General features: G+C 74.2%; 46 protein-coding genes (1 of these 46 cut by a window edge). 10 read left to right on the top strand and 36 right to left on the bottom strand.

What is annotated here, in order from left to right; translation table 11 throughout:
- From EYB28_RS05550 to EYB28_RS05450, 21 genes are all read right to left on the bottom strand, one after another.
- On the bottom strand, positions 1-194 hold the 5' end (the start) of the coding sequence (locus tag EYB28_RS05550; RefSeq protein WP_166845539.1) for an RDD family protein. Its footprint begins 1,369 nt before the window's first position; 194 of the gene's 1,563 nt are visible here — the first part of the coding sequence; its start codon is at positions 192-194; its stop codon lies beyond the left edge, outside the window.
- Positions 191-2,725 carry a transglutaminaseTgpA domain-containing protein gene (locus tag EYB28_RS05545; RefSeq protein ID WP_166845537.1) on the bottom strand — a complete coding sequence of 845 codons (2,535 nt, stop codon included), beginning with the start codon at positions 2,723-2,725 and terminating at the stop codon, positions 191-193. Before EYB28_RS05545 ends, EYB28_RS05550 begins: the two co-directional genes overlap by 4 nt.
- On the bottom strand, positions 2,718-4,076 hold the full coding sequence (locus tag EYB28_RS05540) for a DUF58 domain-containing protein (protein ID WP_240930404.1): 1,359 nt from the start codon (positions 4,074-4,076) through the stop codon (positions 2,718-2,720). Before EYB28_RS05540 ends, EYB28_RS05545 begins: the two co-directional genes overlap by 8 nt.
- An 11-nt stretch (positions 4,077-4,087) precedes the next feature.
- Positions 4,088-5,062 carry a MoxR family ATPase gene (locus tag EYB28_RS05535; protein ID WP_166845535.1) on the bottom strand — a complete coding sequence of 325 codons (975 nt, stop codon included), beginning with the start codon at positions 5,060-5,062 and terminating at the stop codon, positions 4,088-4,090.
- Between the two features lie 55 nt (positions 5,063-5,117).
- On the bottom strand, positions 5,118-11,123 hold the full coding sequence (locus tag EYB28_RS05530) for an Ig-like domain-containing protein (RefSeq protein ID WP_240930403.1): 6,006 nt from the start codon (positions 11,121-11,123) through the stop codon (positions 5,118-5,120).
- Positions 11,124-11,325: 202 nt separating this feature from the next.
- Complete coding sequence (locus tag EYB28_RS05525; RefSeq protein ID WP_240930686.1) at positions 11,326-12,327, bottom strand: polyprenyl synthetase family protein; 1,002 nt, start codon at positions 12,325-12,327, stop codon at positions 11,326-11,328.
- A gap of 149 nt (positions 12,328-12,476) precedes the next feature.
- Positions 12,477-14,246 (bottom strand): NADH-quinone oxidoreductase subunit NuoN, encoded by a 1,770-nt coding sequence (gene nuoN / locus EYB28_RS05520; RefSeq protein WP_166845529.1) that lies wholly within the window; start codon positions 14,244-14,246, stop codon positions 12,477-12,479.
- On the bottom strand, positions 14,243-15,886 hold the full coding sequence (locus EYB28_RS05515) for an NADH-quinone oxidoreductase subunit M (protein WP_166851774.1): 1,644 nt from the start codon (positions 15,884-15,886) through the stop codon (positions 14,243-14,245). Before EYB28_RS05515 ends, nuoN begins: the two co-directional genes overlap by 4 nt.
- 25 nt (positions 15,887-15,911) lie before the next feature.
- Positions 15,912-17,828 (bottom strand): NADH-quinone oxidoreductase subunit L, encoded by a 1,917-nt coding sequence (nuoL, locus tag EYB28_RS05510; RefSeq protein WP_166851771.1) that lies wholly within the window; start codon positions 17,826-17,828, stop codon positions 15,912-15,914.
- 24 nt (positions 17,829-17,852) lie between these two features.
- Positions 17,853-18,152: an NADH-quinone oxidoreductase subunit NuoK gene (nuoK, locus tag EYB28_RS05505; protein WP_166845527.1), complete on the bottom strand. Its 300-nt coding sequence runs from the start codon at positions 18,150-18,152 to the stop codon at positions 17,853-17,855.
- Positions 18,152-19,036, bottom strand: coding sequence for an NADH-quinone oxidoreductase subunit J (locus EYB28_RS05500; protein ID WP_166845525.1), 885 nt, complete (start codon positions 19,034-19,036; stop codon positions 18,152-18,154). Before EYB28_RS05500 ends, nuoK begins: the two co-directional genes overlap by 1 nt.
- Positions 19,033-19,803 (bottom strand): NADH-quinone oxidoreductase subunit NuoI, encoded by a 771-nt coding sequence (gene nuoI, locus EYB28_RS05495; RefSeq protein ID WP_166845523.1) that lies wholly within the window; start codon positions 19,801-19,803, stop codon positions 19,033-19,035. Before nuoI ends, EYB28_RS05500 begins: the two co-directional genes overlap by 4 nt.
- Positions 19,800-21,149 (bottom strand): NADH-quinone oxidoreductase subunit NuoH, encoded by a 1,350-nt coding sequence (nuoH, locus tag EYB28_RS05490; protein ID WP_166845521.1) that lies wholly within the window; start codon positions 21,147-21,149, stop codon positions 19,800-19,802. The genes nuoI and nuoH overlap by 4 nt, the downstream gene beginning before the upstream one ends.
- On the bottom strand, positions 21,146-23,809 hold the full coding sequence (locus EYB28_RS05485; protein ID WP_166845519.1) for an NADH-quinone oxidoreductase subunit G: 2,664 nt from the start codon (positions 23,807-23,809) through the stop codon (positions 21,146-21,148). The genes nuoH and EYB28_RS05485 overlap by 4 nt, the downstream gene beginning before the upstream one ends.
- Positions 23,809-25,158: an NADH-quinone oxidoreductase subunit NuoF gene (gene nuoF, locus EYB28_RS05480; RefSeq protein WP_166845517.1), complete on the bottom strand. Its 1,350-nt coding sequence runs from the start codon at positions 25,156-25,158 to the stop codon at positions 23,809-23,811. The genes EYB28_RS05485 and nuoF overlap by 1 nt, the downstream gene beginning before the upstream one ends.
- The gene (gene nuoE, locus EYB28_RS05475) at positions 25,151-26,149 is read right to left on the bottom strand and encodes an NADH-quinone oxidoreductase subunit NuoE (RefSeq protein WP_166845515.1); all 999 of its coding nucleotides are present in this window, start codon (positions 26,147-26,149) and stop codon (positions 25,151-25,153) included. The genes nuoF and nuoE overlap by 8 nt, the downstream gene beginning before the upstream one ends.
- Entirely contained in the window at positions 26,146-27,489 is a 1,344-nt protein-coding gene (locus EYB28_RS05470) for an NADH-quinone oxidoreductase subunit D (RefSeq protein WP_166845513.1), read from the bottom strand. Before EYB28_RS05470 ends, nuoE begins: the two co-directional genes overlap by 4 nt.
- Positions 27,486-28,232: an NADH-quinone oxidoreductase subunit C gene (locus EYB28_RS05465; RefSeq protein WP_166845511.1), complete on the bottom strand. Its 747-nt coding sequence runs from the start codon at positions 28,230-28,232 to the stop codon at positions 27,486-27,488. The genes EYB28_RS05470 and EYB28_RS05465 overlap by 4 nt, the downstream gene beginning before the upstream one ends.
- Positions 28,229-28,780, bottom strand: a complete 552-nt coding sequence (locus tag EYB28_RS05460) for an NADH-quinone oxidoreductase subunit B family protein (RefSeq protein WP_166845509.1) — start codon at positions 28,778-28,780, stop codon at positions 28,229-28,231. The genes EYB28_RS05465 and EYB28_RS05460 overlap by 4 nt, the downstream gene beginning before the upstream one ends.
- 99 nt (positions 28,781-28,879) lie before the next feature.
- Complete coding sequence (locus tag EYB28_RS05455; RefSeq protein WP_166845507.1) at positions 28,880-29,242, bottom strand: NADH-quinone oxidoreductase subunit A; 363 nt, start codon at positions 29,240-29,242, stop codon at positions 28,880-28,882.
- Positions 29,243-29,297: 55 nt separating this feature from the next.
- A complete protein-coding gene (locus tag EYB28_RS05450; protein ID WP_166851768.1) occupies positions 29,298-30,623 on the bottom strand; it encodes a geranylgeranyl reductase family protein in 1,326 nt (441 codons plus the stop codon).
- A gap of 320 nt (positions 30,624-30,943) precedes the next feature.
- Here EYB28_RS05450 and EYB28_RS05445 point away from each other — a divergent pair, with 320 nt between their 5' ends.
- Positions 30,944-31,156 (top strand): hypothetical protein, encoded by a 213-nt coding sequence (locus EYB28_RS05445; protein ID WP_166845506.1) that lies wholly within the window; start codon positions 30,944-30,946, stop codon positions 31,154-31,156.
- Between the two features lie 62 nt (positions 31,157-31,218).
- Here EYB28_RS05445 and EYB28_RS05440 read toward each other — a convergent pair whose 3' ends face one another.
- On the bottom strand, positions 31,219-31,914 hold the full coding sequence (locus EYB28_RS05440; protein WP_166845504.1) for a demethylmenaquinone methyltransferase: 696 nt from the start codon (positions 31,912-31,914) through the stop codon (positions 31,219-31,221).
- Between the two features lie 239 nt (positions 31,915-32,153).
- Between EYB28_RS05440 and EYB28_RS05435 the strand changes: the two genes are divergently transcribed.
- The 3 genes from EYB28_RS05435 (at position 32,154) to EYB28_RS05425 (ending at position 36,695) form a co-directional block, all read left to right on the top strand.
- Complete coding sequence (locus tag EYB28_RS05435) at positions 32,154-33,527, top strand: 8-oxoguanine deaminase (RefSeq protein ID WP_166845502.1); 1,374 nt, start codon at positions 32,154-32,156, stop codon at positions 33,525-33,527.
- Positions 33,528-33,760: 233 nt separating this feature from the next.
- Positions 33,761-35,218, top strand: a complete 1,458-nt coding sequence (locus EYB28_RS05430) for a nucleobase:cation symporter-2 family protein (RefSeq protein ID WP_166845501.1) — start codon at positions 33,761-33,763, stop codon at positions 35,216-35,218.
- A 76-nt stretch (positions 35,219-35,294) separates the two neighbouring features.
- Complete coding sequence (locus EYB28_RS05425; RefSeq protein ID WP_166845499.1) at positions 35,295-36,695, top strand: isochorismate synthase MenF; 1,401 nt, start codon at positions 35,295-35,297, stop codon at positions 36,693-36,695.
- A 74-nt stretch (positions 36,696-36,769) separates the two neighbouring features.
- Here the strand turns inward: EYB28_RS05425 and EYB28_RS05420 are convergent, their stop codons facing one another.
- Positions 36,770-38,281 (bottom strand): DUF6114 domain-containing protein, encoded by a 1,512-nt coding sequence (locus tag EYB28_RS05420; RefSeq protein ID WP_166845497.1) that lies wholly within the window; start codon positions 38,279-38,281, stop codon positions 36,770-36,772.
- Between the two features lie 28 nt (positions 38,282-38,309).
- Positions 38,310-38,900: a DUF6230 family protein gene (locus EYB28_RS05415; RefSeq protein WP_166845495.1), complete on the bottom strand. Its 591-nt coding sequence runs from the start codon at positions 38,898-38,900 to the stop codon at positions 38,310-38,312.
- 150 nt (positions 38,901-39,050) lie between these two features.
- On the opposite strand from EYB28_RS05415, the gene EYB28_RS05410 reads away from it, so the two are divergent.
- Complete coding sequence (locus EYB28_RS05410; RefSeq protein ID WP_166845493.1) at positions 39,051-39,653, top strand: TetR/AcrR family transcriptional regulator; 603 nt, start codon at positions 39,051-39,053, stop codon at positions 39,651-39,653.
- Positions 39,654-39,872: 219 nt separating this feature from the next.
- On the opposite strand, the gene EYB28_RS05405 is transcribed toward EYB28_RS05410, so the two are convergent.
- The 3 genes from EYB28_RS05405 to EYB28_RS05395 form a co-directional block, all read right to left on the bottom strand.
- Complete coding sequence (locus tag EYB28_RS05405) at positions 39,873-41,687, bottom strand: S1C family serine protease (protein WP_166845491.1); 1,815 nt, start codon at positions 41,685-41,687, stop codon at positions 39,873-39,875.
- A 129-nt stretch (positions 41,688-41,816) separates the two neighbouring features.
- Positions 41,817-43,661, bottom strand: coding sequence for a 2-succinyl-5-enolpyruvyl-6-hydroxy-3-cyclohexene-1-carboxylic-acid synthase (gene menD, locus EYB28_RS05400; RefSeq protein WP_166845489.1), 1,845 nt, complete (start codon positions 43,659-43,661; stop codon positions 41,817-41,819).
- Positions 43,658-44,653 carry an o-succinylbenzoate synthase gene (locus EYB28_RS05395; RefSeq protein WP_166845487.1) on the bottom strand — a complete coding sequence of 332 codons (996 nt, stop codon included), beginning with the start codon at positions 44,651-44,653 and terminating at the stop codon, positions 43,658-43,660. Before EYB28_RS05395 ends, menD begins: the two co-directional genes overlap by 4 nt.
- 127 nt (positions 44,654-44,780) lie before the next feature.
- Between EYB28_RS05395 and EYB28_RS05390 the strand changes: the two genes are divergently transcribed.
- Entirely contained in the window at positions 44,781-45,758 is a 978-nt protein-coding gene (locus EYB28_RS05390; RefSeq protein ID WP_166845485.1) for a 1,4-dihydroxy-2-naphthoyl-CoA synthase, read from the top strand.
- A 148-nt stretch (positions 45,759-45,906) separates the two neighbouring features.
- Here the strand turns inward: EYB28_RS05390 and EYB28_RS05385 are convergent, their stop codons facing one another.
- Both EYB28_RS05385 and EYB28_RS05380 read right to left on the bottom strand, forming a co-directional pair.
- Entirely contained in the window at positions 45,907-46,965 is a 1,059-nt protein-coding gene (locus tag EYB28_RS05385) for a DUF3048 domain-containing protein (protein ID WP_166845483.1), read from the bottom strand.
- 99 nt (positions 46,966-47,064) lie between these two features.
- The gene (locus EYB28_RS05380) at positions 47,065-48,210 is read right to left on the bottom strand and encodes a DUF3048 domain-containing protein (RefSeq protein WP_166845481.1); all 1,146 of its coding nucleotides are present in this window, start codon (positions 48,208-48,210) and stop codon (positions 47,065-47,067) included.
- Positions 48,211-48,286: 76 nt separating this feature from the next.
- On the opposite strand from EYB28_RS05380, the gene EYB28_RS05375 reads away from it, so the two are divergent.
- Both EYB28_RS05375 and EYB28_RS05370 read left to right on the top strand, forming a co-directional pair.
- The gene (locus EYB28_RS05375; RefSeq protein WP_240930402.1) at positions 48,287-49,495 is read left to right on the top strand and encodes an AMP-binding protein; all 1,209 of its coding nucleotides are present in this window, start codon (positions 48,287-48,289) and stop codon (positions 49,493-49,495) included.
- Between the two features lie 26 nt (positions 49,496-49,521).
- Entirely contained in the window at positions 49,522-50,391 is an 870-nt protein-coding gene (locus tag EYB28_RS05370; protein WP_166845477.1) for a 1,4-dihydroxy-2-naphthoate polyprenyltransferase, read from the top strand.
- 76 nt (positions 50,392-50,467) lie between these two features.
- Here EYB28_RS05370 and EYB28_RS05365 read toward each other — a convergent pair whose 3' ends face one another.
- On the bottom strand, positions 50,468-50,764 hold the full coding sequence (locus EYB28_RS05365) for a DUF4229 domain-containing protein (RefSeq protein WP_166845475.1): 297 nt from the start codon (positions 50,762-50,764) through the stop codon (positions 50,468-50,470).
- A 221-nt stretch (positions 50,765-50,985) separates the two neighbouring features.
- Here EYB28_RS05365 and EYB28_RS05360 point away from each other — a divergent pair, with 221 nt between their 5' ends.
- On the top strand, positions 50,986-51,318 hold the full coding sequence (locus EYB28_RS05360) for a PLD nuclease N-terminal domain-containing protein (RefSeq protein ID WP_166845473.1): 333 nt from the start codon (positions 50,986-50,988) through the stop codon (positions 51,316-51,318).
- Between the two features lie 81 nt (positions 51,319-51,399).
- On the opposite strand, the gene ccsB is transcribed toward EYB28_RS05360, so the two are convergent.
- The 6 genes from ccsB to EYB28_RS05330 all read right to left on the bottom strand — a co-directional run bounded on the left by ccsB (position 51,400) and on the right by EYB28_RS05330 (position 56,866).
- Positions 51,400-52,383, bottom strand: coding sequence for a c-type cytochrome biogenesis protein CcsB (gene ccsB, locus EYB28_RS05355; protein ID WP_166845472.1), 984 nt, complete (start codon positions 52,381-52,383; stop codon positions 51,400-51,402).
- 2 nt (positions 52,384-52,385) lie between these two features.
- On the bottom strand, positions 52,386-54,188 hold the full coding sequence (locus EYB28_RS05350) for a cytochrome c biogenesis protein ResB (protein WP_166845470.1): 1,803 nt from the start codon (positions 54,186-54,188) through the stop codon (positions 52,386-52,388).
- Complete coding sequence (locus tag EYB28_RS05345; protein WP_166845468.1) at positions 54,188-54,955, bottom strand: cytochrome c biogenesis CcdA family protein; 768 nt, start codon at positions 54,953-54,955, stop codon at positions 54,188-54,190. Before EYB28_RS05345 ends, EYB28_RS05350 begins: the two co-directional genes overlap by 1 nt.
- Positions 54,955-55,608 (bottom strand): TlpA disulfide reductase family protein, encoded by a 654-nt coding sequence (locus EYB28_RS05340; RefSeq protein WP_166851765.1) that lies wholly within the window; start codon positions 55,606-55,608, stop codon positions 54,955-54,957. Before EYB28_RS05340 ends, EYB28_RS05345 begins: the two co-directional genes overlap by 1 nt.
- Entirely contained in the window at positions 55,608-56,252 is a 645-nt protein-coding gene (locus EYB28_RS05335; RefSeq protein WP_166845466.1) for a histidine phosphatase family protein, read from the bottom strand. The genes EYB28_RS05340 and EYB28_RS05335 overlap by 1 nt, the downstream gene beginning before the upstream one ends.
- A gap of 128 nt (positions 56,253-56,380) precedes the next feature.
- The gene (locus EYB28_RS05330) at positions 56,381-56,866 is read right to left on the bottom strand and encodes a MarR family winged helix-turn-helix transcriptional regulator (protein ID WP_240930401.1); all 486 of its coding nucleotides are present in this window, start codon (positions 56,864-56,866) and stop codon (positions 56,381-56,383) included.
- A 161-nt stretch (positions 56,867-57,027) separates the two neighbouring features.
- Between EYB28_RS05330 and EYB28_RS05325 the strand changes: the two genes are divergently transcribed.
- On the top strand, positions 57,028-57,576 hold the full coding sequence (locus tag EYB28_RS05325; protein ID WP_166845462.1) for a YceI family protein: 549 nt from the start codon (positions 57,028-57,030) through the stop codon (positions 57,574-57,576).
- Positions 57,577-57,671: the final 95 nt, after the last annotated feature.

Below are 57,671 nucleotides of genomic sequence, written 5' to 3'. Positions count from 1 at the left end.
ATGTCCGCGGGCGCGCGCTGGGTCCGCCCGTGCAGCTCGGGCTCCGTCGTCACCTCGAGCCCCGCGTTCTCCGCCTGCCCGGAGGACTCCCCGGGGCGGGGCCGGTACGGGGTCGCCACGGTCGGCGTGCCGCACACGGCGCAGAACGCGCCGTCCTGGTCGGGGGCACCACAGGCGGTGCACGTCGTCGTCATCGGTCCTCCTGCCGCCGTGCCTTGTCCTTGCGCCGCCGCGCGCGGGCCATCCTGTCACGCACCGGGCGCACCGCTGCACGCGCCGTCCGGGCGCACCACGCCGGGACCGCCGCGAGGCGCCGCCGCGCCACCTCCCGCAGAGGCGGGGCGTCCCCGCCGCGGAGCGAGCGCAGGGACAACCGGGCGGCCACCCTCCGCCGCCACGGCACCGCCGCGTGCATGGCTCCCACGACGCCGTCCACGTCGGCCCAGTACGCGTCGACCTCCGCCTGCGACGGGGTCCCCCCACCGAACACCGACGCGTCCGCGCGGTGCGCGAGCGTCACCGTCGCGGTGCCGGCCGCCGGGACGTGGGCGGCCAGCAGGTGCGCCCCCTCGCGTCGCGTCGCCGCCCGCGGGACCCCGGCGCCGAGATCGGTCGCGGTGTCGACCACCTCGCGCCAGCCCCCGCTGAACCGGTCGGCGAGCTCGGGCGCGGTACGCCGGCGCCCACGCCTGCGCGCCTTGAGCGCCAGGATCAGCACGAGCGGGACCGCGAGCAGCGCGAGCGGGACCGCGACCGCGACGACGACGACCGCCACCTGGCGCCAGTCGATGCCGGGCTCGTCCTTCTCCTGGTCGTCCTCCTCGACGTCGCCGGCCTCCGCCTGCGGCGGCTCCTCGGGCGACTCCGGCGACTCGAGCACCGGGGGCTTGGGCACCTGCTTGGAGCGCGGCAGCGGCTCGACCTTGTTGTCCTCGTCGGGACGGACGTCGAACGGGACCCAGCCATACTGCTCGAACGGGACCTCGACCCAGGCCCGCACGTCGCCACCGGTCGCCGTGTACGGCGTCCCGGGCTCCCAGGCGTCCTTCTCCGGCATGAAGCCCATGACCACGCGGGCCGGGACCCCCACCTGCTGCGCCATGAGCGCCAGCGCGACGGCGAACTGCTCGTCGTCGCCGACCATCTGGTCCTGGGCGAGCAGCGTGTCGATGCGCGCCGCGGAGTGCCCCGGGCGGGACGCCGGCTGGTTCTCCAGCCCGCTGGAGTAGATCCCGGTGGCCTCCAGGGTGTCGCGGATGTTCTGGAACCGCTCGAACGGGTCGGTCGCGTCCGCGGCGAACTGCGCCGCCTTGGACGGCACCGCGTCCGCCAGGTCGGACGGCTTGGGCATGTCGACGTCCTGGACCGTGGCCGTGGCCAGCGCCTCGTCGTCCGGCCGCGGCGCCACGACGGCGTCGAGCTCGTAGGAGTCGCCCGGGCCCAGGCCCGCCGTGCTCAGCGCCGTGCGCGAGGTCGAGTTGTAGTACGTGCTCGACGCGAGCTCGGACGCCCGCTCCCCGCCGAACCTGAAGCCCGCGACGTCCCCGACCTCGGGGACCCACACGCCCGAGTAGCCGGTGACGGTGACGTCGAGGGTCGTGCGGGTGCCCTCGGCGAGGGTGTCGACCGCCTCGCCCGCGCGGTTGAAGACGCCGGAGACGCCACCGCTGCTCGCGTCGTAGACGGTTCCCGAGTACGTGTCCAGGGTCGCCAGGCGCACCCTGGTGCCGGCGGGGAGCCCCTCGACCGTGAACAGCTCGGCGTCCTTCTGGTCCTTGGCGTACTGCCGGAACCCGACCAGCGGGCTCGTGTACTGGTGGAGGTCGAGCGGAGGCGTGATCATCTCGCGCAGCGCCACCCGTTCCCCGTGAGCGAGCGGAGGGGCCGCGAGGACGGCGGCCAGGCCGCCGGCCACGAGCATGATCGCCCCGCCGCGCACGCGCTGGGCGCGCAGCCGGCGGGTCGCCGAGCGGCTGGCGTCGGTGAGCAGGGAGTTCGCGCCCATCCGCGCCTCGGCGGCGCGCCACGAGGCCCACAGCAGGCCGACGACCGCGAGCACGAGGCCCTGGACGATCGGGTAGGCCGGCAGGATCGTCCCCAGCAGCGCCACGCCGGCGAGCGCCACGACCGGAGGCAGGAGCGCCCACGCCGCGTGACGCGACCGCCAGGCGATGGTCCCCGCCAGCACGCCGGTGATCAGGAGCAGGAGGAACGGCACGACCGCCAGCTCCGGGAACGACGCCAGCGGCGGGACCGTGGTGACGAACTCCTTCCACCCGTGCACCGCGCCCAGCGCCAGCTCCTGCAGGGTCTGCAGCGAGGGCACGACGCCGGCGACGGTCGTGCCGGGCAGTGCGAGCGCACCGCCCAGCAGGACGTAGGCGAGCACGGTGGCCGCGGCGGTGAGCACCACCGACCAGCGCAGCCACGCCCCGAGCCATGCGACGAGCAGGCCGACGACGGCACCGCCCAGCGCGGGGACCAGGTAGCCCGTGGTCCCCCAGGCCGGGGCGAACCCCACGGCCACGGTCCCGAGGAGCAGCAGGAGGGCCAGGCCGTCGACGGCACCGGCCGCGCTCAGGGCGCGCGGGGCCCCCGAGGCCCGGTCGCGGGCCCGCGTGGTCCCGGCGCGCAGCGAGGTGCGCGACGTCGCGCCGGTGTTCCCGGTGCTCCCCGTGTGACCGCTCGTCCCCGTCTGCTCCGGGGGCGTGGGCGCGTCAGTCATTCATCCTCCGCAGCGCGTTCGGCAGGTCGGCCAGCTCGCCGAGCGTGAGCAGCTGCATGTCGGCCACGCGCCCTCGGCTGACCGAGGCCCCAGGGACGCAGCGCATCGCGACGAGGCGCGCGTCGACCGGCAGCCGCACGGCCGCGGCACGCAGGTCCGTCGGCGTGACGGTGCTGCCCACGACGACCGCCACGACCGAGGCGTCCGACACGGTGGCCGACGCGACCCGGGCGATCTCGGCGAGGGTGGTGCGGGCGGGCGCCAGCTCGAGGCGGGTCAGGTCGTCCAGCAGCCGCGTCCGGTGGTCGCCCCGCACCCGGCCCTGCTGCACCAGCACGGCCAGGCCGCCGTCCTCCCGGATCGCCTGCAGCCCCAAGGACCCGCACACCGAGACCGCGAGCTCGAACTCCTCCGGGTCGCCGTAGTCCTCGGCGCGCGTCGACAGGATGACCGCGAGCCTCGACCGGCGGGTCTCCTCGAACTGCCGCACCATGAGCTTCCCGGTGCGCGCCGTCGACTTCCAGTGGATGTGCCGCCGGTCGTCGCCCGGCACGTAGTCGCGCAGCGCGTGGAACGACACGTCCGAGTCGGAGATGTCGGGCGTCACGCGCCCCTCCAGGTCGTGCAGCAGGCCTGTCGACGAGCCGGAGAGCGGCAGCGTGCGCGGGTGCACGAACAGCTCCTCCGGCTCGGTCCACGTCAGTTCGCGGCGCAGGAGCCCGAGCGGGTCGGAGCGCACCGACCGCACCGGCCCCAGCGGGATCACGGCGCGGCGTTGCGTGGGGACCGCGAAGATCTCCTCGTGCTCCGCCCCGGGCCGCAGCCGCGGGACCGGGAACGAGGCGATGCCCTTGCCGACCTGCAGCTCCATCACGGCCGGGAGCATGCTGCGCGCCGACCCGTTGGCGACCAGCAGGCGCCCCACGGCACGGTCGCCCACCATGACCCGCTTGGAGGCGACGTCGAGGGTGACGTCGTAGCGCAGCCGGCCCAGGACGAAGGCGATCGCGCCGAGCAGGGCGACGCTCGCGGTCACGGCGACGACCACCCACTCCTCCCAGCGCAGCACCGTGCCCGACCACCAGGCCGCGGCGGTGAGGACCAGGACGGCCCACCCGAACGGCGAGACCACCCCGAGCACGGGTGCGGTGCGTGCGCGCGCGTCCGTGGCGGCGCGTCCGACCGCGCGCGCGGCGGAGCGGGTGCCCTGCCCGAGGGTGGCGCCCGCCGCCGCGGCGCGCCGGCGGATCCCCGCGCCGGCCGCGCGGCGCGCGCGCTTCTCCCCCGCGGGCTCGGGCGCCGCCTCCGGGGTCGCCTGCTCGGTGCGCTCCGGTTCGGTGGTGGTGGTCATGAGGTCTCCGGTCAGGCGGTGCGGCGTTCCTGGGGCGCGGCGACGTCGCTCAGGAGGCGGTCGACGGCGCCCTGGGCGGTGGCCCCCGCGAACTCCGCCTCCGCGTCGAGCACGAGGCGGTGCGCCCACACGGGCTGCAGCAGGTCCTTGACGTCGTCGGGCAGGACGTAGTTGCGCCCGTGCGCGGCGGCCCAGACCTTCATGCAGCGCACCAGCGCCAGGGCACCGCGCACGGAGACGCCCACCTGCACGTCGGCCGCGGAGCGGGACTCCTCCGCGAGCCGGGAGACGTACTCCAGCACCGCGGGATCCGCGTGCACCGCGCCCGCGAGGCCGGCCATCTCGACGACGGCCTGCCCGGTGATCACCGGCTGCAGCGCCGCGCTGCGGTCGCGGACGGCGGAGCCCGCGAGGATCTCCACCGTCGAGGCGAGGTCCGGGTAGCCGATCGACGTCTTCATGAGGAAGCGGTCGAGCTGCGCCTCGGGAAGGCGGTAGGTCCCCGCCTGCTCGACCGGGTTCTGGGTGGCCACGACCATGAACGGCGAACCGACGGAGTGCGTGACGCCGTCCACGGTCACCCGCGCCTCCTCCATGACCTCCAGGAGCGCGGACTGCGTCTTCGGCGAGGCACGGTTGATCTCGTCCGCGAGGACGATGTTCGCGAACACCGGGCCCTCGTGGAACTCGAACCGCGCCGTCTTCTGGTCGTAGATCGTCACGCCCGTGACGTCCGAGGGCAGCAGGTCCGGCGTGAACTGGATACGGCTGTTCGTGCCCTGGACGCTGGCCGCCATCGCCCGCGCCAGCATCGTCTTGCCCGTGCCCGGCGCGTCCTCCAGCAGCAGGTGGCCCTCGGCGAGCATGCAGGTCAGGGCGAGGCGGATCTGCCCCTCCTTGCCCAGCACGGCCTGGCCCACGTTGCTGACGATCCGGTCGAACGTCTGGGCGAACCAGGTCGCCTGCTCGGGGGTCATGGTGCTCATTGGATGTTCCTATCTCTCGGCGGCGCCGTGGCCACCCTCGTCGTCGGCGCGGTGCCTACCAGGTGATGGTGTTGCTCTTGCCCCACGGCGTGGTGACCCACACCTGCTTGCCCGGGTTGCCGTAGTAGCAGTACAGGTCGCGCGGCCCTGCGTTGCCCGAGCCGTCGGTCCGCGTCTGCTCGACCGGTGAGTGCCAGACCGTGCCCGAGGTGGAGAACTGCCCGGTGCTGGCCATGCACTCGTAGCTGAAGCTCTGGTTCGGGTCCGCGTTGCGGATCGTGAGGTTGATGTACCGGCACGACGAGTGCGTGCAGTCCCCGTACGGGTCGCTGCCGTCCTCGGGCGCACCCTTGCTGATGGTGACCGTCGGCTGAGGCTTCGGGTCCGACTTCGCGCTCGCACACTTCTGCGCGGACTGCCCCTCCGTGTCCGTCGCGGTCACGCAGATCTTCTTGGTGTCCGAGTATCCGGCGTTCACCGTCTTGCTCCCGCTCTTGGCGGTGCTGGAGAACGCCCCTGAGACCTTGACGGAGATGCTGCGCCCGTTCGTGGATGTCGACCAGGTGAAGGACACCTTCTGATCGCCGCCCTTGGCCGTGACGGTCGGCGTCGGGACCGGCCCGAACGGCTTCACCTGATTGGAGTACGGAGTCCAGTCCGAGCAGCCGGCCGCGTTGCAGGCGCGGACCCGGAACCGGTAGTTGGTGCCGTTCGACAGCCCCGAGTACGTCAGGGACGTGGCCGTCGTGTCCCGGCTGCCGCCCTGGTCCGTCTCCACCGTGTAGGTCACGGCGTCGCCGTTGTCGTCGGACGCGCCCCAGGACACGTCCGCCTGGCCGCTCATGCCCGTCCCGACGCTCGCCGACGGCGTGCCCGGGACGGTCGGCCGACCGTACGGGGTGACCTCGTTCGACCGCGGGCTCGCGTCGCCCTTGCCGGCCTTGTTCTCGGCCACGACGGTGAACGAGTAGCTCGCCTTGGTGTCCAGGCCCTCCAGGTCGATCGACGTGGTCGAGCTGGTCTCGGTGGCCACACGCTCGCCGTCCCGGAACACGCCGACGTGGTAGGTCTTCACCGGGTCGCCGTTGGCGTCCGGGGCGTTCCACGTGACGTGCACCTGGCCGCCGAGCGGCGTGTCCACGCGGGAGGCCGACGGCGCGGCCGGCGCGGCCGGCGGCCCGGCCGGGACCATCGTGGTGGACCACGCGCCCCAGTCCGACGGGTCCGGCGCCTTATTGACCGCCTGCACCCGCACCTTGTAGGCGGTGCCATTGGTCAGGCCCTCCCAGACGATCCGCTCGCCGGTGACCCCGACCTTCTGCGTCTCGCCGTTCGCGGGCGCCGGGGAGATCTCCAGGTTCACCGACTCGATCGCCGACCGGTCGTCGTAGGTGGCGTTCTGCCACGTCACGACCAGCGACTCGTCGCCGAACTCGAGCTGCGGGGCCGCCGGCGGGTCCGGCTTCTCGTCGGGCCGGGCCTCGGCGGAGGCCGGCGACTCCTCCGACTCGCCCACGGCGTTCTCCGCCACGACGGTGAACGTGTAGGTGACGTCGTTCGTCAGGCCGTCGAGGGTGCACGTCGTCGTCTTGCAGGCGAAGGTGTCGCCCTGGTCCGACGTGACGGTGTAGCCCGTGATCTCGGAGCCGTTGTTCTCCGGCGGGGTCCAGGACAGCACGACCGTCTCCGAGCGAACCTCCTCGATCTGCGGTGTGGTCGGCGCCTCGGGCGCACCGAGCACGTTGAGCGTGACCCGGCCCTCGACATTCCGGTCCGAGTCCTGCGTCGCGTCCTGCACCGTGTAGCGCACCACCATCGTGCCCACGAAGTCCTCCTGCGGCGTGACGACCACCTGGTCGCCGTCCACCGTCGTGGTCCCCACACCGGTGTCGACGATGGGGTCGCCCACGAGCTCGAGCGGCCCCCGGTCCTCGAACGGGTTGGAGTCGTTGGCCAGCACGGGCACCGACACCGGCTCGCCCTGGTGCGCGTCGTCGACGACGTCCTCGACGGCGCGGGCCAGCGGCCGCGTGGAGGCGACGACCTCGACGGTGATCTCGCCGTCCACCGGCGGGTGCTCGTCGTCGGTCACCGTGTACGGGACCGTGAGCGTGGTGCCCTTGGGCACGGTGGGGTCGGCCTCGAGAGTCACCCGCGAGCCCGACAGCGTCGCGCCGAGCCCCTCGGGCAGGCCGCCGAGCTCGAAGCGCAGGTCGTCCCCGTCCGGGTCCGTCGCGAAGCGGCCCAGGTCGACGGCGCTCTCCTCGCCCGCCGCGACCTGCCCGGACGGCGAGCCCGGCTCAGGCGGCAGGTTGTCCGGGGGGACCACCGTGATCGGCAGCGTCAGCACGGCCGTGTGGCCGTCCGGGTCGTCGGGACCGTCGCCGTCGGTCACCTCGAACGTCACCGACGCCGGACCGACGTACTCGCCCTCGGGGGTGTAGGTCATGGTGGTCTTGCCGGTCACGTCGGCCTCGCCCTCGAGGGCCTTCACCTGGTCGGCCGTCGTGAGGCGCGGGCTGCGCCCCTCCACGACGAGCACGTGGTCGGCGATGTCGATGTCGAGCGACTCGCCCGACTTCACCTCGAGCGGGGCCTGGCCCGGCTTGAGGATCGGCTGGGTCGACGCCTGCCCGGGCACGACGAGGAACGCCTTCGCGGTCAGGCCGTCGACGTCGGTGACCGTGTAGGTGATGACCTGGCGGTCCTCGGTCAGCGCGACCTCGATCTCGCCCTCGGGGCTCACCGTCGCCGACTCCGCGGACGTCTCCACCGTGAGGTCGTCCGCCGCGCCGTCAGGGTCCTCGTCGTTGTCGAGCACGGGGACCGTGACCGACGTCTGGCCGAGGATGTCCGCCACCACCACGGAGTCGTCGCGCGCCACCGGGGGCTGCAGCGGCGCGTCCTTCGCCACCGTGACGCTCACGGACGCCGACGCGCGGGCGGCGTACGTGTCCTCGATCGCGTAGAAGAACGTCGACGTGCCCTCGGCGCCCGGGGTGCGCACCACGACGCGCTCACCCGAGACCTCCGCCGACAGGTCCTCGCCACCCTCGATCGCGCCGGGCACGAGGCCGATCCGGTCGCCGTCCGGGTCCGAGTCGTTCTCCAGCGCGGGGACCGCGACCCGGCGGTCGGGACGCACCGTGACCTCGTCGTCCTCCGCCACCGGCGGCTGGTTCGTCTCCGGCGGACGGGCGATCCCGACCCGGATCACCCCGGTGGCGATCTCGCCGCGGGCGTCCTGCACCGAGTAGCGGAACGAGTCCGCGCCGGACGCGTCCTCGCTGGCCCGGTAGTCGACGAAGCCGTCCACGACCTCGGCCTTGCCCTGGCTCGGCCCGGTGGCCAGCCCGGTGAGCTGCACGGAGTCGCCGTCGGGGTCGATGCCGTCCAGCGGTACGGGGATGCGCGTCGTCCCGCCGGCGAGCACGCGGGCCTCCACGTCCCGCGGCACGGGGGCCGTGTTCTCCTCGCCGCCTCGGACGTGGATCGTGACCTGGGCCGAGTCCTCCTGACCGTTCGGGTCGTGGACCGTGTAGATCGCGTAGGCGGTGCCCGGCTCCGAGCCGGCGCGGAACCGGAGCACGTCCTCGGAGAAGAACGCCTCGCCCATGGCGGGGTCCACGTCCTGCTCGAGCTTCTCGCCGAGCGTCAGCTCGAGCCCGTCGGGATGGGAGTCGTTCTCCAGGACGGGGATGTTGACGTAGTCCCCGACCCGCACGGTCACCTCGTCCGGGGCGGCGTTCGGCGGCTGGAGCCGCTGCGGCGGCGGGACGGGCAGCACGCGGATCTCGCCCGTGGAGATGTCGTTGCCGTTGGAGACCGTGTACTTGAGCACGACCGAGTCCGGGATCCGCCGCGTCTCGCTGATGCGCAGGATCTGGTGGTCGAGGACAGCTACGGACACCCCGGCGTCGTCGGGGACCTCCACCGACTGCACCACGAGCACGCCGCCCGCCGGGTCGGTGTCGTTCGCGAGCACGTCCACCAGCGTCGACCCGCCCGCAGGCAGCATCGCCGTGTCGGAGACGACGATCGGCGCGCCGGAGGCGTCGTCCGGGGCCCGGACGTCGACCCGGACCACGCCCGTCGTCGCGTTCGGCCCGTCGCTCACCTGGTAGAGCACGTCGTAGGACTTCGGCTCCTGCGCGAGGAACGTGAAGGTGCCCGCGTCGTAGTTCGGGGTGATCTCCGCCGGCGCGGCGTTGTTCACCTTGGCGAGCCGGAGCTCGTCGCCGTTCGGGTCGGAGTCGTTCTTCAGCGGCTCGACCGTGACCGGCTGGCCCGCCGTGACGACCACGTGGTCCCCCACCGCCACGGGGGCCTCGTTGCTGTCGCCGAGCACGTCCACCCAGAGCGTCCCCTCAACCGTGCCGTCGCGCCGGTCGCCGACCGTCACGGTGACCTTCTTGCGGCCCGTCGCGGTCCCGTTGTCGCGGAACTCCACCGTCCCGTCGGGGTACGACCGGACCTCGTCACCCTGCACGGTGGACTCCGCGGCCGCGAGGTACACGTCGTCGCCGTCGGGGTCGCGGAAGAAGGGCAGCACCTTGATGCTCGCGGACTTGCCCCGCTCCACCCGCAGCACCGGCTCACCCGTCTGCTCCGGCGCCTTGTTCTCGTCCTCGGGCACCACCCTGACGGAGACGCTGGCCTGGTCGGTGCCGCCGCGCCCGTCGCTCACCTCGTAGGTGAAGCTCTCCTGGCCCGACGCGTCCTCGGGCACGACCGCCTGCAGCGCCTTGCCGCCGAGCACGCGCTCGACCCGGAACCCGTCCGGCTGGTCACCCACCAGCTCGGCCGTGATGACGTCGCCGTCCGGGTCGAGGTCATTCGCCAGCACGTCGAGCACCGTCGCCCGGCCGGGCCGCACGCCGTAGTCGTCGTCCTCCGCCTTGGGCGGGTCCTGCTTCTTGCGGTCGACGACCGTCTGGTCGACCAGCTCGGGCTTGGCGTCCTCGGCGTCCTCGTCGGAGCCCTCCGCCTGCTCCGGCAGCTTGATGTCCCAGTCGTCGACCTTCTCGTACTCCTCCAGCGCCATCCACAGGGTGCCGGCGGACAGGTCGTTGAGCACCACGTTGTTGCGGTTGACGCGGTACTGCAGCACGGAGCTCTGGGACAGGCCCTCCAGGGCGCGGTCGACGTCGCGGTCCGTGCCCTCGCAGTCGCGGACGATCTGCCCGCTGCCGGACCAGGCGCCGTAGAGACAGCCGCCCAGCTGGACCGGCGACGCCGGCGAGCCGGACGCCTGCCGCCGCGTGGCGGTGCCGCCACCCAGCGGCTGCAGCACCAGCGACGACGACGTCGCGTAGGCCACGGAGTCGGAGCTCTCGCCAGGGAGCTGCAGCTGCGCGCCCTGGGCGTCCATGACGTCCACCGTCTCGCCGCCGGGGAGCCGGAGCTCGCCCGTGCTGCGGTCCAGGACCACGACGTCGTCGCCCACGGTCGTGAGCGCCACGTCGTCCCCGCCGTCGAGCATGTCGAGCGTGGTCGTGGTGGGCTCCTTGCCCGGCTCGACGGTCCACAGCACGTCCCGCGCGGGCACGACGGCGTAGGTGATGCCCGACTCGGAGACGACGACCTGCGCCGAGCCGTCGAGCGTCGCGGTGGGGTCGACCTCCTCGGTGTCCAGCGACGCCAGCCTGTCGACCGGCGTCACCCAGAGCGCCCCCGTCTCACCGTCCACCACCGCGACGCGGTCGCCGCCCATGGACGTCCTGGCGTTCGGCGGGAGCTTCGTCGTCGAGGCGAACTTGAGCCGGGCCACGTCGACGACGCTCGCCGAACCGGAGCCGGCGTCCGACACCAGCACGTCGCTCGCCTGCTGGTCCACGTCGAAGGACTGGCTCCCCGCGAGCAGGGTGCCGTCGAGCGCCTGCGCCTCCGTGTTGAAGCGGCCCACGAGCCCGCCCGACTCCTTGGTGACCCACACCCCCGAGTCGTCGAGGTCGACGTCGGCCGTGGCCTCGCCGTCGTAGAGGGCTGCCGCGACCGCGATCCCGGCGGACAGCGCGATCACGACCGTCGTCGAGACGGCCGTGCGTCGGTCAGCGCGCACGCGAGTGAACAGGCCCAACGGCTCCCCCTGAGAATGATGTCGATCGGCGCCGACCCCGGCGGTGCCGCGTCCGTCGTCGACGACGCGCCGCGAGATCCGGCCGGGTGCAAGATTGCCAGATCTCGTCCCCGAGCAACAGCCGATCTCGGCCCCCGGGCATGGGGAGGACTCCCCATGCCGCGCGGAATCGGGCTTGCGGCCCTCAGGCCGCGCGGTCGGCGAGCGCCGTCGCGAGGTCCGCCAGCGCCTGCTTGACCGGCCCGTCCGGCAGCGGCTCCAGCTCGGCGGCAGCCTCGCGCGCCCACCGGACCGCCAGCTCGCGGGTCGCCGCGAGGGCGTCGTGGGAGCGCAGGTCGGCCACGGCCGCGGCGAGCGTGGCGTCGTCCGACAGGTCGGCGTCGAGCCGCGCCAGCAGGGCGGCGTCCTCGGCGGTGCCCTCGCCGCGCGCGACACGCTGGCGCAGCAGCAGCACCGGCATCGTCGGCACGTGCTCGCGCAGGTCGGTGCCGGGCGTCTTGCCGGACTCGTCGCCGGTCGAGGCGATGTCGAGCACGTCGTCCGCGAGCTGGAACGCCACGCCGACCTTCTCGCCGTACGCGGCCACGGCCCCGACCACCGTGTCGTCGCAACCACCGAACATCGCGCCCAGCTGCGCGGAGGTGGCCAGGAGGGACGCCGTCTTGTCGCTCAGCACCTGCAGGTAGTGCGCGACCGGGTCCTCGCCGTCGCGAGGCCCGAGGGTCTCGTGCAGCTGGCCCAGGCACATGCGCTCGAACGTGCGCGACTGCAGCACCACGGCCTCCGGCCCGAGCCCCGCCACCAGCGCGGAGGCGCGCGAGAACAGCAGGTCGCCCACGAGGATCGCGACCGAGTTGCCCCAGACCGTGTGCACGGCGGGCGCGCCGCGGCGCACCGGCGCGGAGTCCATGACGTCGTCGTGGTAGAGCGAGGCGACCTGCGTGAGCTCGACGACCACGGCGGCGTCGACCAGCTCGGGCCGCGTCCCGTCGCCCAGCTCGCCGGCGAGCAGCGTCAGCAAGGGGCGGAACCGCTTGCCCCCGGCCGTGACCAGGTGGCGCCCCGCGTCGTCGGCGAGCGCGTCCGCCGAGGCCACGGCCTCGGCGAGCGCCGCGTCGACCCTCGCCAGGCGCTCCGACAGCCGGTCGGCCAGCGCGGGGTCGGGCAGGGGGAACGCCGTCGGCAGCGGCGAGTGCGGCGAGGACCCCGGTCCCGGGGCCGGCGCGGAAGGTGCACGTGTCACGGTCCGAACCTATCCGCCCGCGCCCGGGAACACTGAACCGAGAGCCCGCCCGCGCGCGTCACGTCGGTCACGCCGGGCGGGGCGGGGAGGCGTCACGGGCGAAACTGGGCCGCCTGCTGCGCCAGGTCCAGCATCCCCGCCGGGAACAGACCCAGGAGCAGCACGCCGGCCGCGCACAGCGCGATCGCGACCGCGGCGGGGCCCCGCGACCCGACGACCGTCACCACGGTGCGCGTCGCCGCCGCGCGGGCCGGCGCCTCCGTCGCGGTGCCGCCCGGACCGCCCGTACCGCTCGGGGCCACGTCCGTGCGAGCGGTCCCGCCCGCGCCCGAGACCTCGGTGCCTGCCGGCGTGGCGGCGCCGTCGTCCGCGTCGGCCGGCGGGGTGAGCACCGTCAGCACGATGACGCGCACGTAGAAGAACACGGACACCGCCGAGGCCAGGACGCCCAGCAGCGCGAGCGGCCACGCGCCCGCGTCGACCGCCGCGGAGAACACCCCGAACTTGGCGAGGAACCCGGCGGTGAGCGGGATGCCCGCCATGGACAGCAGGAAGAGGGAGAACGCCGCGACGAGCCAGGGCGCGCGGCGCCCCAGCCCCGCCCACTGCGCGAGGCGCGTCGCCTCGCCCAGCACGACGCCGTCGTCCGGCACCGGCCCGTCGCCCGGCCGCTCACCCGCGGTCACCGTCCGCTCGCGGACCAGGGTGACGACCGCGAAAGCGCCGATCGTCGCCAGCCCGTACGCGAGCAGGTAGAACAGCACCGCGGCGGACCCGCGCTCGCCGAACCCGACCACGCCGACGAGCAGGAACCCGGCGTGCGCGATGGAGGAGTACCCCAGGAGGCGCTTGACGTCCGTCTGCACGGCGCCGGCGACGGTCCCGACCAGCATGGTGAGGATCGCGACCGACCACAGCGCCACCTCGACGTCGTGCCGCAGCGCGGGGTCGAAGCCGTTCGCGAGGGTGAACAGCACCCGCACCAGCGCGCCGACCGCAGCGGCCTTGGTGCAGGCCGCCATGAACCCGGTGACCGGGGTGGGCGCGCCCTGGTACACGTCCGGCGTCCACGTGTGGAACGGGGCGGCGCCGATCTTGAACAGCAGGCCGGTGAGCACCAGGAGCAGGCCGACGACGACGAGCGCCGGCATCGTGCCGAGCGGCGAGACGCTCGGCTCGGCGAGCACGGCGACGACCTCCTGCAGGCGCACGGAGCCGGAGAAGCCGTAGACGAGCGCGACGCCGAAGATGAACAACGCGGACGCGAACGCGCCGAGCAGGAAGTACTTGAACGCCGCCTCCTGGCTGAGCAGGCGCCGGCGGCGCGCCGTCGCGCACAGCACGTACAGGGGCAGGGACAGCACCTCGAGCGCCACGAACATCACCATGAGGTCGTCCGTGGCGGGGAAGAGCAGCATCCCGCCGGTGGAGAACAGCAGCAGCGGGTAGATCTCGGTCTGCTGCAGGCCCGCGCGCCGGGTCGCGTCCTCGTAGGAGGTGCCCGGCACGGCGGCGGCCGACGGCGCGAAGGCGTCCTGCCCGGTGCTCGTGCGGTCCGCGACCACGAGGACGCCGAGGATCGCGCAGATCGCGACGACGGCCTGGACCCCGAGCCCGAACGGCGTGAGCAGGTAGGAGCCTCCGACGACGGAGACGGCGCCGTCGGCCACGCGGGGCCACAGCAGCGCGACCGCCACGAGCGAGCCCCCGAGGGCCGCGAGCGCGAGCGTCACCTGCGTGCCGCGCCGCGCCCGGGCCGGCAGGAAGGCCTCGAGGAGCACGCCGAGGACGCCCGCGGCGAGGACGACGAGGACCGGCGAGACGGCCGCCCAGTCGATGGGCGGTGCGACGAAGTCGTTCACAGCAGGCTCCCCTCGTGAGGCGCGGCGGGCGCGGACCGCGGGTCGGGTGAGGCGTCGGCGGAGGACGCCCCGAGCACGGGCGGCGGGTCGGTCTCGCCCACGAGCTCGACGGCGACCTCGCCCGGCGCGCGCACGTAGTCGAGCACCGGCCCGGGCGCGAGCCCGAGGACCACCAGCGCGGCGACGAGCACCCCGGCCACGGTCTTCTCCCGGGCGTCGAGGTCGCGCGCGCCGGCGAGCTCGTCGCTCACGCCGCCGGTGAACATGCGCTGGTACATGAGGAGCACGTACACGCCGGCGAGCACGACGACGGGCACCGCCACGAGCACGGCGGCGGGCCAGCGCCCGTACGAGCCGAGGAAGACCATGATCTCGGAGACGAACGTCGCGAGGCCCGGCAGCGCGGCCGCCGAGAGGCCGGCGACGAGGAACGTGCCGCCGAGCACCGGGGCCACGGACCGCAGCCCGCCGTAGTCGCCGACGAGCTGGCTGCGGCGCGGGTGCCGCGCGATCGCGAACCCGGCGATCAGGAACAGCGCCCCGGTGGAGATGCCGTGGTTGAGCATCATGAGGCCCGAGCCGGCGGTCCCCAGGGACGTGAAGGTGAACATGCCGAGGATGATCAGCCCGAAGTGGGACACCGACGTGTAGCCGACCAGCCGCAGCACGTCGGTCTGCCCGATCGCGAGGATCGCGCCGTAGAGCACGGAGACCACGGCGAGCACGATGACGAACGGTGCCGCCCACCGGCTGGCCTCCGGGAACAGCGGCAGGCACAGGGTGAGCATCCCGAAGGTGCCCACCTTGTCGAGCACGCAGATGAGCAGGGTCGACGTGCCCGGCGTGGCGTTCTCCGCGACGTCCGGCAGCCACGTGTGCACCGGGAACATCGGCGCCTTGATCGCGAACGCCAGGAAGAACGCGGCGAACATCAGCTTCTCGGCCGTCGGGTCGAGCGCCAGGCCCGTGAGGTTGTCGGTGAGGAACGCCTGCGGCCCCCGCTCGGCGACCGGCACCTGCAGGTAGAGCGCCACCACGCCGACCAGCATCACCAGCCCGCCCGCGAGGGAGAACAGCAGGAACTTCACCGCCGCGTAGCGGCGCTGCGCGCCCTGCCCGAACCCGCCGATGAGGAAGTACGCGGGGATGAGCATCGCCTCAAACAGCACGTAGAAGAGGAACACGTCCCGGGCGGCGAACACGGCGACCATGAACGCCTCCAGCAGGAGCACGGTGGCGAGGTAGCGGCGCAGCCGCACCGCGTCGCCGCCCTGCTCGCGCCACGCGGCCGCGATCACCACGGGCACCAGCCCGACGGACAGCGCCACGAGCAGCAGCCCGACGCCGTCGACGCCGACGGCCCAGCTCGCGCCGAGCGCCGGGATCCAGGAGTGCGTCTCGGCGAGCTGGTGCTCGCCCGCCGCCGAGGTGTCGAACGCGGCGAACGCGCCCGCGAGCAGCACCACCTCGACCAGCGCGCCGACCAGCGCCACCCAGCGGGCGGCGGACGCCCCGAACCTCCCGCCGGTGACCGGGCCGCCGGACGGGCGGCCGCGGCCCAGGCCCGTGAGCGCCGTCGCGGCGGCCGCCACCAGCGGCCACACGATGAGGACCGTGAGCCAGGGGAACCCTGTGGACATCGTCATCCTTCCGTCTCCCTGCCCGTCAGCTCGCCAGCAGCCACACGACGAGGGCGACGGCGCCGAGGCCGCCCAGCATCATGGCCGCGTAGGAGCGCACGTACCCGTTCTGCAGGCGGCGCAGCCGGGCGCCCAGACGCCCGACGCCGCCGGCCAGACCCAGCCAGCCGCCGTCGACCGCCGCCCGGTCCGTGTAGACCAGCGACCGCGTGAGGTACTGGCCGGGGCGCATCACGACGCTCTCGTTGACCGCGTCCTGGTAGAGGTCCGCCCGTGCGGCGCGCACGACGGCCGGTGCGGGCGGAGGCTCGGTCGGCACCGCGGCCACCGCGAACTGGCGGAACGCCAGCGCCACGCCCACCACGACCAGCAGCAGCGTGAGCGTCATCAGCAGCCAGATCGGCAGCACCGGCTCGTGGTGCTCGGCGTGCCCGGTGACCGGCTCCAGCCAGGTGACGAACGCGTCGCCGATCGCGAGCAGCCCGCCGAGCGCCACGGAGCCGACCGCCAGCACGATCATCGGCCACGTCATCAGCGCCGGGGACTCGTGCGGGTGCCGCTCGACCGCACCGGCCCGGCCGTCGGTGCTCCACCGGCGCCGCCCCGCGAACGTCATGAAGAACAGCCGCGACATGTAGTAGGCGGTGATGCCCGCGCCGAGCAGCGCCGCCATGCCGAACACCCACGGCTGCCAGCCCGAGCCCGTGAACGCCGCCTCGATGATCTTGTCCTTCGACCAGAAGCCGGAGAACGGCGGGACGCCGAGGATCGCGAGCCAGCCCAGGCCCATCGTGATCGTCGTGACCGGCAGCAGCCTGGCCAGCCCGCCGAAGCGGCGCATGTCGACGTCGTCGTCCATCGCGTGCATCACCGAGCCGGCGCCGAGGAACAGGCCCGCCTTGAAGAAGCCGTGGGTGAGCAGGTGGAAGATCGCGAACGCGTACCCGACCGGGCCCAGCCCGGCGGCGAGCATCATGTACCCGATCTGCGACATGGTCGACGCCGCGAGCGCCTTCTTGATGTCGTCCTTCGCGGTACCGACGACCGCCCCGAACAGCAGGGTCAGGGCCCCGACGATCGCGACGACCAGCTGCGCGTCCGGCGCCGCCTCGAGGATCGGCCCGGAGCGCACCAGCAGGTAGACGCCCGCCGTGACCATCGTGGCGGCGTGGATGAGCGCGGAGACCGGCGTCGGGCCCGCCATCGCGTCCCCGAGCCACGCCTGCAGCGGCAGCTGGGCGGACTTGCCGCACGCCGCCAGGAGCAGCAGGAGGCCGATCGCGGTCAGCGTCCCCTGGCTCACGCCCGCCGCGCCCGCGCCGTCGCCCAGCACCGTGGCGAAGTCGACCGCGCCGAACGTCGCGAGCATGAGCATCATCGCGGCGATGAGCCCCATGTCGCCGACACGGTTCATGACGAACGCCTTCGTGCCCGCCACCGCGTTCGCGCGCTTGCCGTCCCAGAACCCGATGAGCAGGAACGAGGCCAGGCCCACGCCCTCCCAGCCGACGAACAGCAGCAGGTAGGAGTCCGCGAGCACCAGCAGCAGCATCGCCGCGACGAACAGGTTGAGGTACGCGAAGAACCGGCGCCGGTCGACGTCGTGGCCCATGTACGCCACCGAGTACACGTGGATGAGCGTGCCGACGAACGTCACGAGCATCACGAAGGTCATCGACAGCGGGTCCACCTGGAACCCGACGTCCGCGTGCAGCGGCCCGGCGTCGATCCACGTGCCCACGGTGCGGGTGCCGACCCGCTCCTCGGCGGGCACTGAGAGCATGTCGAGGAGCATGACCAGGCCGAGCACGAACGTCGCGGCGATCGCGAGCACGCCGAGCCAGTGCCCCCAGCGGTCGCTGCGCCGGCCGGCGAGCAGCAGCAGGGCCGCGCCGATCATCGGCGTGGCGACCAGCCACGGGGCGAGCGAGAGGGACTGCATCATCGGAGTCGTCACCGGGCCCTTTCAGCTCTGCAGCAGGTTGACGTCGTCGACCGAGGCCGACCGGCGGGCGCGGAAGATCATGATGATGATCGCCAGGCCGACCACGACCTCGGCCGCGGCGACCACCATGACGAAGAAGGCGAGCACCTGCCCGGTCACGTCGCCGTGCATCCGCGCGAAGGTGACGAACGCGAGGTTCGTGGCGTTGAGCATGAGCTCGACGCCCATGAACACGACGATCGCGTTGCGGCGCAGCAGCACGGTCGCGGCGCCGACGGCGAACAGCACCGCTGCCAGGCCGAGGTAGTTGGTGATCTCCATCAGCGCTCCTCCTCGTCCCGCGGCGCGACGTCGGTGTCGCCGGGGGCGCCCTCCGGGACGTCGTCCGCGCTACCGCTCGGGGGGCTGTCCGGCGTGCTGTCCCCGGCGGGGGGCCCGCCCACCCGCACGACGTCGACCAGCGTCTCCTCGGCCGCCAGCAGGGCGGTGGCCGACCGCTCCTGGCCGCGGATGCGCAGCACGCGCGGCACGGAGTGCTCCACCGGCCGCCCGTCGGGGCCCAGCGCGGGCGTGTCCATGGCGTTGTTCTGCGCGAACACGCCGGGCGCCGGCAGCGGGGTCAGCGTGCGGCCCCGCGGCAGCGCCGCCACCCTGGCCCGCGCGATGGCCCGCTGCGTGGGGGCCACGGCCAGGCGGCGCTTGTGCGTGAGCACCAGGCCCGCGAGCGCCGCCGTGACCAGCAGGACCCCGACGACCTCCATCGCGATCACGTAGTCGGCGAGCAGGATGCGCGCGAGCGCCACCGGGTTGGGCACGCCGCCGGTCTCCGCCAGCCCGACGGCGGGCGGGAACGCGGCACGCGAGATGACCGAGAGCAGCACCGCCCCGAGGCCGACGCCCAGCAGCAGCCCGATCCACCGCTGCCCGCGAATGGTCTCGGTGAGCGAGTCCGCGGCGTCGATGCCTACGAGCATGAGCACGAACAGGAACAGCATCATGACCGCGCCCGTGTACACGACGACCTGCACGACGCCGAGGAACGGCGCCTGCTGCGCGACGTACAGGATCGCGAGCCCGATCATCACGAACATCACGCAGATCGCCGCGTGCACGGCCTTGCGGACGAACAGCAGCCCGAGCGAGGCGAGGACCATGAGGGGCGCCAGCACCCAGAAGAGGGCGGCCTCGGCGCCCGAGGCGGTCACTGCTCGCCCCCGGGCGTGCTCGACACGTGGCCGCCGGTCGCGGCCTCCAGCGTGGCGACGGCGGCCTTGGTGGCGCTGCCGCGCAGGCGGTGGCGCCGCGGGGTCGGGGCGGGAGCGTCGCCCCGGACGACCTGCTCGGCGGACCCGAGCGTCGGGTCGTCGGGCCGGTGCTCGCGCACCCACTCGACCTGCTCGCCGGTGGGGGCGGTCACCTCCCCGCGGTAGTACTCGGTGTCGGTGGTGCCCTCGACCATGGGGTGCGGCGCGGCCAGCATGCCCTCGGCGAGCGGCGCCAGCAGGTCCTGCTTCTCGTAGATCATCCCGGCACGGTCGGGGCCGGCGAGCTCGTAGTCGTTCGTCATCGTCAGCGCGCGGGTGGGGCACGCCTCGATGCACAGCCCGCAGAAGATGCACCGCAGGTAGTTGATCTGGTAGACGCGGCCGTACCGCTCTCCCGGCGACATGTGCGCGCCGTCGGGCAGCTCGGCGTTGTCCGCGCCCTCGACGTAGATGGCGTCCGCCGGGCACGCCCACGCGCACAGCTCGCAGCCGATGCACTTCTCCAGCCCGTCGGCGTACCGGTTGAGCTGGTGGCGGCCGTGGTACCGGCGCTGCGGCGGCGTCTTCGTGCGGGGGTACTGCTCCGTCACCGTCGGGCGGAACATCGACGAGAACGTCACGCCGAAACCCGCCACGGGCGCGAAGAGCTCCCCGATCGGGCCCTTCGTGGGGCGCAGCGGCTCGTACGGTTCGTGCTGCCCTGTCATCGCGTCTCCTCCGGTCGGTCGACGGCGGTGCTGGTGGCGTCGGCGGCGCCGGTGGTGGCCCCGGCCGGGGGCACGTGCCGGCGTGCCCGCGGTGACGGCGGGAGGCTCTGCCCCGGCAGCGGCGGCACCGGGAAGCCGTCCGCGAACGCGTCGAACGTCCCCGGGGCTCCCTCGTCGGCTGCGCCGCCCGGCGGCGCGGCGGGCCGGCGCTCGGGCCAGAGCCACATGAGCGCGATGACGAGGGCCGCCACGACGAGCACCCCGACGACGAGCTGCGTGCGGGTGATGCCGGCCAGGCCCAGGTACTGGAACACGCTGAGGACCACGACCCACCCGAGCGCCACGGGGATGAGCACCTTCCAGCCCAGCGACATGAACTGGTCGTAGCGCAGACGCAGCAGCGTGCCGCGCACCCACACGAACACGAACATGACGGCCCAGAGCTTGACCAGGAACCACAGGACCGGCCACCAGCCGGTGTTCAGCGCCCCGTCCGCGATCGCGGACAGCGGCCACGGGGCCCGCCACCCGCCGAGGAACAGCGTGGTCGCGATCGCCGAGACGTTCAGCATGTTGATGTACTCGGCGAGGAAGAACCACGCGAACTTCATCGAGCTGTACTCGGTCATGTACCCGGAGACGAGCTCGCCCTCCGCCTCCGGAAGGTCGAACGGGAGGCGGTTCGTCTCGCCGATCATCGAGATGACGTAGACGACGAACGCGGGCAGCAGGGGCAGGAACCACCACACGCCCGCCTGGGACGCCACGATCTGCGACGTCGACATCGACCCCGCCATGATGAAGACGCTGACCAGCGACAGGCCCATGGCCAGCTCGTAGGAGATGACCTGCGCCGTGGAGCGCACGGAGCCGAGCAGCGGGTACGTGGACCCGGACGACCAGCCGCCGAGCACGATCCCGTAGACGCCCATCGCCGCGCACGCCAGCACGTAGAGCACGGCCACGGGGAAGTCGGTGAGCTGCGCGGGCGTCGTGAAGTCCGTGAACGGGATCGTCACGGACGGGCCGAACGGGACCACGGCGAAGACCAGCAGGGCGCAGAACACCGAGATCATCGGGGCCAGCAGGTAGACGACCCGGTCGGCGCGCGTGACGGTCACGTCCTCCTTGAGCAGGAGCTTCATCGCGTCGGCGAGCGACTGCAGCAGGCCGAACGGGCCGTGCCAGTTGGGCCCGGGCCGCACCTGCATGCGGGCCACGACCTTGCGCTCGAACCAGATGGCGAACAGCACGCTGGTCAGCAGGAAGACCACGATGAGCACGGCCTTGATCGCCGACACCCAGATCGCGTCGTTGCTGAAGTCGGCGGCGACCCCGGGGATCATGCGGCACCTCCCTGCCCGGCCGGAGCCTGTGCGGTGTCGACGGCCGGCCCCTGCGAGACGCGGACGAGGTCGCCGGGCACGGCGCCGAGGGTGTCGTGCACCCGGCACCCGCGCGAGGCCAGCGGCAGCCACACCACGTGGTCGACCATCTCCGTGATGGCCACCGGCACGGTGATCGCCCCCCGGTCGGTCGCGACGGTGACCTGGTCGCCGTCGTAGACGTCGGCCGCGGCGGCGGTGGCGGCCGACATGCGCGCGACGGGCCGCTTGGCGGTGCCGGCGAGGAACTGCTCGCCGTCCTGCAGGGCGCCGTCGTCGAGCATCAGGTGCCAGCTCGCCAGCACCGCCGTCCCGGGCGGGACGGGCGGCGGCTCGGCCGTGTCCTCCGGCGGTGCGGGCGCGCGGTCGCCCGCCCAGGCCGGCAGGGCGCCGACGGCGCGGTGCGCCGCGAGCGGCGTCTCGGCGCCGAGGCCCGTGCCGAGCCGGGCGGCGAGCGAGTCGAGCACCCGGTGGTCGGGCAGCGCGGCGGACTCGAGCGCCTGGCCGAACGACCGCACGCGGCCCTCCCAGTTCCAGTACGACCCCGCCCGCTCGACGGGAGGAGCCACCGGAAGGACGACGTCGGCGAGCTCGACGGCCTCGGTCCTGCGCACCTCGAGGGCGACGACGAAGCCCGCCGCGCCGAGCGCCCGCCGGGCGTGCGCCGGGTCGGGCAGGTCGGCGAGCTCGAGGCCGCCGACGAGCGCCCCGGAGAGCTGGCCCACGGACAGCGCGTCGAGGATCTCGCCCGCGTCGCGACCCGCGTCGGCCGGTAGCGTGTCGGCGGGCACGCCCCAGGCCGCGGCCGCCTCGGCGCGGGCGGCGGGGTCGGTCAGGGGCCGCCCGCCGGGCAGCAGCCCGGGCAGCAGGCCCGCCTCGACGCCGCCCCGCTCCCCCGCGCGGCGCGGGATCCACGCCAGGCGCGCGCCCGTCGCGGCGGCGAGGCGCAGCGCGGCGGCGTAGGCGCCCGGGGCAGACGCCAGCCGCTCCCCGACGAGGATGACGGCCCCGGGCTTCGCGAGCGCCTCGGCGACGTCGCCGAGGGTCTCGGCGTCGGAGCCCTCCGGGGCGGGCTCGCCCGCGGCGCGCGCCTCCACGCTGCCGAGCCACTCGGCCTCGGTGCCCGGGGCCGCCGGGAGCAGCGTCCCGTCGAGCCGGGCCAGGCCGCGGGAGGCGAACGGTGCCAGCCCGAACACGCGGGTGCCGTGGGCGCGGACCGCCTTGCGCAGGCGCAGGAAGGTGACGCCGGCCTCCTCCTCCGCCTCGAGCCCGGCGAGGAGCACGGCCGGCGCGGCCTCCAGGTCACCGAAGGTGACGCCCACGCCCGTGCCGGCGACCGCGTGCGCGAGGAACGCCGCCTCCTCGGCCGAGTGCACGCGCGCCCGCTGGTCGACGTCGTCGGTGCGCAGCACGGTGCGGGCGAACCGCGACCAGGCGAAGGCGTCCTCGACCGTGAGCCGGCCGCCGGGCAGCACCCCGACGCCGCCCGCGTCGCGCGCCGCGGCGAGGCCCTCGGCGGCGAGCTGCAGCGCCTCCACCCAGGACGCGGGCCGCAGCTCTCCGCGTGACACGACGGCGCCGTCCTCGTCGAGCTCGCGGTCGCGCACCAGCGGGGTCGCGATCCGGTCGGGGGCCGACTGCCAGGTGAACGCGAACCGGTCCTTGTCGGTGATCCACTCCTCGTTGACCGCGGGGTCGTCGCCGGACAGTCGGCGCAGCACCACCCCGCGGCGGTGGTCCACGCGGATCGCGGAGCCGCACGAGTCGTGCTCGCCCACGGCCGGCGTGGAGACCAGGTCGAACGGGCGGGCGCGGAACCGGTACGCCGCCCCGGTGAGCGCCCCGACGGGGCAGATCTGCACGGTGTTGCCCGAGAAGTACGAGGAGAACGGCTGCCCGGAGGTGTCCGGGAGGGCGACGCCCGCGGTGGGCTCGCCCTCCGCGGCGGGCGGCGGGGCGAAGTCGAGCACGGCCTCGTCGAACCGCCCGATCTGCTGGCCCGCGCCGCGCTCCTGCAGCGCGATGAACGCGTCGCCGGCGATCTCCTCGCTGAACCGGGTGCAGCGCTGGCACAGCACGCACCGCTCGCGGTCCAGCAGGATCTCCGTGGACACGGCGATCGGCTTGGGGAACGTCCGCTTGACGTCCTCGAAGCGGGAGTCGGCGCGCCCGTTCGTCATCGCCTGGTTCTGCAGCGGGCACTCGCCGCCCTTGTCGCACACCGGGCAGTCGAGCGGGTGGTTCATGAGCAGCAGCTCCATGACCCCCTGCTGCGCCTTGTCCGCGACGGCGGAGGTGCGCTGCGTCTTGACGACCATCCCGGGCGTGACCGTCATCGTGCACGAGGCCTGCGGCTTCGGCATCGCGCGGACGTTGCCCTCCCGGTCGGGCATCGCGACCTCCACGAGGCACTGCCGGCACGCGCCCGCCGGCTCGAGCAGCGGGTGGTCGCAGAACCGCGGGATCTGGATGCCGACCTGCTCGGCCGCGCGGATGATCAGCGTGCCCTTGGGCACCGTGACCTCGACCTCGTCGATCGTCAGCGTCACCGTCTCGACGGGCTGCTCGACCTCGCCGCTGCCCGCGGCGGGCTTGTCGGGCCTGTCCGTGGTCGCCGTCATCAGTGACCTCCCACACCGGCCCCGCCCGCGAGGGCCGGGGTCCGTCGGTTCCTCGGGGTGTACTCGAACAGGGCGCTCGCGCTCGGGTCGAACGGGCACCCTCCGCCGTCGATGTGCGCCTGGTACTCGTCGCGGAACAGCTCGACGCTTGACGTGACGGGCGACGTCGCGCCGTCACCGAGCGCGCAGAAGGCGCGGCCGAGGATGTTGTCGCACAGGTCGAGCAGCAGGTCGACGTCGCGCTCCTCGCCGTCGCCGGCCTCGATGCGGTGCAGCACCTGCTTGAGCCAGTACGTGCCCTCGCGGCAGGGGGTGCACTTGCCGCACGACTCGTGGGCGTAGAAGTCCGTCCACCGGCTCACCGCCCGCACGACGCACGTCGTGTCGTCGAAGATCTGCAGCGCACGCGTGCCGAGCATCGACCCGGCCGCGCCGACGGACTCGTAGTCGAGCGGGGTGTCGAGCTGGTCGGCGGTGAAGATCGGGGTGGACGAGCCGCCCGGCGTCCAGAACTTCAGCTCGTGGCCGGCCCGCACCCCGCCCGCGAGGTCGAGCAGCTCGCGCAGCGTGATGCCCAGCGGCGCCTCGTACTGTCCCGGCCGCGTGACGTGCCCGGACAGGGAGAACAGCCCGTGCCCGGAGGACTTCTCGGTGCCCATCGCGGAGAACCAGTCGGGCCCGTGGGCGACGATGCCCGGCACCGACGCGATCGACTCGACGTTGTTGACGACGGTCGGCCGCGCGTACAGGCCGGCGACGGCGGGGAACGGGGGCTTGAGCCGCGGCTGGCCGCGCTTGCCCTCCAGGGAGTCGAGCAGCGCCGTCTCCTCCCCGCAGATGTAGGCGCCCGCACCGGCGTGCACGGTGACCTCCAGGTCGAAGCCGGAGCCGAGGACGTCCGTGCCCAGGTACCCGGCGTCGCGGGCCTCGGTGACCGCGGCGAGCAGCCGCCGGTACACGTGCAGCACCTCGCCGCGCACGTAGATGAAGGCGTGGTCGCACCCGATGGCGTAGCTGGTGATCGCGACGCCCTCGATGAGGTGCTGCGGGCTGGCGAGCATGAGCGGGATGTCCTTGCACGTGCCCGGCTCCGACTCGTCCGCGTTGACGACCAGGTACCGCGGACCTCCGTCCGGCGGGGGCAGGAAGCCCCACTTCATCCCGGTGGGGAACCCGGCGCCGCCACGCCCCCGCAGTCCGGAGTCCTTGACCGCCTGCACGAGGTCGCCCGGCTCCATCGTCAGAGCCTTGCGCAGCCCGGCGTACCCGCCGGCCTCCTCGTACGTGGCGAGCTTCCACGACCGCTCCGCGTCCCACGTGTCCGTGAGCACGGGCAACAGGTCAGTCATCGTCGCGCCCCTTCCTCTCCGGCTCGGGGTCCGCCTTGCCGCCCGACGGCGACCGCCCGGGGCTCTCGTCCCCCGTCGCCGCCGGCTTCCGCTCCGCGCTGGACCGCTCCGCCCCCGTCTCCGGCGGCACCTCCGCCTCCTGCTGCTCCTCACCGGTCCCGGGCGCCCTGCCCGCCGCCGGGCCCGACGCCGATGCAGCTCCGGAGGTCGGCGAGGGGGATCCTTCGTCGCCAGGCTGGCCGGGTCTGGCGGGAGCCGAGGGAGGAACGACCGAGGCGGATGGCGCGCCTGGAGACGAAGGATCCCCCTCGCCGACCGAACCCGAAGCAGCCCGAGCGAGACGCAGGCCCGCGAGCGTGGGCGCCCCGGCAGTCTCCCCCTCGTCGGCCCGCCCGTCCGGGAACCCGGCGAGCACCCGGCTCATCCGCTTGAAGCTGCACACGCTGGACGCGCCGCGGGTGGGCGCGACATCCTCGCCGAGCCGCAGCCGGTCGGTCAGCGCCGCGGCGGACTCGGGCGTCTGGTTGTCGAAGAACTCCCAGTTGACCATCACGACGGGCGCGTAGTCGCAGGCCGCGTTGCACTCGACGCGCTCGAGGGTGATGGCGCCGTCCTCGGTGGTCTCGTCGTGGCCGACGCCGAGGTGCTCGCTCAGCTCCTCGAAGATGGCGTCGCCGCCCATGACGGCGCAGAGCGTGTTGGTGCACACGCCCACGGTGTAGGTGCCGTTGGGGTGGCGCTTGTACTGGGTGTAGAAGGTCGCGACGGCGGAGACCTCGGCGGCGGTCATGCCGAGCTGCTCGGCGCAGAACATGATGCCGTCGCGGCTCACGTACCCGTCGACGGACTGCACCAGGTGCAGCATGGGCAGCAGGCCGGACCGCGGGTCCGGGTAGCGGGCCATGATCTGCGCGGCGTCGGCGGTCAGCGACGCGAGGGTCTCGGCGTCGTAGCGGGCCTGCGAGCGTGCGCTCGTCGGTTCGGCGGTCACCGGTCCACACCTCCCAGCACCGGGTCGAGGGACGCGACGGCGACGACGACGTCGGCCACCTGGCCGCCCTCGCACATCACCGACACGGCCTGCAGGTTGTTGAACGACGGGTCGCGGAAGTGCGCCCGGTAGGGCCGGGTGCCGCCGTCGGACACCGCGTGCACGCCGAGCTCGCCGCGCGGGTGCTCCACCGTCTGCCACGCCTGGCCCGCGGGCACCCGGAAGCCCTCGGTGACGAGCTTGAAGTGGTGGATGAGGGCCTCCATGGAGGTGCCCATGATCTGGCGGATGTGGTCGAGCGAGTTGCCCTGCCCGTCGGCGCCCACGGCGAGCTGGGCCGGCCAGGCGATCTTCTTGTCGGCGACCATGACGGGCGCCCCCTCGGTGGCGTCGAGGCGCGTCAGGCACTGCTCGACGATCCGCAGCGACTGGTAGCACTCCTCCAGGCGCAGCACGACGCGGGCGTAGCAGTCCGCGTCGGTGGACGTGGGGACGTCGAAGTCGTAGGTCTCGTACCCGCAGTACGGGAACGCCTTGCGCACGTCGTACGGCAGGCCGGCGGAGCGCAGGACGGGGCCGGTGACGCCGAGGGCCATGCAGCCGGCGAGGTTGAGCGCGCCGACGTCGACGAGCCGGGCCTTGAAGATCGGGTTGGCGAGCATGAGGTCGCCGAGCTGGCCGAGGTAGTGCCGCACCTTCGGCAGGGCGGCGCGGACCTGGTCGGTGAACCCCTCGGGTGTGTCCGTGGCGACGCCACCCGGCCGGATGTACGCGTGGTTCATCCGCAGCCCCGTCACGGCCTCGAACAGCCGCAGGATCTCCTCACGAGCGGTGAACCCGATGGTCATGACCGTGGTGGCGCCCATCTCGTTGCCGCCCGTGCCGAGGCACACCAGGTGGGAGGCGATCCGGTTGAGCTCCATCATCAGCACCCGGATGACGGACGCCCGCTCGGGCACGTCGTCGACGACGCCGAGCAGCTTCTCCGTGGCGAGGCAGTAGGCGGCCTCCTGGTACAGCGGCGCGAGGTAGTCCATCCGGGTGCAGAACGTGGTGCCCTGCGTCCAGGTACGGAACTCCATGTTCTTCTCGATGCCGGTGTGCAGGTAGCCGATGCCGCAGCGGGCCTCGGTGACCGTCTCGCCGTCGATCTCCAGCATGAGACGCAGGACCCCGTGCGTGGACGGGTGCTGCGGGCCCATGTTGACGACGATGCGTTCCTCGCCCACGGCCTCGCGGGCGATCTCGTCCCAGTCGCCGCCGGAGGCCTCGAAGCCCGGGATCCCGGGGTCGAACTCGTCGGCGGGCGGACGCGTCGCGCTGTAGGCGGGGGCGCTCATGAGTACTGCCTCCTCGTGTCCGGCGGCGGCACGGTGGCCCCCTTGTACTCCACGGGGATGCCGCCGAGCGGGTAGTCCTTGCGCTGCGGGTGCCCGGGCCAGTCGTCCGGCATCTCGATGCGGGTGAGGCCGGGGTGCCCGTCGAAGACGATCCCGAAGAAGTCCCAGGTCTCGCGCTCGTGCCAGTCGCACGCCGGGTAGACGGGCGTCGCGGACGGCACGTGCGGGTCGTCGTCGGCCACCGCCACCTCGAGGCGCACGCGGCGCCCGTGCGTCACCGACGTCAGGTGGTAGACGGCGTGGAGCTCGCGCCCGGCGTCGTGCGGGTAGTGCACGCCCGACACGCCGAGGCACAGCTCGAAGCGCAGGTCCTGGTCGTCGCGCAACGCGCGGCACACGGCCAGCAGGTGGGCGCGCGCCACGTGCAGCGTCAGCTCGGCGTCGGGGCTCGGGTCGCCGTCCTCGCCGCGGGGGTCGGTGACCACCACGCGCTCGACGGCGTCGTCGAAGGCGACGCCCGCCTCGCCGAGCACCTCCGCGAGGACGTCGACGGCCTCGTCGAACCAGCCGCCGTACGGGCGGGTGGCGTCGCCCGGCAGGGCGATCCGCCGCACGAGGCCGCCGTACCCGGAGGTGTCGCCGGAGCCCCGCGCGCCGAACATGCCGCGGCGGACGTCGACGACCTCGGGCCCGCCCTCCTCGGCCGGGCGTGCGGCCGCGGGCCCCGACACCTCCCCGCTCATCGCAGCAGCCCCGTCATCTGCGACGTCGGCGTCGCCTCGAGCGCCGCGGCCTCCGCCGCCTGCGCCGCCTCGCGGCGGTTGACGCCCAGCGGCGAGGTGAGGATCTGCTGGTGCAGCGCGAGGATCGCGTTGATGAGCATCTCCGGGCGGGGCGGGCACCCCGGCAGGTAGATGTCCACCGGCACGACGTGGTCGACGCCCTGCACGATCGCGTAGTTGTTGAACATGCCGCCGCTGGACGCGCAGACGCCCATCGACAGCACCCACTTGGGCTCGCTCATCTGGTCGTAGACCTGACGCACGACGGGCGCCATCTTCTGGCTCACCCGACCCGCGACGATCATCAGGTCGGCCTGGCGCGGCGAGGCGCGGAACACCTCCATGCCGAACCGTGACAGGTCGAACCGGGACGCGCCGGCGGCCATCATCTCGATGGCGCAGCAGGCCAGACCGAACGTCACCGGCCAGACGGACGCCTTGCGCAGGTAGCCCGCCAGGTCCTCGATCGACGTCAGCAGGAACCCTGACGGAGACTCCTCCAGTCCCATGTCCCCTCCCTTCGTGAAGGTGGGGTGCCGGTGGTGCCGGCACCGTTGCCGTCCTGAACTACCGTTCTCGTCCCGTGGTCCGCCGCGCCCGCGGCGGGCTCACACCCAGTCGAAGCCGCCGCGTCTCCACTCGTAGACGAACGGCACCGTGATGAGCGCGAGGAAGACGAGCATCGCCGCCAGCCCGAACCCGGCCAGCACCGTGAAGTCGACCGCCCACGGGTAGAGGAACACCACCTCGATGTCGAAGACGATGAACGTCATCGCGACCAGGTAGTACTTCACGGGCAGCCGCCCGCCGCCGTCCGCGTGCGGCGTCGGCTCGATGCCGCACTCGTAGGCGTCGAGCTTGGCCCGGTTGTAGCGCCGCGGCCCGATCAGCACGCTCGCGCCCACTCCCCCGAGCGCCAGCACCGCGGCCACGCCCATGAGGATGAGCACGGGGACGTAGGGGTTCGTCATCGCGCCTCCCTGCTCTGCGCCGTCATCTCGACCACTCCTTCGTGCTCGTGCGCGCTCATGCTGCCGGAACGATCCTGGTCAGCCCCGCGATCACCCGGTCCACCCAGTCGCCGCCGCGGGGCTCGTAGCAGTCGGACAGCAGCTTGAGCACGAACCGCATGACGACCGGCCGCGGCAGCCCGTACCGCACGCACACCCGCATCACCTGCGGGTGCTCGATGAGCCGGACGAACCACCGCCCGAGGGTGTAGTAGCCGCCCAGGTCGGCGCGCATCCGGTCGGCGTACGTGCCGAGCGTGCGCTCCCGCGCGTCGTCGGTGGTGCGGGTGCGGGCCTGGGCGACCGCGTCGGCGGCGACGCGGCCGGCCTGCAGGGCGTAGGCGATGCCCTCGCCGTTGAACGGGCTGATCATCCCGGCCGAGTCGCCCACCAGCAGCGCGCCGTTCGCGTACAGGGGGCCGCGGTTGAAGCCCATCGGCAGAGCGGCGCCCCGGACCGGGCCCACCTGGTTGTCGGCGTCGAAGCCCCACGCGCCGGGCGCGTTGCGCATCCAGGTGCGCAGGAGGGCCCGGTAGTCGGTCCCGGCGGCCGACTGCCGCGCGGGCGTGGAGCTCACGGCGCCGAGGCCGACGTTGGCCGTGCCGTCGCCGAGCGCGAAGATCCAGCCGTAGCCAGGCAGCAGGTTCGACGTGCCGGGCGCGCCGTCCCAGAGCTCCAGGTGGGACTCCATCCAGGGGTCCTCGTGACGCGGCGTGACGCCCGCGTCGGTCTCGGTGCGGACGTAGGTGCGCACGGCGGTGCCGAGGGGCCGGTCGTCGCGCCGGGTGATGCCGAGCGCCGTCGCGAACCGGGAGGAGACGCCGTCGGCCGCCACGACCACGGGCGCGCGGTACGTCGTGGCGGGCTGGTCCGCGCGCCCCCGGGCGTCGAGCGGCTGGGCGTGCACGCCGACGACGCGACCCGAGCGCTCGTCCAGCAGCGGGCCGGTGACCTTGGTGCGCTCGAGCAGCTTGGCCCCGCTGGCCTGCGCGTGCTGCGCCAGGCGCTGGTCGAGCGTCATGCGGGCGCGCGCCATGCCGTAGCCGGGGAAGGAGGCGAGGTCGGGCCAGGGCAGCTCCCACGACCGTTCGCCGGCGACCACCCGGAGGCCGCGGTTGCGGATCCACCCGTCCTCGGCCTGCGTGCCGACGCCCATGCGGGCGAGCTCGGCGACCGCGCGGGGCGTGAGGCCGTCGCCGCACACCTTGTCCCGGGGGAAGGCGGCCTTGTCGAGGAGGAGCACGTCGAGCCCGGCGCTCGCGCACCAGTGCGCCGTGGCGGCGCCGGCGGGCCCGGCACCCACGACGATGACGTCGGCGTCGTCGTCACGACCTGCGTGCACGTGCTTCACCCCCGCTCGCTCGAGCGCCCCCGGCGACGGTGCCGGAGTCGACTTGTGAACCTGATCACAACTCCTCCACGCACTCTAGTCACGTTCGCGGGGCGATGGGTAGGAAGGTTTGCCTTCCTTCGCCCCGACGGCGTCCCGTCGGGACACGACGCGCCCCGACGGGACGGCGGTCCGAGCGCTCGCACCGTCCGCCGCGTGTCGGGCCTCCGGGCGCACCCACGGCGCATACCGTCGTCGTCCACGAGGGCACGACGGTCCGAGCGCCGCCTCGCCCTCGGCCCGTGACGACGACCTACCTGGAGGCGTGAGAGATGAAGGCTGGACCCGCATTCGTGATCGGTGCCGCGCTGGGCTACCTGCTCGGCACGGAGAAGGGGCGGTCGCAGCTCGACAAGGCGCGCGGGTGGGCCACCGAGACCTGGAACGACCCTCGCGTGCAGGAGAAGGTCTCCGACCTGTCGTCCGGCGTGGGCGAGTTCGCCAGGGCGCAGAGCGCCGCGATCAAGGACCGCGCCGGAGCCTGAGCCCGTCGCGCACCGCCGGTGCCGGCCGCGCACGACAGGTGCGCGGCCGGCACCGGCCCGGGTCAGGCCGGGCGCACCCCGCGGTGCAGCGCGACGATGCCGCCGCTGAGGTTGCGGTACGCCACGTGCCGCCACCCGACGGCGAGCATGCGGCGGGCGAGCGCCGTCTGGTCCGGCCAGGCCCTGACGGACTCGGCCAGGTAGTCGTACGAGCCCTTGTCCCCCGTGACGGCGCCGGCCGCGACGGGCAGCGCGCGCATCAGGTACTCCATGTACAGCGTGCGGAACGGCTTCCACGTGGGCGTGGAGAACTCGCAGATCACGACGCGCCCCCCGGGCCGCACCACGCGCAGCATCTCGGTGAGGGCGGCGTCCGTGTCCACCACGTTGCGCAGCCCGAAGCTGATCGTCACGGCGTCGAACGCCGCGTCGGCGAACGGTAGCCGGGTGGCGTCCCCCGCGACGAACGGCAGGTCGCCGCGCCGCCGCTTGCCCTCCGCCAGCATGCCGAGGCTGAAGTCGGACGGGACGACCGTCGCGCCGTCGTCGGCGAACGGCTCGCTGGAGGTGCCCGTGCCGGCGGCGAGGTCGAGCACGCGCTCGCCGGGCCTCGCCTCGACGGCGGCGACGGTGGCCCGGCGCCAGCGCCGGTCCTGGCCCAGCGACACGAGGTCGTTGACGAGGTCGTACCGGCGGGCGATGCCGTCGAACATCGTCGCGACCTCGGCGGGCTGCTTCTCCAGGCTGGCGCGGGACATGGGCGTCATCGTCCCACAGCACCCCCGCACGCCCCGGCACCGCCGAGAACGACATGAGCGCCGTCTCCCCGGCCGACGACGGCCGTGAGGTTGTTCTCGGGCCCCTCCCCCGTTAGCGTCGCGAGCGACGACGACGTCGGGTCGTCGTTCCCTGGATCGGCAGACAGGCCCACTGAGCCGGCACCGCACCGCTGCGGCGCCGCCGGGCAGGCCCGGGCTGGCGCCGCCAGGAGGCACCGATGAGCACGTGGATCAAGAACCCGCTGGGCGTCTTCACCGCCGACGACGCGTCGGTCGAGCCGGCACCCGGCACGGCGCCCGACGCACGGGGCGGCGTCGTCGTCGCGGACGGCGTCATCACCGAGCTGGTGGCCGCCGGAGTCCGCCCGCGCGGCCCGGTGGACGAGACGTTCGACGCGTCGGCGCACGTCCTGACGCCGGGCCTGGTCAACACCCACCACCACTACTACCAGACCCTCACCCGCGCCTGGGGGCCCGTGGCCGACGCCGAGCTCTTCGACTGGCTGACCACGCTCTACCCCGTGTGGGCACGCCTGACGCCGCGCGCGCACGAGCTCGCCACGAAGGTGGCGCTCGCCGAGCTGCTCCTGTCGGGGTGCACGACGGCCGCCGACCACCACTACGTGTTCCCGGCGGGCCTGGACGACGCGATCGACATCCAGGTCGCGGCGGTGCGCGAGCTCGGGATGCGTGCCACGCTCACCCGCGGCTCCATGACGCTCGGCACGGACGACGGCGGCCTCCCGCCGCAGTCGGTGGTGCAGGACGCCGAGACCATCCTGGCCGACTCGGAGCGCCTGGTCGCCGCGTACCACGAGCGCGGCGCCGGTGCGCGCGTGCAGATCGCCCTGGCCCCGTGCTCGCCGTTCTCCGTGACGCCGGCGACCATGCGAGACACGGCCGAGCTCGCGGAGCGGCTCGACGTCCGCCTGCACACGCACCTGGCGGAGACGAGGGACGAGGAGGAGTTCCTGCGCGAGCGCTTCGGCATGCGCACCGTCGACTACCTGGAGTCGGTCGGCTGGCTCACGGACCGCGCCTGGCTCGGGCACGGGATCCACTTCGACGACGGCGAGGTCCGCCGCCTGGGGGCCGCCGGCACGGCGGTGGCGCACTGCCCGACGTCGAACATGCGGCTGGCCTCGGGCGTCGCCCGCGTGCTCGAGCTCGAGGACGCGGGCGTGCCGGTGGGCCTGGGCGTGGACGGCTCGGCGTCCAACGACGCCTCCACGATGATCCTGGAGGCCCGTCAGGCCCTGTACCTGCAGCGGCTGACGTATGGCGCGTCGGTGCCCGTGCGCCGGGCGCTGGGCTGGGCGACGCGCGGCTCGGCACGGACCCTCGGCCGCGACGATCTCGGCGTCCTCGCCGTCGGCAAGCAGGCGGACCTGGCGCTGTGGCGCCTCGACGAGCCCCGCTTCTCCGGTGCGCACGACCCCGTGGCAGCGCTGCTGCTCTGTGGTGCCGACCGCGCCGACCGCGTCATGGTGGGCGGCAAGTGGCGCGTCGTCGACGGCGCGGTCGTCGGCCTCGACCTGCCGGCGCTCCTGGCCGAGCACCACGCCGCCGCGCGGCAGCTCGTACGCGGGTGACGCACCCGCCCGCCCAGACGGACGGCCACCCGCGTCCGCGCCGGCGACGAGTCGAGGCGCATCGAAGAGGGCTGGGGCGGGCGGACGGAACTGCCTCGCGACAAGCACACCCCTCCCGGCGCCCCGACAACAGGACCCGCACGACGCGGGGTTGACACCGCCACCAGCCGCACGGTCGAATAGTGGAACTCTTCTTCCGGAGTGCGGAAGGCTAGCGAACAAGGAGGTCCGCTATGACCAGGTCTGCCGGACGCGCGGCGACACCCCCGGCGCGCCCCGAGGACGAGCGCCTGCCGCTCGCCGCCACGCTCGGGTACGGCTTCCAGCACGTGCTCACGATGTACGGCGGGATCATCGCGCCGCCGCTCATCGTCGGCGGGGCCGCCGGGCTCACGTCGGCCGAGATCGGAACGCTCGTGGCCGCGTCGCTGTTCGTCGGCGGCCTCGCGACGATCCTGCAGACGGTCGGCGTCCGGTTCTTCGGCTCGCAGCTCCCGCTGGTCCAGGGCGTCTCGTTCGCCGGGGTCTCGACGATGGTCGCGATCGTCGGCGGCGGGGGCGGGATCCCGGCGGTGCTGGGCGCGGTGCTGGTCGCGTCCGCGGTCGGGTTCCTCATCACCCCGTTCTTCGCCCAGATCATCCGGTTCTTCCCGCCGGTGGTCACGGGCGTCGTCATCACGACGATCGGGCTGACGCTCATGCCGGTGGCGGCGAACTGGGCCATGGGCCGCGCGGCGGACGCCCCCGACTACGGGTCGGTCGGCAACATCGGTCTCGCGTTCGCCACGTTCGCCGTGGTGATCCTGCTGTCGAAGGTCGGCTCGGGGGTCGTGTCGCGGCTCTCGATCCTCATCGCGATCGTGGTGGGCACGCTGCTCGCGGTGGTGCTCGGCACGGCGGACTTCTCCGGGGTGGGCGACGGCCCCGTCGCCGCGTTCCCGACGCCGCTCGCGTTCGGCGCGCCGACGTTCGAGGTCGCCGCGATCGTCTCGATGCTCATCGTCATCCTCGTGACGCTGACCGAGACGACGGCGGACATCATCGCCGTCGGCGAGATCGTCGACACGAAGGTGGACCGCAGGCGGATCGCGAACGGGCTGCGCGCCGACATGGCGTCGTCCGTCGTGTCCCCGTTCTTCGGCTCGTTCACCCAGTCCGCGTTCGCGCAGAACGTCGGGCTGGTGGCGATCACCGGGGTCAGGTCGCGGTTCGTGGTGAGCGCGGGCGGCGTCATCCTCGTGGTCCTCGGCCTGCTGCCCGTGCTCGGCCGGGTCGTGGCAGCCGTGCCGACGCCCGTCCTCGGGGGCGCCGGCGTGGTGCTGTTCGGCTCCGTCGCGGCGTCGGGCATCCGCACGCTGGCCAAGGTCGACTACTCGAACTCGATGAACCTCGTGATCGTCGCCGCGTCGATCTCCTTCGGCATGATCCCGATCGCCAAGCCGGACTTCTACGACGGGTTCCCGGAGTGGTTCGGCGTCATCTTCCACTCGGGCATCAGCTCCGCGGCGCTGATGGCGATCCTGCTGAACATCCTGTTCAACCACATCACGCGCGGGACCCCGGAGAACCCGTCCGTGTTCGTCAAGGGCACCGCCCGCAGGGCCGTGGACGACGACACCCTCGAGGACCTCACCGACGACGGCGTCCTCAACGGTTCCCCCGACCGGCGGCGCGCGCCCGGGGCGCCCTGACCGGCGGGGTGTGATCTGTGTCGGCGGGCGTGGGGCCGGCGGGAGCGGGCAGGGACCGCGGCGTACTCTGGAGCCGATGTCCGCCACGCCCCTGCCGGCCCCTCGCCCGACCCCGGGCCCGCCGGGAGAACCCGCCGCCGATCCCCTGGTCGTGCGCACCACCCGGATCGACCGGCTGCCCGGCGGTCTCACCGCGCTGATCGACCTGCTGCCGGGGCCGCGCCCGCTGAGCTGGGTGCGCCGGGGCGACGGGATCGTGGGCTGGGGCGAGGCCCTGCGGTTCGAGACCTTCGGTCCCGGGCGCTTCGCCGACGCCGAGGCCGCGTGGCAGGCCACCCTGCGGCACGCGGTGGTGCGCGACGACGTCCGCCTGCCCGGGACGGGCCCGGTCGCGTTCGGCACGTTCGCGTTCGACGACGCCGGCCAGCTCGACGACCAGTTCGGCGACGACCACGCGGGGCGGCCCGACGGGACGCTCGTGGTCCCGCGGGTGGTGGTCGGCCGCCGCGGGGGCGTCACCTGGATGACGACGATCTCCGCCGACGGCACCCTGGACGCTGCGCCGGGGGCCGACGCCCTGCGGGGGGTGAGCCGCACCCCCGTGAGCGCCCCGGGTCGCGTCACCGTGACGGACGGCGCGGTCGCGGCCGACGACTGGCCGGCCGTGGTCAGCGAGGGCGTGGCGCGGATCCAGGCGGGCGAGCTGGAGAAGGTGGTGCTGGCCCGCGACGTCGTCGCCACCGCCGAGCACCCCGTGGACGCGCGCTGGCTGCTGCGCCGGCTGGCCGACCGCTACGAGGCGTGCTGGACGTTCAGCGTGGACGGGATGGTCGGCGCGACCCCCGAGCTCCTGGTCCGCAGCGAGAAGGGGCTCGTCACCTCCCGCGTGCTCGCCGGGACGATCCGGCGCGAGGCCGGCATGTCCGACGACGACGCGCTGCTGCACGCCGCACAGCTCGCCCGCTCCTCGAAGGACCTCGAGGAGCACGAGTACGCGGTGAGCTCGGTGGCCCGTGCCCTCGACCCCTTCTGCACGTCGATGAACGTCCCGGACGCACCGTTCGTGCTGCACCTGCCGAACGTCATGCACCTGGCCTCGGACGTCACGGGCGTCCTCGACCGCCGGCAGGGGCAGGGCGCGGGCGACGCCGTCCCGCCGTCGTCCCTCGCGCTGGCCGCGGCCCTGCACCCGTCGGCCGCCGTGTGCGGCACGCCGACCGTGGCGGCGCGGGACCTCATCCGGGAGATCGAGGGCATGGACCGGTCGCGCTACGCGGGGCCGGTCGGCTGGGTCGGCGCGGACGGCGACGGCGAGTGGGGCATCGCCCTGCGCTCCGCCGAGCTGTCGGAGGCGGACTCTCGGCACGTGCGGCTGTTCGCCGGCTGCGGGATCGTCGCGGCGTCGGACCCGGTCGCCGAGCTCGCGGAGTCGGACGCCAAGCTCGTGCCGATGCGGTGGGCCCTCACCGACGACTGAGACGTTGTGGGCGTGAGTTCGGCGCTATTCCTGGCGGAATAACACCGAACTCACGCCCACAACGACCGGGACGGTCAGTCGGACCAGACCTGCTCGCGGAAGTCAGACCACACCTGGACGTCGGACGTGGCGCCCATCAGGCCGATGCGCGCGTCGGTCAGGCCGAGGAGCATCTCGACGAGGGACGCGCCGCCCACGAGCTTCTCCCCCAGCTCGGCGAGGTCCTGCCCGTCGGGAAGGTCCGCGTGGATCGAGGAGATGTACATCTGCGCGTCGCCGGTCATCGAGACGTAGTCGGCGTTCGTCACCGTGCCCCCGTCGTGGGCGTACGTCTTGAGCCAGAACCCGGGGACCTTCACCTCGTCGACGGAGATCCGCAGCGCGTCGCGGCGGGGGCCGTCCGTCGTGACGGGGACGTTGACGACGTCGATCCCGTTGATGCCCGTGAGCGGGAGCTGCAGGTCCCGCGCCTCGAGGTCGGCGTCGAGCGAGAAGACGTTCTCGTCCTCCCGCACGCCGCAGTCCCCCGGCAGCGAGACGGTGATGTCGTACTCCCCGCCGAACGTGATCCGGGCGCACGGGCCGAGCTCGAGGCGGGCCGCCTCCTCGACATCCTGGCGCGCCTCCTCCGGCGAGGGCTCCCCCGCGTCGTCGTCGGCCGTCTCACCGGGGTCGCCGGAGCCGTCCGAGCCGTCGGCCGCGGTGTCGCCGGGGTCGTCGTCGCCGCTCCCGGGTCGCTCCTCGTCGCCGGCAGGACCGTCCGGCCCGGGCACCGCGTCACCGCCGGGGTCGAGCACGCCGGCGCCGGTGTCCCCGGAGTCGCCCGTGCCGCCGCCGTCGACGGCGGCGTCGCCATCGACGGCGTCCGGGTCCGACCCGTCGTCGTCGGGCCCGTCGGTGGCGTCCGTGGAGGGAGAAGGGCTGGGGGTCGCCGTGCCCTCGTCGTCGCCGCAGATCCACTCGAGCCAGCCCAGCGGGTCCCAGCAGCCCGACGCGGCGGGCACGCCGGCCGGCACCGCGCCGACGGGGGCGGCCACCACCGCCCCGGACCCCGACGCGCCGCCGACGGCGAGCACGGCCGCGGCAGCGACCGCGACGGCGTGCCGCCGGCCGGTGGTGGGCTCCTGGTCCGCGGGCGGTGCCTCGGCGATCGCCCCGCCGGCGGTGTCGGGGCCCACGTCGGCGTCGGTGTCACGACCGTCGCGAGCCCGGGGGAGCCACGAGACGACGAGGATGCCGCCGACGACGCCGAGCACCATGCCGACGCCGAAACCCCCGAGGTTCACGCCGAGGAGCGAGTACACGGAGATCGCGAGCGTGATGACGCCGTAGAAGACGCGGTACTGCGGCTGGAACAGCACGAGCACGCCGAGGGCGATCAGCGCCACCGGGAGCAGCGTGGACTGCATCCCCTCGATGCCGAGCTGGATCTCGAAGCTGTCGAGCTGCAGCCGCCCCGAGAACCAGAGCACGACGCCCGACACGATCGTCAGGACGGCACCCCAGAAGGGGCGCTGCCGGCGCCAGCCGGCGAACCGGGCCCGGCGTCCTGCCGGCGCGGCCGCCTCGGTGGTCTCGTCGCTCACGTGCGGGCTCCCTCGCTCTGCCGGACGGTCAGAAGCACTCGGTGCCGTCGGAGATCTTCAGGTGCAGGTCCGTGAGCTTGAAGACCGCGGCGGAGGTGGCCGACGAGACCTGCTTGAGGTCCTGGATGTCGATGGCGTCGGAGTCCATCGCGAAGTCGCCCTTGTCCCCGTGGGCCTTGGTCTTCACCGTCGAGGCGTCGACGCCGATGCGGATCTGGTTGAACGTCGCCGTGCCGCGCAGGTCGCTCATGCCGATCTGCAGGTCGGTGGCCTTCACCGGGTTCTTCTCGTCCGTGCCCGCGGAGATCAGCAGACCGAGCGGCATGCCGGGCACCTTCACCGACTGGCACAGGTTGTGCAGCGTCGCGTCCTTGATGTTGGCGATGGCGACCGGGTGCTTCTTGCCGTCCGCGTCCTTCGCCTCACCGGCGTACTGGGAGAAGCCGGTGCCCTCCAGGGAGTCGGCGGAGATCTTGAACTGCTGTCCCGAGATCGCCATGGACACCGGGACCGCCCCTTGGGCGACGCCGCCCATGAGGACACCGAGGACGGCGACGGTCGGGACCGTGGCGAGCACCGCACGGCCGCGGCGCGTGCGCGTCAGTGCGCTGAGCTTCATTTCCCCTCCAGTACGTCCGGGCGACACCTGCGTCGCCGCCGACGTGACGGTACGCCCCTACTGAGGCAGCGTCAATAGCGCAGGTGGCGCCGCTCGCGCGCACGACGGCGACCGCCTCGGTCGGGCGTGGCGTGCGCTTATGCTCGCCTCGTGGCAGGAACACGGCGCACCCGTATGAGCCCCGACGAGCGGCGGCAGCAGCTCGTCGCCCTCGGCGTCGCCGCCCTGGCCGACCGGCCCCTCGAGGCCGTCACCGTGGAGGACCTCGCAGCACAGGCCGGCGTCTCCCCCGGCCTCGTGCACTACTACTTCGGCAGCCGCCAGGGCCTGCACTCCGCCATCGTGCGCACCGCCCGCGACGCGATGCTGCACGCCACCGCGCCCCGGCCGGAGCTCCCTCCGCGCGAGCGCCTGCGCGACACCCTCGCCAGGTTCGTCGAGTTCGTCCGCGACCACGACGCGACCTTCTACTCGCTCGTGCGGGGCGCGGCGAGCGGTGACGAGGAGGTCCGTGCGACGGTGCAGCACGCCCGCGACGTCCTCGCCGGGCACCTGCGCGACGCCTTCGAGGAGATCGGGGTCGCCCGGACGCCGCTCCTCGAGGTCGCGCTGCACGCCTGGATCTCCTTCGCCGAGCACGCCCTCGTCGAGGCCGCGGCAGACCCCGCCGTCGCTCCCGACGAGCTCACCGACTTCCTGGAGCGCAGCGCGATCGGCGTCCTCGACGCCCTCCGCCCCCGCCCCCGCCCCTGACCGTTGTGGGCGTGAGTTTGGCGCTATCTCGGGGCGAATAGCGCCAAACTCACGCCCACGACGAACGACGACAGAGCCCCGCGGACGAGACACAGGGGGGTGGTCTCGCCCGCGGGGCGGCGGCGCGGCAGGGGGGATACCGCGCCGGGACCGCACGTCACCGTGCGGGGGCAGTGCCGAGGGCGCGGGGACGGCGCGCCCTCGGCGGTCGGTGGGTGGTCAGCCGCCGTTCTGGAGCAGGTCGCGGAGCCAGTCGGGGAGGTTGTCCGGCTGCGTGGGGTCCGAACCCTGCGAGCCGTCGTCCTGCCCCTGCTGGCCCTGCTGACCGTCCTGCTGGCCCTGCTGGCCGTCCTGCTGACCCTGCTGACCCTGCTGGCCCGACGTCGAGTCCTCCTGGCGCAGCACGAGGGTGGCATCGGTGGTCCGCGTCTGCCCGTCGCGCACGTAGGTCAGGGTGACCTGCTGGTCGGCCGCCTTCTCCCGCACGTATCCCGTGAGCGACTCGGCGCCGTTCACGGCGTCCTCGTCGATCGCGACGATGACGTCGCCCGAGCGCAGTCCCGCATCGGCCGCCGGCGAGCCCGACGTCACCTGCACGACCTGGGCGCCGCGGCGCGTCACGCCGTCTGCCGTCGCCGTCGCGTCCTGCATTCTGACGCCGAGGAACGCGTGCTCGGCGCTGCCGTCGGAGATCAGCTGGTCGGCGATCGTCGACGCCAGGTTCGCCGGGATGGCGAACCCGAGCCCGATCGAGCCCGACTGGCCGCCGCCCATCCCGCTGGACAGCGACGCGATCGACGACGTGATCCCGATGACCTGCCCCTGGGAGTTGAACAGCGGGCCGCCCGAGTTGCCGGGGTTGATCGCGGCGTCGATCTGGATGGCGTTCGTGACCACCTGCTCGGAGGTGCTCTCGCCCGACGCCGCCACGGGGCGGTCGACGGCGGACACGATGCCGGTGGTCGCGGTGTTCGCGAGACCCAGCGGGTTGCCGACGGCCAGCACCGGGTCCCCGACGAGCACGGCCGAGGAGTCGCCGACGGACGCGGCCTGGAGGTCGTCCGGCGGGTCCTGGATCTGCACCACGGCCAGGTCCGTCGTCGGGTCGGTGCCCACGACGTCGGCCTCGTAGAGCCGGCCGTCGGACAGCGAGACCTGGACGGTGTCGGCGCCGGACACCACGTGGTTGTTGGTGAGCACGTGACCCTGACCGTCGTAGACGACGCCCGACCCCTCGGCGTTCTGGGTCTGGATCGCCACGACCGAGGGCGCCACCGCGTCGGTGACGGCCTCCCAGTCCGGGTTCTTGTCCGTCGAGCTCGACACCGGCGCCTCGTCCGCCTGGCGCCCGCTGCCCACGTCGGCGAGTGACGAGGACGACGAGCCGTCGTCGGTGAAGGCGCCCGTGGCGGCCGCGGTCCCGAGGCTCGCCAGCACGGCGGCGGCGACGGCGGCGCTCGTGACCGGGACCCAGACGGACCGCTCACGACGGGTGCGACCCGTACCCGGCGCCCCGGCGGCCGCCGGGGCCGCGTACGGGTCGTGCGGCGCCGGCGGGTACCCGCCGCGCGGCGCCTGCTGGTACTGCCCGTGCTGGTACTGCCCCTGCGGCGCCTGCGGGTGCCCCTGCTGCGGGTAGCCGTGCTGGGCAGGGCCCGACTGCTGGGCGCCGTACTGCTGGGATCCGTGCTGCTGGGGACCGGGCTGCTGGTACGGCGAGCCGGGCGCCATCTGCCCGTAGCGCGGCTGCTGCTGGCGCGGCCCCCCCGGGCGGCCCTGGCCCTCCTGCGGTGCCGGCGGCGCGGCCGGGCCCCGGTCGCCGTGCTCCGTCGACGCGTCGGGGACGGGGAGCTGCTGGGTGGGGTGCTCCTGCGGGGCGTCCCCGGGCCGCGGGATGCGCTGGGTCGGCTGCTCGGCGGCGGACGACGCCGCCTCGTCCGCGGCCCCCTCGGCGATCCGGCGCTGCGGGTCCTGGTCCTGGGGTCGGTCGGCGCCCGACGGCTGCTGCGGTGCGCCCGGGTTGTCGGTGCTCATGGTGCCCTCCTCGATGTTGCCCCCAGGAGACCACCCGATCCTGGTGTCCCTCTTGGCCGAACCTGAGAAGTTCCTGCACGCCCCGTCCCGGGCCCTCCGCGGAGGCGGTGACCCAACCTCACGACGGTGTCACGACACCGCGCGCACCGCCTCGGCGACCCGGGCCGCCAGCGCCCTCGTCCCCACGAGCCGGTCGGCACGCGGGACCCGCACCTCGACGACCTGCACACCGTGCGACGGCGCCTGCAGCGCGTGCCGCAGCGAGCCGACGTCGAGCACCAGCTGGTGGTCCACGCCGTACCCCGCGCACAGCTGGGCGAGGTTCGTCCCGTGGGGGGTGCCGAAGACCCGCTCGAACGTGGCGTCGCCCGCCGCCGAGGCCGCCGCGAGCTCGCCGTGCTCGAGAGTGGCGAAGATCGACCCGCCGTCGTCGTTCACGACGACGATCTCCAGGTCGGCGCCCGCCTCGAGCGGGCCGCGCAGCAGCCCGCCGACGTCGTGCAGGAACGTGAGGTCGCCGACGAGCGCCCGCGTCCGCAACCCCGACCGTGCGGCGGCGAGCGCGACCCCGGTGGCCGTCGAGACCGTGCCGTCGATCCCGGCCAGGCCGCGGTTGGCGACGACGGTCGGCAGGTCGCCCGCCCGCGGGTGGTCCAGCCCGAGCACCAGGTCGAGGTCGCGCACCGGGTTGGACGACCCGACGACCAGCACGTCGTCCGGGCCGAGGACGGACGCCACGGCCCGGGCCACGGCGAGGGCCGCGTGCGGCGCGGCCGGCAGCCCGTCCGCGACGGCGTCGTCGCTCGTCGCGGCGTCGACGACGGCGGCCGCGGCCCGGCTCGCCGCCCGCCAGCGCGCGAGGAACGCCCCGCCGGCGGGCGGCGTCCGCGGCTCGAACCAGCCCTCGGCGAGCGCGGGCACCACGGCCTCGGCGTTGCGGGCGGCGTCCGGCCACGGGCCGCCGCCGGGCGCGACGACGGTGACGACGACGCCGGGCCGCGCGAGGAGTCGCTGGACCGGGCGCGAGAGCGTGGGCCGGCCGAAGACGACGGCGTGCTCGACGTCGGTGGAGATCCCGTCCGCGCCGAGCACCGAGCGGTACGCCGTGACGGCGTTCGGGCCGCCCGCGGCACCGGACGTCGGCTCGGCGAGCAACGGCCAGCCCTGGGCCTCGGCAAGGCGGCGCGCGTCGGGGCCGGCGCCGTCGCCCGCGACGACGAGGGTCCGGGCCGGGTCGCCGTACATGGCCGGGTCGGCGCCCGGACCGGGCGCGGGCCGGACCACCGTGGTGCGCCGGAAGCCCTCGGGCCACACCCGAGCGGAGTTGTCAGGCTGAGCGCCGGGTATACGGCGCGCTGGGTCTGACAACTCGTCGGGCGGGGGGCCCAGCGGGGCCGACGGGTGCAGCGGGTCGCGGAACGCGAGGTTGAGGTGCACCGGGCCGGGGTGGCCGTCGCGCAGCCCCCGCGCGGCGGCGACGGCGCGGCCGACGGTGGCGAGCAGGTCGCGCACCTCGCCGTCGCGGCCGTCCGGCGCAGGGACGTCGACGGCGTGGCGCACCGCCGTGCCGAAGATCCCCACCTGGTCCGTGGTCTGCGACGCGCCGGTGCCCCGCAGCTCGTGCGGGCGGTCCGCGGTGAGCAGCACCAGCGGCACGCCCGCGTGGTGCGCCTCCAGGACGGCGGGGTGCAGGTTCGCCACCGCCGTGCCGGACGTCGTGACGACGGCGACGGGCGCCGTCGCCCCGGCCAGCGCCGTGCCGCGCGCGAGCCCGAGCGCCAGGAAGGCGGCCGCGCGCTCGTCGACCCGCACGTGCAGGGTGAGCGAGCCCGCGTCGGCGGCCTCGGCCAGCGCGTAGGCGAGCGGCGCGGAACGCGAGCCGGGGGCGAGCACGGCGTCGCGCACCCCCAGCGCGGCGAGCTCGGCCACGAGCGCCCGCGCCGCGGCGACGGACGGCGGCAGGTCCGGGGTCATGCCGCCTCCTCCAGCAGGGCGGACAGCCGCGCGTACCGGGCGAGCCAGCGCTCGGTCGTGGGGGCGTCGGCGCGGGCGGCGGCGAGCGCGTCGGCGTCCGGCGGCGGGCGCCGTACCGCGATCGCGCCGTCCGTGGGCAGGAGCGGCTGCGCGACGACGTCGTGCGCCAGGAGCTGGGCGGTGGCCAGCCCGCACGCGTACGGCAGGTCGGGCAGGGCGGCCGCGAGCGCCACCCCGGCGGCGAGGCCGACGGACGACTCCAGCGCGGACGACACGACGACGGGCAGCCCCACCTGCTCGGCCAGGTCGAGGCAGGCGCGCACCCCGCCGAGCGGCTGCACCTTGAGGACGACGACGTCGGCGGCCTCGGCGCGCACCACCCGCAGCGGGTCGTCGGCGCGGCGGACGGACTCGTCGGCGGCGACCGGCACGTCGACGCCACGCCGCACCCGGGCGAGCTCCTCGACGGTCCGGCACGGCTGCTCGACGTACTCCAGGCCGCGGGCCGCGGCGTCCAGCGCGGGGATCCTGGCCAGCGCCTCGGTGACGCTCCAGCCGCCGTTCGCGTCGACGCGCACGGCGCCGATCCCGGGGCCGTGCAGCTCGTCGAACGCGGCGCGGACGGCGGCGACGCGCTCCCGCTCCGCGGCGGCCGGCTCGAGGGCGCCGTCGGGCCCGCGCTGGGCGACCTTGACCTTGGCGGTGCGGCAGCCGCCGGAGGCGAGCACGATCTCGCGCGCCCGCTCGGGGCCGACGGCGGGCACGGTGACGTTGACGGGGACGGAGTCGCGCACGGGGGCGGGGAAACCGACGTCGGCGGCCTCCCGGGCGGCCCGCAGCCAGGTCGCGGACTCGGCGTCGTCGTAGTCCCAGAACGGGGACAGCTCGCCCCAGCCGGCGTCGCCGCGCAGCAGGACGCCGTCGCGCACGTCGAGGCCGCGGAAGCGTGTGGTCAGCGGCGTGCGGTAGACGATCTCGCGGAGCGGCTGCACGCGCTCAGGGTAGTCGTCCTCGTGCCGAACATGTGGTTGGTCCCCGGTTCGGTCGGCCTATCGGGGAGCAACCCCCTGTTCGGCACAGCGGAACGACCTGCTCGACGATCCGGCCTAGGGTGACGTCGTGAGCAGCGCATCCCTCCCCCGGCAGGTGTCCCGCACGTTCGACCCCGCCCGCTGGCGCGACGTCGCCGGCTTCGACGACCTCACCGACCTCACCTACCACCGGGGCGTGGAGCGCGATGCCGATGGCAGCGTGGTGCGCGACCTGCCCGTGGTGCGGGTGGCGTTCGACCGGCCGGAGGTGCGCAACGCGTTCCGCCCGCACACCGTCGACGAGCTGTACCGGGTGCTCGATCACGCCCGCATGACCTCCGACGTCGGCACCGTGCTGCTCACGGGCAACGGGCCGAGCCCCAAGGACGGTGGCTGGGCGTTCTGCTCCGGCGGCGACCAGCGCATCCGCGGGCGGTCGGGCTACCGGTACACGACGGCGGACGACGGGGGCCGGCTCGGCGAGGACGCCGACGCCGTCGACCCCGCGCGCGCCGGGCGGCTGCACATCCTCGAGGTGCAGCGCCTCATCCGCACCATGCCGAAGGTCGTGGTCGCCGTGGTCGACGGCTGGGCCGCCGGCGGTGGGCACTCGCTGCACGTCGTGGCCGACCTGTCGATCGCGTGCCGCGAGCACGGGAAGTTCAAGCAGACCGACGCCGACGTTGGCTCGTTCGACGGCGGGTACGGGTCCGCCTACCTGGCGCGGCAGGTCGGGCAGAAGCGCGCCCGCGAGATCTTCTTCCTCGCCCGCGAATACTCCGCCGACGACGCCGAGCGCTGGGGCGCCGTCAACGAGGTCGCCGAGCACGACGACCTCGAGGTCCTCGGGATCGAGTACGCCCGCGCCATCGCGGGCAAGTCCCCGCAGGCGGTCCGGATGCTGAAGTTCGCGTTCAACCTGGCCGACGACGGCCTGGCCGGGCAGCAGGTGTTCGCGGGCGAGGCCACGCGGCTGGCGTACATGACCGACGAGGCCGTCGAGGGCCGCGACGCGTTCCTCGCCAAGCGCGACCCCGACTGGTCCCGCTTCCCGTACCACTTCTGACTGGGGCCGCGAGCCACTCACCGCGGCGGATCGCAGGGGCCCTTGTCGCCAGGCGCGCCATCCGCCTCGCTCGTTCCTCGCTCGGTTCCCGCCAGGCCCGATCAGCCTGCCGACAAAGGCCCCTCCGACCCACCTCTTCCGGTTGCGGTCACGATGTCGACCACGACCCGCCGTCGCGCGGGACGAGCTCGATCCAGGTGCTGCCGGGGTCGAGCTCGACGGGCTCCCCGTCGCGGGTGAGCTCGACGGGCGCGTCGACGCTCTCCTTGGACCACCGGAGCGTGACCGTGCGCCCGCCGCTCGCGAGGAGGCCCTCGCCGGAGCCGACGAGCTTCGTCTCGGGCACGGGGGCGCCGGCCGGGTCCTTGTACCTCGTGTCGACGACCTTCGTGGACAGGACCAGGACGTTGGTGGCGGTGAGCCGGTCGCCGTCGGCGGAGACCGACGGGGTGGACCCGTCGCTGCGCTGCCACCCGCCGTCGTCCGTGCCGGCGGACCAGTCCCACACCGTGCGCTGGGCGGGCGAGAGGACGACGTCGAGCGTCGTCGCCTTCGTCCCGTCGGAGCTCGCCGTGCCCTCGCCCGCGGCGTCGGCGTACTGGAGCTGGGCGGGCGGCGGGACGGTGCGGTCGCCGTCGGCCAGGTCGAGGAACGCCGCGGGGTCCCCGATCACGTCGTGCGGCGCGGAGCGCTGCGGGTCCCTGGTGAAGCCGGCGTCGCCCGCGTCCATCATCACCGACTGCACGCCGGCGTCGCGCACCGCCTGGACGAACGGGGGCTGCCCGCCGGTGTACGCGAGGATCCCGCCCAGCGGCGCCACGACCGCCGGGTCCATGGGCCGCACCGACCGCACGGGCTCCACGGCCTCGGGCAGCCTGGAGTGGTACACGGCGACGAACCGGGTGATGCCGCCCTCGACGACCTCCTCCCACACCATGTCGGCGTCCTCGAGGCCGGTCTGCGGGCGGGCCTGCGGAGCGTTCTCGACCTTCACCGCGAGCGCCGGGCGGGCGGCGACGTCGTCGGACTCCACACCCGTCAGCGGCCAGGCCGGCGGGATCTCCGGCGCGGGCGGCGAGCCCTTGTCGGTGGTCGAGGTCGGGGTCGGCGCGGGATCGTCGGTGGTGCACGCGGCGAGCGGCAGCAGGGCGGCGAGCAGGGCGGCCACGACCGGGGCTCGACGGGCGGTCGGCGGTGCCACGGTCATGCGAACCCCTCCCCGCGGGACGTGCGGTCCCGTTCACAGTAGATCCGGATCACGCCGGCCGGGGTGCGACACGGCGCCGAGGCTCGCGAACTTCGCGAGTCAGCGCACCTGCCAGGACCCGCCGTCGCGGGGGACGAGCTCGACCCACAGGTTCCCGGGGGCCAGCCGCACCGGGTCGCCGGAGCGCGTCCGCAGCGTGATCTTCTTGCGCACCGACGGCTTGTCCCACCGGACCTCGACAGACTTCCCGCCGGTGAGCAGCACGCCCTTGCCGCGGTCCACCATCCGGGTCTTCGGCACCGGCGCGCCGCCCGGGTCGCGGTAGCGGGTGTTCTCGACCGCGACGGACAGGAGCAGGACGTTGCGGGCCGCGACCCTCGTCCCGGACGACGTGGAGGGCGTCGTGCCGTCGCTGCGCACGTACCCGTGGCGCTTCGCCTTCCACTGCCACACGGTGCGTTGGGCGGTCGAGAGCCGCACGTCCGCCCGGTGGCCCCGGCGCCCGCCGTCCGCGACCGGCGTCGCCTTCCCCGCGCGACGGGCATGGTCGAACTGCGCGGGCGGCGGCGCCGCGCGGCTGCCGTTCGCCTGGTCGGCGAACGTGCGCACGTTCCCGTAGACGTCGTGCGGCGCCGCGCGGCCGGCACTGCGGCGGAACCCGGGGTCACCGCGGTCCATGATCACGGACTGGATGCCCGACCGGCGCACTCCGGCGATGAACGGCGGCTGCCCGCCGCTGTACGCGAGGATCCCGTGCATCGGCGCCACGATCCCCGGGTCCATGGGCCGCACCGACCGCACGGGCCCCACCTGGCGGGGCAGGTCCGAGTGGTAGACCGCCACGAAGCGGCTGATACCGCCCTCGACGACCTGCTCCCACACGACGTCGGCACGGTGCAGGCCCGTGTGCGGGCGGGCCGCGGGCGAGTTCTCGATCTTCACGGCCACCGAGGGCCGCTTCGGCACGGTGTCGGTGCGCTTGCCCGTGAGCGGCCACACGACCGGCTCCGGCTTCGGCGGCTCGGGCACGACGGGCGCGGGCGGCGCCGTCTTCGCCACGGCCGGGTCGGGCGTGGCGGTGACGGTGGGCGGCGCGGCGGGCTCCGCGCCGCAGGCGGCGGTGGCGAGCAGTGCCAGCGTGGTGCCGACGGTGACGACGGGCCGCAGGTGGCGCCGGTCCGCACGCCGGGCGGCGGGCCCGCCGGCGCGGCCGCGGCTCGCCCCGCGGGACGACGGTCCGGGCATGGTGTCCTCCTCGACGACGGTCCGCGGTGCCCCTGGGAGCCCGACCAGGCTACGACAGCGGACCTACGCTGGGCGGGTGCACGACCGACCCCTCCCCGCGCCCGTCGCGGCGCTCCGCGACGCGGTGTCGCGGGCGCTCGACGGCGGCCCCGCCGTCGTCCCGCTCCCCCGCACGTCGTCGGCGCCGCTCCCGGACGACGCCGCGCTCGTGGTCCGCACGTCGGGGTCCACGGGCACCCCGCGCGAGGTCGCGCTCGGCGCCGGCGCCCTGACGGCCTCCGCGCACGCGACGCACGCGCGGCTCGGGGGACCGGGCCGCTGGGTGCTGACCCTCCCGGCGACGCACGTCGCCGGGGCGCAGGTGGTGGTGCGATCCGTGCTCGCGGGCACGCCCCTGACCGCCGCTGACCCCGACGCGCGGTTCACGCCGGACGGGCTGGCGGGCCTGCTGGACCCGGTGCTGCGCGCCGCGGGCGACGAGCCGGTGTACCTGTCCCTGGTGCCCACGCAGCTGCACCGCCTCGTCGCGGCGGCGGACGACGGCGCCCCGCGGGGCCTGCGGACGCTGGCCCGGTGCGCCGGCGTGCTGCTGGGCGGGGCAGCGACGCCGCCGCGGCTCCTGGATCGGGCCCGGGACGCGGGCGTCGCCGTCGTCACCACGTACGGCATGTCCGAGACGGCCGGCGGGTGCGTGTACGACGGCGTCCCCCTGCGCGGCGTGCGGGTGCGCCTCACCGCCCCCGACGGCTCGGGCGTGGGGGTGGTCGAGCTGGCCGGGCCGACCCTGGCCCTGGGCTACGTCGGCGACCCCGCCGCGACCGCCGGGGCGTTCCCCCGCGACGACGACGGCACCCGGTGGTTCCGCACCAGCGACCTCGGCGCCTGGTCCGACGGCGCGCTGCGGGTCCTCGGGCGGGCGGACGACGTCGTCGTGACCGGCGGCGAGAACGTGGCGCCGGCGCCCGTCGAGGGCCTGCTCGGCGAGGTGCTGGGCGGCGAGGCGTGCGTCGTCGGCGTCCCCGACCCGGAGTGGGGGCAGGCCGTCGTCGCGGTGGTCACGCACGAGTCGGCCACGTCCCCGCGTGGTGCAGGACCCGAAGGCGCGTGGGAGGCGGTGACCGGCGACGAGCTGCGGCGGGTGCGGGCCGCCGTCGCGGATAGGCTGGGGCCGCCGTCCGCGCCCCGCCGCGTGTACCGCGCCCCGGCCCTGCCGCTGCGCGGCCCGGGCAAGGTGGACCGCGCCGGCGTCGCCGCGCTCGTGCGTCAGCACGAGGCGCGCGGCTGAGTCCGCACACCGACCTTCGGAGAACCATGGCCACGACGAGCGATTGGGTGGCCGGCGCCCGCCCCCGGACCCTTCCCGCGGCGGCGGCGCCGGTGCTGATCGGCAGCGGCGCGGCGGCGCAGGTCGACGCGTTCGCCTGGCTGCCGGCCGTCCTCGCGCTCGGGGTGGCGCTGGCGCTGCAGGTCGGCGTCAACTACGCGAACGACTACTCCGACGGGGTGCGCGGCACCGACGTCGACCGGGTCGGGCCCATGCGGCTCACCGCCTCGGGCGCCGCACGGCCCGGGCGTGTCCGCGCGGCGGCGTTCGCCTCGCTCGGCGTCGCGGGGGTGCTCGGGCTCGCGCTGTGCGCGGTGAGCGGCCACTGGTGGCTGATCGCGGTCGGGGCGCTCGCCATGCTGGCGGCATGGTTCTACACCGGCGGACGCCGCCCCTACGGGTACGCCGGCCTGGGCGAGGTGGGCGTCTTCCTGTTCTTCGGGCTGGTGGCCACCCTGGGCACCACGTACACGCAGGCCGACCGGGTCACGTGGCCGGCCGTGCTCGGCGCGGTCGGCGTGGGGCTCGTCGCCTGCGCCCTGCTCATGGTCAACAACGTGCGGGACATCCCCACCGACGTCGTCGCCGGCAAGCGCACGCTGGCCGTGCGTCTCGGCGACCACCGGGCCCGCCGCGCGTACGCGGCCGGGATCCTGCTGCCTGTCGCGCTCGGCGTGGCGTGCGCCGCCTGGACCCCTTGGGCCCTGCTGGTCACGGTGCTGCTGCTGCCGGCCGTGCTGCTCGTCACCCCGGTGGTGGCGGGCGCCCAGGGCAGGGCGCTCGTCCCGGTCCTCGCCGGCACGGGGATGTTCGAGCTCGCCTACGGGGTGCTGCTCGGCGCGGGCCTGGCGCTCTGACCCGAGGCCCGAGCGGGCGCCGCGGGGCCGGCCGGGTTCCGTCGAGCCCTGTCGGGGACGGCCGGCCCGCCGTGCGTCAGTGCGCGGGGCCGGCGTCGTCGCGGCGCCCGTCGGGCTCGCCGTCGACCGCGGCGTCCTCGAACTCCGCGTCGACGTCACGCGCCCCCCGGCCGGCCCGGCGCCGCTCGGCGCGCTCGGCGAGCCAGAGCGACGCCGCGTCCCGCGGGCCGCGCAGCGCGAGGTAGGACACGGCGAAGGCGACGACGGCCGCGACCAGCACGAGCAGCCAACTGCCCAGCCCGGCGAGGTAGCCGAGGACGAGCGCGGCGACGAAGATCAGGATCCGCCAGAGGGTGTACAGCACGAGGGGCACGGCACCAGGGTAGAGGTCGCGCGGGGAGGCCACGTCGACTCAGGTGGTGCACCGGTGCGCGCATCGCAAGGCGGACGAGCGAAGGACGGGCGGAGCCCATTCGAGCGAGGACAACGCCGCGAGGCGCGTGCCGGGGTGCCGCCTCGTGGTGACGCGGCCTTCCCGCGCGACCTCTGCGGCGGGATTCCTGGAAGACCCCGCCGGCGGAATAGGCTGGTGCCATGTTCCGTGTGGTCCTGACGCTCCTGGTCGTCGGGCTCGACGTCTACGCCCTCGTCGACCTGTCCAACTCCGAGGAGGAGGACCGCGGCGGCCTGCCCCGATGGCTGTGGGCGGTCATCATCCTGCTGCTGCCCGTGTTCGGCGCCGTCGCCTGGATCGTGATGCGGCAGACGGGGCGGCGCGCCTCCGGCGGCGGCGGTCGACCCAGGCGCCCGGGCCGCGGGCCGCAGCGCCCGTCCGGGCCCGCCGCCCCCGACGACGACCCGGACTTTCTGTGGAAGCTGGAGCAGGAGCGGCGCCGCCGCGAGCGCGGCCGGAGCGACGACACCTGACTCGTTGTGAGCGCGATTTCGGGGACTATCGGGCGTTCGACAGTCCCCGAAATCGCGCTCGCAGCACTGGGCGGGCGGGGGTCAGGAGCCGGTGGTGAGCCCCGAGTAGGAGTGCTTGCCGTTGAAGACGAGGTTCACGCCGGTGAAGTTGAACAGCACGCACGCGTAGCCGACGACGACGAACCAGGCGGCCCGGCGGCCGTCCCAGCCGCGCGTGGTGCGGGCGTGCAGGTAGGCCGCGTAGACGACCCACACCACGAAGCTCCAGACCTCCTTCGGGTCCCAGCCCCAGTAGCGGCCCCACGCGTGCTCGGCCCAGATCGCGCCGCCGATGATCGTGAACGTCCACAGCACGAACGCCACCGCGTTGAGCCGGAACGACAGCCCCTCCAGCGACGCCGTCGTGGGCAGCCGGTCCAGCCAGCGGAACCCCGGGCGCTGCAGGTACGGCGCGCCGGAGTCCCGGCTGTCGCGCAGCAGCTGGAGCACCGACGTCACGAACGCCACCGTGAAGATGCCCGTGGCGCTGATCGCCACGCCCACGTGGATGACCAGCCAGTAGTTCTGCAGCGCGGGCTGCACCCCCGTCGCGGCGATGTAGAACACGTTGAGCCCGAGCACGAGGAACAGCACCGACAGCCCCGTGACGAACGCCCCGAGGAACCGCGCGTCGCGGCGCAGGTTCAGCACGAGGAACACCGCGAGGGCCATGAACGTGCCGACCATCGTGAACTCGTACATGTTGGCCCACGGCGTGCGGCCCGCGGCGAGGCCGCGCAGCACGATCGCGGCGAGGAGCAGCGCCGTGCCCAGCCACGTCGTGGACATGGCGATGCCCGCAGTGCGGCGGCGCGGCGCGGCGGGCGGGACGGCGTCGAGCGTGGTCGAGGGCGCCGGCGTGGAGCCGCCGCCCGCCCCGACGGCCGCGGGGGTCATCGACGCGGCGTGGGCCTCGGCGCGCGCCTCGGTCCGCCGCCCCAGGTCGATCGCGAACGCGACGAGCGCGATGGTCAGCGCGGTCGCCGCGGCCCACACGAGCAGGACGCTCAGCTCGGCGATCTGCATGGTCAGTCCTCCGTGACGGTGGTCGAACGAACGGTGGTGCTGCTGTCGGGGGCGCCGCCGGCGGCACCGTGGGGGCCGTCGGCCGGGGCCTCGGTGGGCACTCCGGGCACGGCGGCGAGCGTCCGGTCGACCTCGCGCTGCAGCCCGGCGTCGTCGCCCCGCGCCAGGCCGGCGAGCTCGACGCGAGTCACTGTACGCCCGTCGTCCCCGGCCGGTTCGCTCCAGGTCCGCACCCACACCCGGCGGCGGGGCGTGAACAGCGACACGGCGAGCCCGCCCAGCGCGAGCAGCGAGAACGTGAGCACGAAGGCCAGCGAGGGGTCGTGCCGCAGGTCGAGGGCGACGTACCGCGGCACGTCGTCGGCGAGCGAGACGGTGCCGAGCCCGTCCGGCAGCTCCACGGTCTCCCCCGGACGCACCAGCACCTTCATGGTGCTGCCGTCGTCCTCCACAGCCGGGTCGAGGCTGGCGGTGTCGAGCTCGTAGACGTTCTGCGGCACCCCCTCGTCGAGGCCCAGGTCCCCGGTGTACACCTCGAGCACCATCAGCGGGTTGTTCGGCTGCGGGAACACCGACCGCGCCGACCCGTCCTCCTCGACGACCGCCGTCGGCAGGAAGTAGCCGATCATGCCGATCTGGTCCTGCCCTGGCGAGACGTCCGGGACCTTCACCACGCCGCGCGAGGTGTACATCTGGTCCTCGGGCAGGAACGGCACCCTTCCGGAGAAGGCGACCTGGCCCTCCGAGTCCTCGACGGTGATGTCGGGTGCGAACCCGTTGCCCTGCAGGTAGATCTTCGACCCGTCGACGTTCAGCGGCTCGTTGACCTTGATCGTCTCGGTGTGCTGCGCCCCCTCCGGCTCCGTGACGGTGACGTGCGCGGTGAAGTCGCGGGCCTGCGCGAACGCGACGGTGTCGGAGGCGAACTCGGAGTCGAACGCGTCGAGCGTCATCGAGAACGGCACCAACGACGTCGGGGAGAACCACGCCCCCGACTCGAACGTGTCGTAGTCGACGACGGCGTTGGCGAACCCGCGCCCCTCCGTGACGATCGCCTGCCCGCGGTAGTGCAGCAGCTGGCCGAGCGCCACGGAGATCAGCAGCCCGAGCAGCGCCAGGTGGAAGAGCAGGTTGCCCGTCTCGCGCAGGTAGCCCCGCTCCGCCGCCACGGTGCGGGTGGCGGGCCTGCCGCGGCGCGGCTCCTCGCCGCCGACGTCCACCCGGAACAGGGGCAGCGTCCGCAACGGGCCGCGCAGGTGGGCCGCCGCGGCGTCCACCACGTCGTCCGGGGACGCGCTCGTCGTCGCCGACGCCGTCGCGGGGAACCGGCCGAACCGCGCCGGCGTCCTCGGCGGGCGGTTCCGCAGCGCCTTGGCGTGCGCGATCGTGCGCGGCACGATGCAGCCCACCAGCGAGACGAACAGCAGCAGGTAGATCGCGGAGAACCAGACCGAGCTGTAGACGTCGAAGAAACCGAGGCGGTCCAGCCACTCCCCCGCCGCCGGGTGGTCGCCGAGGTACTCCAGGACGGCGGCCGGGTCCTGGCCGCGCTGCGGCAGGACCGAGCCGGGCACGGCGGCGACCGCGAGCAGCATCAGCAGCATCAGCGCCACGCGCATGCTCGTGAGCTGGCGCCACGTCCAGCGCAGGGTGCCGCGCCACCCCAGGGACGGCAGGGCCGGTCCGCCGGGCCCCGAGCCCTTGCCGCCGTGCGCCGGGCCCTTCGCTCCGGCGGCGTCCGGGGTGCCGCCCTCGGTGAACGCGTCCCGGATGCCCTCCGGGCGGTAGGTCGTCTCGTCGCTCATCACACCACCAGCTCGAATCCGCCGATCCAGCCCTGCATCTGGCTGGTCCACGACGCCCACAGCCCGCTGACCAGGGCGATCCCGAGCACGACCAGCAGCGCGCCGCCCGCCCGCTGGATCGTGAGCCGGTGCCGCCGCAGGAAGCCGAGCATCCGCTGCGAGGACTGCAGCCCGAGCGCCACCAGCAGGAACGGCACGCCCAGGCCCACGCAGTACGCGATCCCCAGCACCACGCCGCGGGCCGCGGAGGCCTCGTCGAGGGCGAGCGCCTGGACCGTGGCCAGCGTCGGGCCGATGCACGGCGTCCAGCCGAGCCCGAACACGACCCCGAGCAGCGGCGCCCCCCAGAGCCCCGCCCGCGGGCTGAGGTGGAGCCGGCGCTCGCGCTGCAGGAACGGCACCGCGCCGAGGAAGCCGAGGCCGAGCAGGATCACGACGACGCCGAGGACGCGCATGAGGACGTCCTCCCAGCGCACCAGGTAGCTCCCCAGCGCCCCCGCCGCCGCCATGAGCGCCACGAAGACGGCGGTGAACCCGAGCACGAAGAGCCCGACGCCCGCCACGACGCGGCGGCGTGCCGGGGCGGCACGCGACGCCCCCGCGGGTCCGGTCGACACCGCGGCCATGCCACCCACGTAGCCCACGTAGCCGGGGACGAGCGGCAGCACGCACGGCGACGCGAACGACACCAGGCCGGCGACCAGCGCCACCGGCAGCGCCAGCAGCATCGAGCCGCTCCACGCCGTGCTGGCGAACGCCTCACCCATCAGGCGCCCTCCGCGCCGTCCGCCTCGGGGCCGTCGTCCTCCGCTGCGGCTCCGCCGCCCTCGGAGAGGACCTCGTCGACGATGGCCTCCAGGGTCGACCGCTCCACCTCGCCGATGACCCGGGCGGCCACCCGCCCCTCGGTGTCGAGCACGACGGTGGACGGCACGGCCTGCAGCGGGACGACGCCCGAGAGGCCGGCGACGACCTGCCCGCTGCGGTCCTCGATCGAGGGGTACGGCACGTCGAAGGTGCGCTGGAACGACAGGGCCGCCCCGGCCTCGTCCTCCGTGTTGACGCCGAGCAGGTGCACGCCGTCCGCCGCGCGCTCGTTCGCCAGGTCCACGAGGTCGGGCGCCTCCGCGCGGCACGGCGGGCACGCGGCGTACCAGGTGTTGAGCACGACGACGTCGCCCGCCCAGTCGGCCGTGCTCACCTCGTCGCCCTCGAACGTGGTGCCCTCGACGGTGACGGCGTCGCGGTCGTCCGGCTCCCACTGCTTGACCGAGCCGTCGCCCGAGACGAACCCCTGCCCGACGACGTCGCCAGCGCCGGAGTCCTGCGCCCCGCACGCCGCCAGGGCGACGGCCAGCCCGGCGGACGCCGCGACGACCGCCGCCCGGCGCACGGCCCGGCGGGTGCGTGCCTCGCGCATCATGCCCCCGACACCGGGTCGGCACCGCCCAGCAGGGCGCCCGCCGGCTCGGAGTAGTGCAGGCCCGCGAACCGGTCGCCGTCGAACCGCAGCGACGTGAGGGAGGCCAGTGCGCACTCGCGCCGGCGCGGGTCGTGCGCCAGGCTGCGGCCCTCGAACGAGCGGCGCGTCACCCAGACGGGCAGCTGGTGGCTGACGAGCACCACCTCGTGGCCCGCCCACGCGCGGCGCGCGTCGTCCACCGCGGCGCGCATGCGCACCACCTGGTCGGCGTACGACTCGCCCCACGACGGCCGGAACGGGTTCCACAGGTAGCGCCAGTGGCGGGGGTGCGCGAGCTGACCGGGCCGGGACCCGATGGTGGTGCCCTCGAAGTGGTTGCCCGCCTCGATCAGGCGCTCGTCGGTGGACAGCTCGACGCCGAACCCGGTCGCCGTGGGCGCCGCGGTCTCCTGCGCCCGCTGCATCGGCGACGCGACGACGGCGACGACGTCCCGACCGGTACCGACGAGGTGCTCCGCGACGCGGTCGGCCATGGCCCGGCCGCGATCGGAGAGCCGGTAGCCGGGGATTCGCCCGTAGAGCACGCCGTCCGGGTTGTGCACCTCGCCGTGACGCACGAGGTGGACGGTGGTGGTGGCCATGGGCCCAGTGTCCCAGACCGGAGCGGCACCCAGGTCCCGTTCAGCGTGCCGTGAGCGGCGTCACGGCGGGGCCGTCGCGGGCCGGGCGACCGCCCGGCCCACGCCTGCCGGCTCGTGCTCACTCGTGCTCACTCGTGACCGGCGAGCTCCTGCTCGCCGCGCGCGGCGCTCGCCACCTTGGCCATCGCGCGGCCGAGCATCGCCATCTCCTCGTCGTCGAGCACGTCGACGAGGAAGCGTCGCACGGCCGTCACGTGCCCCGGCGCGGAGGCGACGAGGGCCGCGAAGCCGGCGTCGGTCATGACGCAGTTCACACCGCGGCGGTCGCCCGGCGCCGGCCGGCGCTCCACGAGGCCGCGCCGCTCCATGCGGTCCACGGTGTGCGTGAGGCGGCTGCGGGACAGCACGAGGTACTCGGCGAGCGCCGACATCCGCAGGGTCCGGCCGGGCGCCTCGGAGAGCTGGACGAGCAGGTGGTACTCGCCGAGGGTCACCGGGAGCTCGGCGTCGTGCACGTCCCCGAGGGACTCGAAGAACCGGGACGTCCCGTCGAGGAAACGGCGCCACGCCCACTGCTGCTGCTCGTCGAGCCAGCGCACGTCGTCACTGGTCACAGACTTGTCGTTCACGTACCTGCCATCCTCCTCGGCCCTGTCCCCCCGCCCACGGGAATAGGTTACGAGAGCCCGTGGTTGACACCTCGTGCGGGTAGTTGATTGCTCAACTATCTTGATCTCACCACGAACCGCACGCCCCGACCAGCCGAGGAGAACCCATGACCGCGCTTCCCGCAGAGCTCACCGCCGGTACGTACGACATCGACGCCGCCCACTCGACCGCCTCCTTCGCGGTCCGTCACGCGGGCATCGCCAAGGTCCGCGGCACCATCGCCATCACCTCCGGCACCATCGCCGTCGGCGACGACCTCGAGTCCTCGTCCGTCAACGCCGAGCTCGACGCCGCGTCGGTCAGCACCGGCGACGAGAACCGCGACGCGCACCTCAAGAGCGCCGACTTCTGGCACGCCGAGGAGAAGCCGGTCTGGTCGTTCGTCTCCAAGGAGATCTCGACCGACGGCGAGGACTACACGATCACCGGCGACCTCACCATCAACGGCGTGACCAACACCATCGAGCTGCCCACCGAGTTCACCGGCACCGCCACCGACCCGTTCGGCAACCCGCGCGCCGGCTTCGAGGCGGAGATCGAGATCTCCCGCAAGGACTACGGCCTCACCTGGAACGCCGCGCTCGAGACCGGCGGCGTCCTGGTGGGCGACAAGGTGAAGATCGCGCTGGACGTGTCGGCGATCAAGCAGTCCTGACTCCCACGTTCTGCTGACGAGACCCTTCGGGGATGCTTGTCGCGAGGCCGGTCCGCTCGGCCGCTCGTTCCTCGCGGCCTCCTGCCAGGCCCAGC

It is taken from the genome of Isoptericola sp. BMS4 (assembly GCF_011634835.1).
GTDB lineage: Bacteria > Actinomycetota > Actinomycetes > Actinomycetales > Cellulomonadaceae > Isoptericola.
The sequence above is the reverse complement of the archived record's forward strand: the minus strand, read 5'-3'. Positions and strand labels throughout refer to the sequence as shown.

Bases quoted from the DNA above. Each gene is read 5' to 3' on its own strand.
- EYB28_RS05385 (WP_166845483.1), bottom strand. From the start codon at position 46,965: ATGACCGTGGCACCGCCGACCGCCCGTCGAGCCCCGGTCGTGGCCGCC.
- nuoH (WP_166845521.1), bottom strand. From the start codon at position 21,149: ATGATCCCCGGGGTCGCCGCCGACTTCAGCAACGACGCGATCTGGGTG.
- EYB28_RS05380 (WP_166845481.1), bottom strand. From the start codon at position 48,210: ATGCCCGGACCGTCGTCCCGCGGGGCGAGCCGCGGCCGCGCCGGCGGG.
- EYB28_RS05405 (WP_166845491.1), bottom strand. From the start codon at position 41,687: ATGAGCACCGACAACCCGGGCGCACCGCAGCAGCCGTCGGGCGCCGAC.
- EYB28_RS05445 (WP_166845506.1), top strand. From the start codon at position 30,944: ATGAAGGCTGGACCCGCATTCGTGATCGGTGCCGCGCTGGGCTACCTG.
- EYB28_RS05440 (WP_166845504.1), bottom strand. From the start codon at position 31,914: ATGTCCCGCGCCAGCCTGGAGAAGCAGCCCGCCGAGGTCGCGACGATG.
- EYB28_RS05435 (WP_166845502.1), top strand. From the start codon at position 32,154: ATGAGCACGTGGATCAAGAACCCGCTGGGCGTCTTCACCGCCGACGAC.
- EYB28_RS05335 (WP_166845466.1), bottom strand. From the start codon at position 56,252: ATGGCCACCACCACCGTCCACCTCGTGCGTCACGGCGAGGTGCACAAC.
- EYB28_RS05360 (WP_166845473.1), top strand. From the start codon at position 50,986: ATGTTCCGTGTGGTCCTGACGCTCCTGGTCGTCGGGCTCGACGTCTAC.
- EYB28_RS05485 (WP_166845519.1), bottom strand. From the start codon at position 23,809: ATGACGGCGACCACGGACAGGCCCGACAAGCCCGCCGCGGGCAGCGGC.
- EYB28_RS05430 (WP_166845501.1), top strand. From the start codon at position 33,761: ATGACCAGGTCTGCCGGACGCGCGGCGACACCCCCGGCGCGCCCCGAG.
- EYB28_RS05470 (WP_166845513.1), bottom strand. From the start codon at position 27,489: ATGAGCGCCCCCGCCTACAGCGCGACGCGTCCGCCCGCCGACGAGTTC.
- EYB28_RS05370 (WP_166845477.1), top strand. From the start codon at position 49,522: ATGGCCACGACGAGCGATTGGGTGGCCGGCGCCCGCCCCCGGACCCTT.
- EYB28_RS05340 (WP_166851765.1), bottom strand. From the start codon at position 55,608: ATGCGCGAGGCACGCACCCGCCGGGCCGTGCGCCGGGCGGCGGTCGTC.
- EYB28_RS05345 (WP_166845468.1), bottom strand. From the start codon at position 54,955: ATGGGTGAGGCGTTCGCCAGCACGGCGTGGAGCGGCTCGATGCTGCTG.
- EYB28_RS05455 (WP_166845507.1), bottom strand. From the start codon at position 29,242: ATGACGAACCCCTACGTCCCCGTGCTCATCCTCATGGGCGTGGCCGCG.
- EYB28_RS05535 (WP_166845535.1), bottom strand. From the start codon at position 5,062: ATGAGCACCATGACCCCCGAGCAGGCGACCTGGTTCGCCCAGACGTTC.
- ccsB (WP_166845472.1), bottom strand. From the start codon at position 52,383: ATGCAGATCGCCGAGCTGAGCGTCCTGCTCGTGTGGGCCGCGGCGACC.
- EYB28_RS05515 (WP_166851774.1), bottom strand. From the start codon at position 15,886: ATGTCCACAGGGTTCCCCTGGCTCACGGTCCTCATCGTGTGGCCGCTG.
- EYB28_RS05325 (WP_166845462.1), top strand. From the start codon at position 57,028: ATGACCGCGCTTCCCGCAGAGCTCACCGCCGGTACGTACGACATCGAC.
- EYB28_RS05465 (WP_166845511.1), bottom strand. From the start codon at position 28,232: ATGAGCGGGGAGGTGTCGGGGCCCGCGGCCGCACGCCCGGCCGAGGAG.
- EYB28_RS05540 (WP_240930404.1), bottom strand. From the start codon at position 4,076: ATGACCACCACCACCGAACCGGAGCGCACCGAGCAGGCGACCCCGGAG.
- nuoI (WP_166845523.1), bottom strand. From the start codon at position 19,803: ATGACAGGGCAGCACGAACCGTACGAGCCGCTGCGCCCCACGAAGGGC.
- nuoF (WP_166845517.1), bottom strand. From the start codon at position 25,158: ATGACTGACCTGTTGCCCGTGCTCACGGACACGTGGGACGCGGAGCGG.
- EYB28_RS05415 (WP_166845495.1), bottom strand. From the start codon at position 38,900: ATGAAGCTCAGCGCACTGACGCGCACGCGCCGCGGCCGTGCGGTGCTC.
- menD (WP_166845489.1), bottom strand. From the start codon at position 43,661: ATGACCCCGGACCTGCCGCCGTCCGTCGCCGCGGCGCGGGCGCTCGTG.
- EYB28_RS05460 (WP_166845509.1), bottom strand. From the start codon at position 28,780: ATGGGACTGGAGGAGTCTCCGTCAGGGTTCCTGCTGACGTCGATCGAG.
- EYB28_RS05425 (WP_166845499.1), top strand. From the start codon at position 35,295: ATGTCCGCCACGCCCCTGCCGGCCCCTCGCCCGACCCCGGGCCCGCCG.
- nuoK (WP_166845527.1), bottom strand. From the start codon at position 18,152: ATGGAGATCACCAACTACCTCGGCCTGGCAGCGGTGCTGTTCGCCGTC.
- nuoL (WP_166851771.1), bottom strand. From the start codon at position 17,828: ATGCAGTCCCTCTCGCTCGCCCCGTGGCTGGTCGCCACGCCGATGATC.
- EYB28_RS05350 (WP_166845470.1), bottom strand. From the start codon at position 54,188: ATGAGCGACGAGACGACCTACCGCCCGGAGGGCATCCGGGACGCGTTC.
- EYB28_RS05545 (WP_166845537.1), bottom strand. From the start codon at position 2,725: ATGACTGACGCGCCCACGCCCCCGGAGCAGACGGGGACGAGCGGTCAC.